Source organism: Xanthomonas hortorum (genome assembly GCF_040279205.1).
GTDB lineage: Bacteria > Pseudomonadota > Gammaproteobacteria > Xanthomonadales > Xanthomonadaceae > Xanthomonas > Xanthomonas hortorum_F.
In genome coordinates this window covers 1-50,269 of the sequence record NZ_JBEOLS010000038.1, presented here as the reverse complement: position 1 = coordinate 50,269, position 50,269 = coordinate 1, and the positions used below count along the sequence as shown (strand labels likewise).

Annotated in this window: 40 protein-coding genes, 2 tRNA genes and 1 pseudogene; 31 read left to right on the top strand and 12 right to left on the bottom strand. The window is 62.5% G+C overall.

Going from position 1 to position 50,269, the window contains the following annotated elements:
* Window positions 1–179 precede the first annotated feature (179 nt).
* The gene (locus tag ABS769_RS14875; RefSeq protein WP_350498193.1) at window positions 180–869 is read left to right on the top strand and encodes an N-acetylmuramoyl-L-alanine amidase; all 690 of its coding nucleotides are present in this window, start codon (window positions 180–182) and stop codon (window positions 867–869) included.
* A 168-nt stretch (window positions 870–1,037) separates the two neighbouring features.
* On the opposite strand, the gene ABS769_RS14870 is transcribed toward ABS769_RS14875, so the two are convergent.
* The gene (locus ABS769_RS14870) at window positions 1,038–1,853 is read right to left on the bottom strand and encodes a DUF6216 family protein (protein WP_317061292.1); all 816 of its coding nucleotides are present in this window, start codon (window positions 1,851–1,853) and stop codon (window positions 1,038–1,040) included.
* 429 nt (window positions 1,854–2,282) lie between these two features.
* On the opposite strand from ABS769_RS14870, the gene ABS769_RS14865 reads away from it, so the two are divergent.
* Complete coding sequence (locus tag ABS769_RS14865) at window positions 2,283–3,893, top strand: MobA/MobL family protein (RefSeq protein WP_317061319.1); 1,611 nt, start codon at window positions 2,283–2,285, stop codon at window positions 3,891–3,893.
* Window positions 3,894–4,014: 121 nt separating this feature from the next.
* Complete coding sequence (locus tag ABS769_RS14860; protein WP_350498192.1) at window positions 4,015–4,158, top strand: hypothetical protein; 144 nt, start codon at window positions 4,015–4,017, stop codon at window positions 4,156–4,158.
* A gap of 316 nt (window positions 4,159–4,474) precedes the next feature.
* Here ABS769_RS14860 and ABS769_RS14855 read toward each other — a convergent pair whose 3' ends face one another.
* From ABS769_RS14855 to ABS769_RS14845, 3 genes are all read right to left on the bottom strand, one after another.
* Window positions 4,475–5,164 (bottom strand): hypothetical protein, encoded by a 690-nt coding sequence (locus tag ABS769_RS14855; protein ID WP_317061294.1) that lies wholly within the window; start codon window positions 5,162–5,164, stop codon window positions 4,475–4,477.
* A complete protein-coding gene (locus ABS769_RS14850) occupies window positions 5,161–6,651 on the bottom strand; it encodes a site-specific integrase (RefSeq protein WP_350498191.1) in 1,491 nt (496 codons plus the stop codon). Before ABS769_RS14850 ends, ABS769_RS14855 begins: the two co-directional genes overlap by 4 nt.
* Before the next feature lie 81 nt (window positions 6,652–6,732).
* Window positions 6,733–6,825 (bottom strand) — tRNA-Ser (locus ABS769_RS14845).
* A 233-nt stretch (window positions 6,826–7,058) separates the two neighbouring features.
* Between ABS769_RS14845 and dnaX the strand changes: the two genes are divergently transcribed.
* The 4 genes from dnaX to ABS769_RS14825 all read left to right on the top strand — a co-directional run bounded on the left by dnaX (window position 7,059) and on the right by ABS769_RS14825 (window position 10,607).
* The gene (gene dnaX / locus ABS769_RS14840) at window positions 7,059–9,128 is read left to right on the top strand and encodes a DNA polymerase III subunit gamma/tau (RefSeq protein ID WP_317061295.1); all 2,070 of its coding nucleotides are present in this window, start codon (window positions 7,059–7,061) and stop codon (window positions 9,126–9,128) included.
* 6 nt (window positions 9,129–9,134) lie between these two features.
* Window positions 9,135–9,455, top strand: a complete 321-nt coding sequence (locus tag ABS769_RS14835) for a YbaB/EbfC family nucleoid-associated protein (RefSeq protein ID WP_005913896.1) — start codon at window positions 9,135–9,137, stop codon at window positions 9,453–9,455.
* 99 nt (window positions 9,456–9,554) lie between these two features.
* Complete coding sequence (recR, locus tag ABS769_RS14830; protein ID WP_006448426.1) at window positions 9,555–10,151, top strand: recombination mediator RecR; 597 nt, start codon at window positions 9,555–9,557, stop codon at window positions 10,149–10,151.
* Window positions 10,152–10,256: 105 nt separating this feature from the next.
* Window positions 10,257–10,607, top strand: a complete 351-nt coding sequence (locus tag ABS769_RS14825; RefSeq protein ID WP_006448425.1) for a histidine triad nucleotide-binding protein — start codon at window positions 10,257–10,259, stop codon at window positions 10,605–10,607.
* A gap of 111 nt (window positions 10,608–10,718) precedes the next feature.
* On the opposite strand, the gene ABS769_RS14820 is transcribed toward ABS769_RS14825, so the two are convergent.
* From ABS769_RS14820 to ABS769_RS14805, 4 genes are read right to left on the bottom strand one after another with little or no spacing between them, the layout of a single operon-like run.
* Window positions 10,719–11,252 (bottom strand): Slp family lipoprotein, encoded by a 534-nt coding sequence (locus ABS769_RS14820; protein WP_115047990.1) that lies wholly within the window; start codon window positions 11,250–11,252, stop codon window positions 10,719–10,721.
* Complete coding sequence (locus tag ABS769_RS14815; RefSeq protein ID WP_317061296.1) at window positions 11,249–13,201, bottom strand: DUF3488 and transglutaminase-like domain-containing protein; 1,953 nt, start codon at window positions 13,199–13,201, stop codon at window positions 11,249–11,251. The genes ABS769_RS14820 and ABS769_RS14815 overlap by 4 nt, the downstream gene beginning before the upstream one ends.
* The gene (locus tag ABS769_RS14810) at window positions 13,194–14,150 is read right to left on the bottom strand and encodes a DUF58 domain-containing protein (protein ID WP_317061297.1); all 957 of its coding nucleotides are present in this window, start codon (window positions 14,148–14,150) and stop codon (window positions 13,194–13,196) included. The genes ABS769_RS14815 and ABS769_RS14810 overlap by 8 nt, the downstream gene beginning before the upstream one ends.
* Window positions 14,151–14,155: 5 nt before the next feature.
* Window positions 14,156–15,109, bottom strand: a complete 954-nt coding sequence (locus ABS769_RS14805; protein ID WP_317061298.1) for an AAA family ATPase — start codon at window positions 15,107–15,109, stop codon at window positions 14,156–14,158.
* 37 nt (window positions 15,110–15,146) lie between these two features.
* Here ABS769_RS14805 and ABS769_RS14800 point away from each other — a divergent pair, with 37 nt between their 5' ends.
* The 3 genes and pseudogenes from ABS769_RS14800 (at window position 15,147) to ABS769_RS14790 (ending at window position 19,823) form a co-directional block, all read left to right on the top strand.
* Window positions 15,147–16,988 carry a glycosyltransferase family 39 protein gene (locus ABS769_RS14800; protein ID WP_317061299.1) on the top strand — a complete coding sequence of 614 codons (1,842 nt, stop codon included), beginning with the start codon at window positions 15,147–15,149 and terminating at the stop codon, window positions 16,986–16,988.
* A gap of 7 nt (window positions 16,989–16,995) precedes the next feature.
* A pseudogene (locus tag ABS769_RS14795) lies at window positions 16,996–17,991 on the top strand (glycosyltransferase family 2 protein).
* On the top strand, window positions 17,991–19,823 hold the full coding sequence (locus tag ABS769_RS14790; protein WP_317061300.1) for a hypothetical protein: 1,833 nt from the start codon (window positions 17,991–17,993) through the stop codon (window positions 19,821–19,823). Before ABS769_RS14795 ends, ABS769_RS14790 begins: the two are co-directional and overlap by 1 nt.
* Before the next feature lie 130 nt (window positions 19,824–19,953).
* On the opposite strand, the gene ABS769_RS14785 is transcribed toward ABS769_RS14790, so the two are convergent.
* On the bottom strand, window positions 19,954–20,529 hold the full coding sequence (locus ABS769_RS14785; RefSeq protein WP_317061301.1) for a Maf family protein: 576 nt from the start codon (window positions 20,527–20,529) through the stop codon (window positions 19,954–19,956).
* A gap of 111 nt (window positions 20,530–20,640) precedes the next feature.
* Here ABS769_RS14785 and ABS769_RS14780 point away from each other — a divergent pair, with 111 nt between their 5' ends.
* From ABS769_RS14780 to ABS769_RS14720, 13 genes are all read left to right on the top strand, one after another.
* Window positions 20,641–21,150, top strand: a complete 510-nt coding sequence (locus tag ABS769_RS14780; protein WP_317061320.1) for a YceD family protein — start codon at window positions 20,641–20,643, stop codon at window positions 21,148–21,150.
* A gap of 97 nt (window positions 21,151–21,247) precedes the next feature.
* Complete coding sequence (gene rpmF, locus ABS769_RS14775) at window positions 21,248–21,442, top strand: 50S ribosomal protein L32 (RefSeq protein ID WP_003483870.1); 195 nt, start codon at window positions 21,248–21,250, stop codon at window positions 21,440–21,442.
* A gap of 88 nt (window positions 21,443–21,530) precedes the next feature.
* Window positions 21,531–22,508, top strand: a complete 978-nt coding sequence (locus ABS769_RS14770) for a beta-ketoacyl-ACP synthase III (protein WP_317061302.1) — start codon at window positions 21,531–21,533, stop codon at window positions 22,506–22,508.
* Between the two features lie 60 nt (window positions 22,509–22,568).
* On the top strand, window positions 22,569–23,351 hold the full coding sequence (locus ABS769_RS14765) for a serine/threonine protein phosphatase (RefSeq protein ID WP_317061303.1): 783 nt from the start codon (window positions 22,569–22,571) through the stop codon (window positions 23,349–23,351).
* 104 nt (window positions 23,352–23,455) lie between these two features.
* On the top strand, window positions 23,456–24,400 hold the full coding sequence (gene fabD, locus ABS769_RS14760) for an ACP S-malonyltransferase (RefSeq protein WP_317061304.1): 945 nt from the start codon (window positions 23,456–23,458) through the stop codon (window positions 24,398–24,400).
* A gap of 87 nt (window positions 24,401–24,487) precedes the next feature.
* Window positions 24,488–25,231 carry a 3-oxoacyl-ACP reductase FabG gene (gene fabG / locus ABS769_RS14755; RefSeq protein WP_317061305.1) on the top strand — a complete coding sequence of 248 codons (744 nt, stop codon included), beginning with the start codon at window positions 24,488–24,490 and terminating at the stop codon, window positions 25,229–25,231.
* Window positions 25,232–25,387: 156 nt separating this feature from the next.
* Window positions 25,388–25,627 carry an acyl carrier protein gene (gene acpP, locus ABS769_RS14750; RefSeq protein ID WP_002814322.1) on the top strand — a complete coding sequence of 80 codons (240 nt, stop codon included), beginning with the start codon at window positions 25,388–25,390 and terminating at the stop codon, window positions 25,625–25,627.
* Between the two features lie 140 nt (window positions 25,628–25,767).
* Window positions 25,768–27,003 (top strand): beta-ketoacyl-ACP synthase II, encoded by a 1,236-nt coding sequence (fabF, locus tag ABS769_RS14745; protein ID WP_317061307.1) that lies wholly within the window; start codon window positions 25,768–25,770, stop codon window positions 27,001–27,003.
* A gap of 170 nt (window positions 27,004–27,173) precedes the next feature.
* The gene (locus ABS769_RS14740; RefSeq protein WP_317061308.1) at window positions 27,174–28,529 is read left to right on the top strand and encodes an aminodeoxychorismate synthase component I; all 1,356 of its coding nucleotides are present in this window, start codon (window positions 27,174–27,176) and stop codon (window positions 28,527–28,529) included.
* A 66-nt stretch (window positions 28,530–28,595) separates the two neighbouring features.
* Window positions 28,596–29,654 (top strand): endolytic transglycosylase MltG, encoded by a 1,059-nt coding sequence (gene mltG, locus ABS769_RS14735; protein WP_430544150.1) that lies wholly within the window; start codon window positions 28,596–28,598, stop codon window positions 29,652–29,654.
* Complete coding sequence (locus ABS769_RS14730) at window positions 29,651–30,610, top strand: DNA polymerase III subunit delta' (RefSeq protein ID WP_317061309.1); 960 nt, start codon at window positions 29,651–29,653, stop codon at window positions 30,608–30,610. The genes mltG and ABS769_RS14730 overlap by 4 nt, the downstream gene beginning before the upstream one ends.
* Entirely contained in the window at window positions 30,607–30,960 is a 354-nt protein-coding gene (locus ABS769_RS14725; RefSeq protein WP_003483889.1) for a PilZ domain-containing protein, read from the top strand. Before ABS769_RS14730 ends, ABS769_RS14725 begins: the two co-directional genes overlap by 4 nt.
* A gap of 282 nt (window positions 30,961–31,242) precedes the next feature.
* Window positions 31,243–31,317: transfer RNA gene (locus ABS769_RS14720), tRNA-Val, on the top strand.
* A gap of 210 nt (window positions 31,318–31,527) precedes the next feature.
* Here the strand turns inward: ABS769_RS14720 and ABS769_RS14715 are convergent.
* Both ABS769_RS14715 and ABS769_RS14710 read right to left on the bottom strand, forming a co-directional pair.
* Window positions 31,528–31,785 (bottom strand): Txe/YoeB family addiction module toxin, encoded by a 258-nt coding sequence (locus ABS769_RS14715; RefSeq protein WP_317061310.1) that lies wholly within the window; start codon window positions 31,783–31,785, stop codon window positions 31,528–31,530.
* A complete protein-coding gene (locus ABS769_RS14710) occupies window positions 31,782–32,033 on the bottom strand; it encodes a type II toxin-antitoxin system Phd/YefM family antitoxin (protein WP_317061311.1) in 252 nt (83 codons plus the stop codon). Before ABS769_RS14710 ends, ABS769_RS14715 begins: the two co-directional genes overlap by 4 nt.
* Window positions 32,034–32,218: 185 nt before the next feature.
* Here ABS769_RS14710 and ABS769_RS14705 point away from each other — a divergent pair, with 185 nt between their 5' ends.
* On the top strand, window positions 32,219–32,545 hold the full coding sequence (locus tag ABS769_RS14705) for a hypothetical protein (protein ID WP_006448403.1): 327 nt from the start codon (window positions 32,219–32,221) through the stop codon (window positions 32,543–32,545).
* 244 nt (window positions 32,546–32,789) lie between these two features.
* Here ABS769_RS14705 and prpR read toward each other — a convergent pair whose 3' ends face one another.
* Complete coding sequence (gene prpR / locus ABS769_RS14700) at window positions 32,790–34,391, bottom strand: propionate catabolism operon regulatory protein PrpR (protein WP_317061322.1); 1,602 nt, start codon at window positions 34,389–34,391, stop codon at window positions 32,790–32,792.
* Window positions 34,392–34,536: 145 nt separating this feature from the next.
* Here prpR and prpB point away from each other — a divergent pair, with 145 nt between their 5' ends.
* The 7 genes from prpB to ABS769_RS14665 all read left to right on the top strand — a co-directional run bounded on the left by prpB (window position 34,537) and on the right by ABS769_RS14665 (window position 50,211).
* Window positions 34,537–35,433, top strand: coding sequence for a methylisocitrate lyase (prpB, locus tag ABS769_RS14695; protein ID WP_317061312.1), 897 nt, complete (start codon window positions 34,537–34,539; stop codon window positions 35,431–35,433).
* Window positions 35,434–35,508: 75 nt separating this feature from the next.
* Window positions 35,509–36,663, top strand: a complete 1,155-nt coding sequence (gene prpC, locus ABS769_RS14690; RefSeq protein WP_317061313.1) for a bifunctional 2-methylcitrate synthase/citrate synthase — start codon at window positions 35,509–35,511, stop codon at window positions 36,661–36,663.
* Between the two features lie 243 nt (window positions 36,664–36,906).
* Complete coding sequence (gene acnD / locus ABS769_RS14685; protein ID WP_317061314.1) at window positions 36,907–39,549, top strand: Fe/S-dependent 2-methylisocitrate dehydratase AcnD; 2,643 nt, start codon at window positions 36,907–36,909, stop codon at window positions 39,547–39,549.
* Window positions 39,550–39,612: 63 nt separating this feature from the next.
* Window positions 39,613–40,812 (top strand): 2-methylaconitate cis-trans isomerase PrpF, encoded by a 1,200-nt coding sequence (gene prpF / locus ABS769_RS14680; RefSeq protein ID WP_317061315.1) that lies wholly within the window; start codon window positions 39,613–39,615, stop codon window positions 40,810–40,812.
* A 301-nt stretch (window positions 40,813–41,113) separates the two neighbouring features.
* A complete protein-coding gene (locus ABS769_RS14675; protein WP_317061316.1) occupies window positions 41,114–43,330 on the top strand; it encodes a TonB-dependent receptor in 2,217 nt (738 codons plus the stop codon).
* A 108-nt stretch (window positions 43,331–43,438) separates the two neighbouring features.
* On the top strand, window positions 43,439–44,410 hold the full coding sequence (locus ABS769_RS14670) for a nucleoside hydrolase (RefSeq protein ID WP_317061323.1): 972 nt from the start codon (window positions 43,439–43,441) through the stop codon (window positions 44,408–44,410).
* 884 nt (window positions 44,411–45,294) lie between these two features.
* Complete coding sequence (locus ABS769_RS14665; RefSeq protein ID WP_317061317.1) at window positions 45,295–50,211, top strand: alpha-2-macroglobulin family protein; 4,917 nt, start codon at window positions 45,295–45,297, stop codon at window positions 50,209–50,211.
* Window positions 50,212–50,269 lie beyond the last annotated feature (58 nt).

Genomic DNA, 50,269 nt, shown 5'->3' with positions numbered 1-50,269 from the left:
GGCTGGCCGACTACAACCAGCAGATCCCGCACGACAGCCTGGGCGGGCTAACGCCCGCCGAGTTCCGTGATCAACATCAACCGAAGACCTCTAGTTTTAGCTGGCATTGAATTACGGGGAGTCGACATGATGACATCCGTTCGCGAGGCTTGTATGCGAATCATGTTCAAGCTGACCAGATGATCACCATCCATACGAATGCAGCATCTGATGCAGGCACTCCTCAGACCACTGCCTCAGGTAGTCGCTTATTCTATAATAGTAGTAAAGCCGGTGCCTCCACCTTGGCATCAAATCTTACTTGTGCCATGAAAGAGGTCATCAATTCAAATTCGACATATGCAACTTGGGCTGTTACTACTCAACAGCCGACGACTCTTTACGGTGAGAATAACTTCGCAAATCTTCCGGCAGTGGTCGTTGAGGTAGGCTTTAAAGACAATGTCAACGATGCAGCAGCTATGGTCGACCCTGTCTTCCAAGATCTCATGGCCAAAGGTATCGAAAAGGGCGCGCGTCTCTCAAGAGAGTCAAAAGTCTGCAAGCCATTTAAGTTGATCAGTGCTGCCAATATTAGTGGTCCCAATAAAACTCGTCCGCCGGTCGTAGTAAAGTTCGAAGGCTTTCCACAATTTCCGATCAAAGTTCATGCCCATGTCACCTGCCCCCGTGGCAGTTGCAATGATGGCGATTTTACGATCAATTCGACTACCGACGATACTTTCACTTGGAATTTTGGGTGCAATTCGTCTGCTTCGACCGCGACAATCGTCTATGGCGTTGAAACAACTGCTGTGGATGCTGATGGCGTCAAGGTGGCCGCCGTCAAATCCAATGTCACGTGTCAACAGGTTGTTGCTGGCAGCTAACAAAAGGTTGAAATATATCTTGTCGAGAGGGCAGAGCCTCCACCGACACCTCATCGAAGCCGTACAGGTTTAACCATGCTGCACTCTAAGCTAGCTTAAAATAGAAATATAAAAATGAGGAGGCGAAACCCTCCTCATTTTTTGCGCTGATTTAAGCTGCATGCGATGCTACTGGCTTGTGCCTAGCTGACGTTCTTCAAGAAGATCTTTCAGTTTATTTGCAGAGATCAACTCTCTGAATAGGGTATAGAACTGCCAAGCGCACCATAGTGCGACCACGAAGGCAAACAGTGATGCATGTCTTTGCTTAGGCACCTCTTTCGCTAGATGCGGTTTCAGTGTTGGATCTGCCCAAACCTCGCAAAGAATTTTAAGGTCTCTTGGGTCGAATGTGGGCGGGATGACTTGTTTTTCGGCGGTGTTCTTGCATTGCTCAATAGTTAGTGTTTCACTTTTGATTGAGAAAAGCCCTGTCGTCTTTGCCTCCGTTTCTGAAATAAATAGACTCGTATGTGTCTCTTTCAAGGTCACCAACAAGCTGTCATTGCTGGCAATTATGCAAAGTATGGCAGCAAGAATAAGGAATACTATAACTGCACCAAATGGTAAAAGAGACCATCCTTTAGAATGGACTCTTTTAGGGTGGATGACATGGCTTTTGAGATCAAACGCCCACCCTGCATGTCCAATCAGTTTGAGCGGGATGTTGTGTAAATCCGAAAAGGTAATGAGGGCCTTAGCGTCTTTTAGCGTTTGGGCGCGAATTTGATGTGTCATTCGAAATCCCGCGAGCGCGGAGTGATCCGCCAAATTCTTGCGAATGACTGTGTCTTCAATGTCGTCTTTGCTGATAAATAATCGCAAGACACGAGTATTGATAGGATGGAGAGAGCCTGAGCGCCAGCATGCAAATACAGCTGCTAAGAGAAAAGCGATGATGGAGCCAGCAGCGATCTCGCCTGTTAAAAATTTGAGCCATTCCATTTTTTGTAGCTGCCCTCTGGTTGTGATTGGTGGTTTTTTATTTCTTGCAATTGCTTGGGGAGTATTTTCGAGATCGAATTATTTCTCAATCCGTACAGGTTTCGTTCATTTTTATTTTAGGCTCGCCAGCGGTTATTGGTAACTTACTGCTTATGTTCTTTATTTATATCTTCTAATCCTCTTTGTCGATATCCCAAAATAGAGAGGGCAAGGGCCCACATATGGTTATTTGCTTCGCAAAAACCGTGGGCATCGCTTTCGCGATGAGAAGCCGTCTCTTTCGAGACGAATGAGTCGTTGTCGCATGCGAATAATGGCAAAAAAAACTGTGACGTATCTCTCTAATTCGCAACAGGCCTTGTCATCTAGACGGAAGCGCATTTAGCCATTTTGATACTCCCACTATCAACCAACCTCAACCGGGAATTAATGGCAATTTATCATGTCAGTATCAAATCGTTTAGTCGTGGCAAAGGTCAATCATCAGTGGCAGCGGCCGCTTATCGTGCAGGGATCAATCTGCGGGATACAACTCACAAGACGACGCACAAATATCGGAAAAGATCGGGCGTTGTTTCACAACAAATGCTTGCTCCCGATGGGGCACCGAGATGGTGTCTCAATGTTCGAAGCTTCTGGGATATTAATGAGCAGCAAGAAACGAGAGCAAATGCTCGCGTGGCGAGGGAAGTCGAAGTTTCCTTGCCAAACAGTTTAGACGCTCCACAGCGCAGAATGCTTGCGGTTGCACTTGGCCAGCTGCTTGTCGATCGTTATCAAGCTGCTGTGCTGGTGGCTGTTCACTCACCTGGTCGAAGAGGGGATCAGCGAAATCATCATGTGCATCTTCTCGTCTCAGCCCGAAAGGTCGATGCCAATGGACTAGGGGAGCGGGCCTGTGCCGAGTTAGATGCAAGGCAAGGGGCAGGGGCCACTGAGATGAAGATCCTTCGTGGGAAGATCGCATCCACCATCAATGCGCATCTCATTATGGCTGGTGTCGAAGCAAGAGTGGACCACCGAACACTCAAAGCTCAGGCACGAGATGCTTTCAAGCAAGGCGATTATGAGAAGGCCAGAGCACTCACCAGGGCGCCGAAAAAGCGCATCTCTCGTGGGGAATTCTTCCAAGCTAAGCGTCATTATAAAGCTGTGGTCTTGGGAGAAAAGGTAACACCAGCGGATCGCCGCTTTGCTCAAATTTTAAAAGAGTGCCAGTCTTCCCGGGAAAACCGTCTAGTCCATAATGTGCCTGCCAGCCACAGTCATGAAGCAGCGCTTCGTGATCGAGCAAGAGAGAAAGGGCAGGGGAGCTTTGCCCCGCAGGAGAGTGGTCGTTTTGATGAGCAACTTTATTCGAATGGCCACAGACCAAGTCAGCAGGTTCTAAACCGTATCCATACGCGATATAGCCCATTGACCAGACAAGCCAGCAAAGTCACACGATTGGCGAGAGCAACAGGCAAAGGCGCAGATATTTTAAATGAGCAAGCGGAGCTGATTGAGCAATGGTTAGAAGCGCAGCATGAAATGGCTCGGCAAGCGTTGGATATCCTCAATAGCATCCCTGGCATCCAAATTGAAGACTGCTTTAACCAAGCCTATGAAGCCCTAATGTGTCGCAGAGTAGATCACTACGCGACAAAGCCATTTCTCTTCGAGGACACGGAGCTGTTGGGTAAAGCATTGGTTCGCTATGCGAGGATGCTGGTGAGTCCCTACCGCGCCCAGTGCGAATATCTGGCTGTAAAGGCGAGACTTTCGGAGTTTGAGGGTGAAACGCCAACGGCTAAGTCAGCTTTGGCTGCTCGTCAGGCTCAGAAAGCGAAATATATGGTTTCGAAGCAAGTCATGAGTTCTAGAGAGGGGCGGATTAAAAATGCACGAAGTGCCATGAATGAGGCAAGGGAAAGTTTCGAGAAGAATTTCAAGATGGATGTGCCAGTAGTGCAGAGTCCGCAAAATCATCCATCGAACGAGGTCTTAAAATCTGGCGAGTCCGGCCAATGGCAACTTAGGTTCAAGTCGCCGAAATTGTAAGTTCACACAGGTTTTGAAGTGGTGCAATATCTTGTTGCACCACTTTTATTTATTGAGTTTGACTTTGAAGTAGTTCACTGTAAATTGTTAAAAAAAGAACCTGGTGCGGGGAATAAATATGATGGGTAAACCGTCGAATAAAGTTGACGGCGACGAAGTTTTGTCACTTGATGAAGAATTGGAGTTGGTGGAAATTAACAATCCGTTTTTTATTTGCGGAAGGTTTGCTAATGACGGTTCCATTGACGCCATTGAAGAAGAATAAATCATGGTTTATAGGTGCCTCCGCTCCTAGGAGTAGGCTCATCAGATACAGATGTAGCATCAAATGTAGGGTGTGCATCTTTGAAAATATAAGAGCCGAGGGGGGGTATTAAAATCCCTTTGGCTTACTTCTTGACAAATTCAAATTTTTGTAGATATTGCGTTGATGGTAGAAAGGCATTGAGATATGAAAAGGTTTATAGGTCTTTGGTCAAATTACTCATCCCTCAATTCCGAGTTGAGAAGTTCATTAGTAATTGTCACGCTAGGTTGGGCGCTACTTATCTTATTCTGGATTGGTTTGGTGTTTCTTCTCGCTACAACCTAAAAATGAGCATTACAGCCCAGCCGATTGACGCAATTACGTTGAAAGCAAGAATTAATTTTGCTAGGGGTCTGAATCGCCTATCTCCATTCGTTCCGCCGTCACGTAGGTTTTCTTTATTCTTTATGAAGGAAAAGAATGATATGACGGTTCCTGCAAAACCAAATATGTTCAAAAAAATGTCGCCTTGCATCTTGGTGGATACGAAGAAGGCGCATAGTCCTGAGAGCAAGAACCAAATTGAGAGCTGAAAATATAGTGCTTCTGGGGAATTTCCAGCTGGGTCTATTTCTCCAAGCTTTGGCTTCCTCACATAGAGTCCGATGCCAGCGCTCATTCCTGCAAATATTGGAAAGACGTAAGCTAGATAGTTAGCGAGCTTAATTAAATCACGGCTGCTAATAATTACAAGGCCGCCCACTATTATTGCGGTGACCAATACGATTAGAACTAATGTGAGTAGATTTGAGCCAACGGTTAATTTTGGTTCGGCCTCTGAATTGATTTTATTCTCAATTGTCGATATTTTATCGTCGTTCTTCTCAAGTATGGATAACCTTTTTTCCAATTTCGATATTATTTCCTCGAAATCGGTGGGCGTCGCAAGGTTGGTTGGCCGAACTTCACTGTTGGTTTGCAAGCCCTTTTTGAATATTTGCGTTATAAAATTCATTATGCTCATCTGAAATTTCCTTTTTCATGACTGAGTAATTTTGCAAGGGTGCTGAGGTTTAGGGCGTAATTAACGGTATTGAGCCCGGGCGAATGGGATCCCATGCCTTGGAGCTTCTCCGCATTGGTGAACTCTCTGCTGTAAGTCGCATGATGCTCATCATCAAGCTCATGTCCAACAATTTGGGCACGCAGTTCCGATGAAACTCCTGCACCTTGAAGCTCCTGGATCAGGGTCTTTCGCAAAGAATGGAAGCCTCGCTTTGCCTTGGGCCAGTTCTTCCCGACTTCTGCAACATGCCGGCTGAAAGCCTTGCTGATCCAGTTTCCCGCACCGTTCGTCGCATTGGCTTTGGCTTGTGGGAAAAGTCGGTCGTGGCCTTTTGCCCGAAGTTCTTCCGTCCACTCCCAAAATCCCAACGCCAGCAGATCAGGATGGATCGGCACAGTTCGGAGGCTCACATCCGTTTTGACCTTCTGAAATTCGCCTTCATCATTAATTTTGATGCAAACGATATCGCCATCTTTGAAAACATCATTTAAAAGAAGTTGGCCAACTTCCGAAGCTCTTGCTCCCGTATACAAGCCGATCAATGACGCCCAACGGGCACTCGGTGACAATTTCTCGAAGTTGCTGGGATCAAACAATGCCTGGATCTGGTGCTTGTCATACGCTTTGAAGCCATGTTTTCGCCGAGCACGTTTTTCACGAGCCGGAAAAGCAACATGGCCTGAGGCAATGTTGTCGCCTTTGGGATAAAAGCCTGAGTTCATGGCCCAATCGAAGAAGCCACCTCTGCCACCAATGTAAGACTGCTTGTTCACAAGGGTTGGTGTCGATGATCCACCCTCCCGCATGTGCTGATACCACCGGGCCAGATCTGGACGCTTGATGGTATGCAGCTTGGTCTTCGGTCCCAAAAATTTAACCAGGAAGTCAATCGCCGTCTTTTTGATGGTGTAGGTCTTCGGGAGCGTCGTAGCTTTCAAAGTCGCTAACCATCCATCCCGAGCCTTTTCCATCGTAATAATTTCATCGACAGAAGCGACCGCAGGCCTTCTTTGCTCAATCAGCTCAGGTGGCAGCATGCCAATCGAGGCAACCTCAGAAGAGGATGTCCAGCCTTGGGCTTTACGGTAGAGCCGCACATCGTCTTCATTATCAATTTGCCACTGCTCGGTCACCGTCCCATCTGGTGCCTGAGTGCGATGAAGCGTCAGATCTTTCTGACTCTCGGCACGGGTCAAGCGCTCAACGAGCGCATCTACATCCTTTGTGCTCATCCGGTCCATCGACAGTCCCCGAACTGCGTTGAAGACCTGAGCATAGCTCGACGCAAGCCTGATGGCTTGGATCTGCGCTTGTCGCAGTTCGGTGGTTCGAAGCGTCCGCTTGATGACCCGTCTCCCAAGCCTGGCTTGGAGGTCAAGGGGCACTCTCTGTCGGAAAGACCATCGGCCAGAGGCGGAGCGAATCAAATGATGGGGAATTCTCATCGGGATGTGTCCCGATTTGTGCCCCGTTTAAGATCTTGTCAGATTGCAAAGACCCCTGTAAAAACAGGGGCTTGCGTAATCTGGCGGAGAGAGGGGGATTCGAACCCCCGAAGCGCGGTTTAGACGCTTACACACTTTCCAGGCGTGCTCCTTCAACCACTCGGACACCTCTCCGTACCTGCCGTCCGACTGGGTCAGCGGCAGGAGCGGGATTCTAGCCGCCGCGGGCGCGGTTAACAAGGCGAACGATCTCTGCGGTCGGGAGCATGCCGCCGATGTAGGCCCTCAGTTAAGCAAACACGCTTGCCGGGCGACCTCGGTCAGCGGGGGACGGCCGGGTACCACTGCTGAACGATCAATCTGGCGCGCCATGGCACAATATCGGTTCAGAGGAAGCTGGTTGCCCGATGTCTTATCTTGTTCTCGCCCGCAAGTGGCGCCCGAAGCGTTTTGCCGAACTCGTTGGCCAGGAACATGTGGTCCGCGCGCTCAGTAACGCGCTCGACAGTGGGCGCGTGCACCACGCGTTTCTGTTCACTGGCACCCGCGGCGTGGGCAAGACCACCATCGCGCGCATCTTCGCCAAGTCGCTCAATTGCGAGCAAGGCACCAGCGCCGATCCGTGCGGTCAGTGCCCGGCCTGCCTGGATATCGATGCCGGCCGCTATATCGACCTGCTGGAAATCGACGCCGCCTCCAACACCGGTGTGGACGATGTGCGCGAGGTGATCGAGAACGCGCAGTACATGCCCTCGCGTGGCAAGTTCAAGGTCTATCTGATCGACGAAGTGCACATGCTCTCCAAAGCGGCGTTCAACGCGCTGCTGAAGACGCTGGAAGAGCCGCCGGAGCACGTGAAGTTTCTGTTGGCCACCACCGACCCGCAGAAGTTGCCGGTGACGGTGCTGTCGCGCTGCCTGCAGTTCAACCTCAAGCGGCTGGACGAAGATCAGATTCAGGGCCAGATGACCCGGATCCTGGCCGCCGAGCAGATCGAATCGGATCCATCGGCGATCGTGCAGCTGTCCAAGGCCGCCGACGGCTCGCTGCGCGATGGCCTGTCGCTGCTCGACCAGGCCATCGCCTATGCCGGCGGCGCGTTGCGCGAGGACGTGGTGCGCACCATGCTCGGCACGGTCGATCGCACCCAGGTCGGCGCGATGTTGCAGTCGCTGGCCGACGGCGATGGCGCGCGCCTGTTGCAGGTGGTCGCCGCGCTGGCCGAGTTCTCGCCCGACTGGAGCGGCGTGCTGGAGGCGCTGGCCGAGGCCTTGCACCGCATCCAGGTGCAGCAGTTGGTGCCGTCGGTGGCGTTTGTCGGCGATGGCATCGACCCGACCGCGTATGCCGCGCAGCTGCGGCCGGAAGTGGTGCAGCTGTGGTATCAGATGGCGCTCAACGGGCGTCGCGATCTGTATCTGGCGCCGAGCCCGCGCGCCGGTTTCGAAATGGCGGTGCTGCGCATGCTCGCCTTCCGTCCTGCGGCGGCGGTGCCGGCTGGTGGCGCTGACGACGGACGCGGTGCTGGCGCCGGTAGCGGTGCGCATTCGGCAGCAGCTGGCGGTCAAATTGCTGCACCGGTCGCGGCGGTGCCTGCTGCAGTCGCGAAGCAGGCAGCGGCCAAGCATGCCGAGGTGATTGAAGCGATGCCGGCTGCCGTTGCGGTGGACGTGGCGCGTCCGGCGCCCGCAGCTCCCGCAGCCGCAGTGGTCGTTACAGCGCCTGCACCGGTTGTCGTCCTGACTGCTCCGGCGGCCTCTTCGGATGCTTCGCCGTCAGCCACCCCCGCGCGCAACGACGACACGCCGCCCTGGGCGATGGACGATGCGCCCGTGCGTGCGAAATCTGCGCCCGTCTCCGCGTCGCCCGCTGTGTCCGCGCCGGAAGCCGCAATGGCAGCTCCGGCAGCAGTTGTGGCGCCACAACCTGTCGCGGTTGCGCCTGAAGCGGCAGTTGCGCCTCCGGTGGCTGCTGTGGCGCCGGCGCTCGCCGCGGATGCAACGCCGGCTGTGGCGACCCCCTCCGCGACTGCTGTATCCGCAGCATCGCCAACACCCGATCCGTCCGTCCTGCTCGATGACGGCCAGATTGCCGACGCCGAGCAATGGCTGGAGCTGGTCACCCGCAGCGGCTTGAACGGCCCCTCGCGCCAGCTTGCGGCCAATGCTGCCTTCGTCAGTCATCGCGATGGCGTGCTGCGTCTGGCGCTGGCGCCGGGCTTTGAATATCTGAACTCCGAACGCTCTATCGCCAACCTTGCGCAAGCGCTCGCGCCCGAGCTGGGAAACACCCCGCGCATCGTCATCGAAACCGGCAGTGCCGATGTCGAGACCCTGCATGAGCGGGCCAATCGCCAGAAAGGCGAGCGCCAGAGCGCGGCCGAAACCGCCTTCATGAACGACCCGAATGTGCAGCAGCTGATTCAGCAGCAGGGCGCGCGGGTGGTTCCCGATTCCATCCGCCCTTACGACGAGTAACGACACATGCGTGGGAACATTGCCCAATTGATGCAGCAGGCGCAGAAGATGCAGGAAAACCTGCAGCGCGCCCAGGAAGAACTGGCCAAGCTGGAAGTCACCGGCACTGCCGGCGGCGGCATGGTCAGCGTGACGCTGACCGGCGCCAAGGAGTGCCGCAAGGTGCGGATCGATCCGAGCATCCTCTCCGACCAGGAGATGGCCGAGGATCTGATCGCCGCCGCCTTCAACGATGCCTCCAACAAGATCGATGCCGAGTCCAAGGACCGCATGGGCTCGGCCACCGCCGGCATGCAGTTGCCGCCGGGCATGAAGCTGCCGTTCTAAGGAGCAGGGATTGGGCATTCGGGATTGGAGATTGGCAAAAGCGAGATTGCTTTTGCCTTTGCGCATCCCGAATCTCCACTCCCGAATCCCGGCCATTCAATGTCCTCATCCCTTCTCGAACAACTGATCGAGGCCTTCCGGGTGTTGCCGGGTGTGGGCCAGAAATCGGCGCAGCGCATGGCCTACCACGTGCTCGAACGCGAGCGCGAGGGTGGGCGTCGCCTGGCCACGACGTTGGCCAATGCGGTGGAGAAGGTCGGGCATTGCGCGCAGTGCCGCGACTTCACCGAGTCGGAGATCTGCGCGATCTGTGCCAGCGCCAGTCGCGACCGACAACAGCTATGCGTGGTCGAATCGCCGGCCGATCGCCTGGCGATCGAGCACGCCACCGGGTATCGCGGGCTGTACTTCATTCTGCAGGGGCGCTTGTCGCCGCTGGATGGCATCGGCCCGCGCGAGCTGGGGCTGGACCGGCTCGGCGAGCGTCTGGCCGCCGGTGAAGTCACCGAAATGATCATCGCCACCAATGCCACCGTGGAAGGCGAGGCGACAGCGCATTACCTGGCGCAACTGGCGCGACAGCATGCGGTGCGCCCAAGCCGACTCGCGCAGGGCATGCCGCTTGGCGGCGAGCTGGAATACGTGGATCGCGGCACCTTGTCGCACGCGTTCGGCACCCGCAGCGAGGTGCTTTGAGCGCCGGGAATCGGGATTGAGGAATCGGGAATCGGAGAAGCGAAAGCGATGACGGGCGCGGTAAGCTCTTGCGATTCCCTACTCTCGATTCCCGATTCTCCGCCCATGACCGACACCATCTTCGGCAAGATCATTCGTCGCGAAATCCCGGCCAACATCGTCTACGAAGACGACGAGGTGCTGGGCTTTCAGGACATCGCACCGCAGGCGCCGGTGCATGTGCTTTTCATTCCCAAGCAGCACGCCATTCCCACGCTGGACGACGTGCCGCCGGAGCAGGCGCTGTTGGTGGGCAAGCTCGCACTTGCTGCAGCGTCGTATGCACGCGAGCAGGGGCTGGCACAGGACGGCTATCGCATCGTGATGAACTGCCGCGAGCATGCCGGCCAGACGGTGTTCCATATCCATCTGCATCTGCTGGCCGGCGCGCCGTTGGGACGGTTCGGCACGCCCTGACCTGGTTGCTTGATCAAGCGCATCAGTGCCTGTTCGAGCAGCCGTATCGCATAAACAAAAACGCCGCTCCCTGCGAGCGGCGTTTTTGCGTGTCACTGACTCAGCGGTCGATTACCACCAGCCGCGGCCCCAGCCCCAGCCACCGCCCCAGCGCGGACCCCACGGGTCGCCCCACGGGCCGTACGGGTAGGCCGGCACCACATCCACCTCGCGCACGACCGGCCACAGGTAGACCACGTCGGCATTCACCTTGGGCAGCTTGTAGTCGTACTCGCCGATCTTGGTGGTTTCATAGCCTTCGATCTTGCCGATGAAGGTCACCTCGCGGCCCGGCTCGAACACGGCCGGATCGTAGAAGCCCGAACGGCAGGCCAGGAAGCGGCCATCGCTGGCATCCACGGCGTTGCGGTCCGGGCGCCCGCTGGCATTGAGCGGGCGCGAGATCAGCTCGAAGCAGGTCTGGCCCTGGCTTGGCGTGGTCTGGATGATCTTGCCGCCCCAACGCACGGACGTACCGACCTGGGCGCTCGCAGTGGAATCGCTCGGGCTGACCGTAGGAAACTGGCCCTGCAGCGGCTTGGGCGCAGTCGCGCAGGCTGCGAGCCCGAGCACAGCGACAATGGGAAGAAGAAAGCGGGTACTCATGAGGAAGCTCCGGTTCGCGGGCGATGCTGCAGCAGATCTTTAAGGAGTGAGGCGCTGTCCGAATCAGCGCCAGCGTATCGCGCGGCAGCGAAACGTTGGCTGAGTGGCAACAATGCCGTATTCGGGTGTGAACGGGCGACACGTTGCGCCCAGGCGATGGCCGGTTCGTAGGGTTCACGCGCGAGGCCAAGCTTGGTATAGCGGCGGCCGAGCCGGTGCCAGGCACGCAGCAGCGGGTCGCGCTCACGCTCGCCGCGCGCCAGCAACCAGCCCATCCAGGCCAGTGCGCTGACGGCGAATATGCCGAAGATGGCAGCCAACTGCGAGGTATCCAGGCGATCGATGCCGAACGGCTGCAACAAGCGTTGCTGGCGGTCGGCATCGAAGGACAGCACCAGGTCGTTCCAGCCGCGGCGCAGCAGATCGCTGACCTGGGCAAGGCTTTCCCAGGCACCGAGCTGGGCGAAGTTGTTGCCTGCACCGGTCTGTACGCGGTCTTCGAGCGTGTCGTAGATGCGTTCCGGCGCCACTGCGGCGGTGGGGTCCACGCGCACCCAGCCGCGCCCGGCCAGCCAGACTTCGGTCCAGGCATGCGCATCCATGCGCCGCACCACCCAGTAATTGCCGAAGCCGTTGTAGGTGCCGCCGGCATAACCGGTGACCACCCGCGCCGGAATGCCGGCCGCGCGCATCAGCACCACGAACGAAGAGCTGAAGTGCTCGCAGAAACCGGCTTTCTGTTGAAACAGGAACTCGTCGACGCTATTGCGCCCGAGCAGCGGCGTATCCAGCGTGTAGGCGAATTCGCGGGTGATCCACTGCAGCGCCCGCCGCAGCACGGCATCGTCGTTGCTGCCGGCTTCCGCGCGCCATTGCCGTGCCAGCGTGAGCGTGCGTGGATTGAAACCGGGCGGCAAGGCGAGCGCACGCTTGCGCAGTTGGTCTGGAAGGTCGGTGTCGAAGCGTGCCGGTGGCGCCGATTGCAGCTCCCAACGCGTCAATGCACTCAATGGCCGCTGCGCAAACAGTTCGTAGTCGGGCGACAGCTCGGCATTGGCCACCGCTTGCGTGGGCAGATCCAGCGACACCAGTTGGCGACGGTCGGTGGGCTCGTAGTCCAGGCGGTAGCGGTAGGTCTGCGGCCCGGCAGTGACCGATGCGGGTTGGGCGCGGCCGGTCCAGCGCGCGCGCTGCCAGGTGCGGCCGTTGAAGTCCCACATCACCGGCCCGCGCCAATAACGTTGCTCTGGCGGCGGTGCCTTGCCGGTGAACTGCACGCGCAAGGCCGGGCTGTCGTCGGCCATCAGGTCGATCCATTCGCCCGGCGACATGTTGTCCGACAGGCCGGGACGCGACAGCGCGCGCTCGGGCACGCCCCACAGCGGCGAACTCAGCCGCGGCAACAGCCAGAACGTGGCCAGCGCCAACGGCACGCCGATGGCGACCAGCTTGCCGATGCCGCGTAGCTGCAGGCGCAGCGCAGGCGTGCCGGTGCGGTGCTCCTCGTCGGCCAGCCGCTGCATGCTGAGTAGCGCGCTGACCACCGCGAGCAGCGCCAGGCCCATCGTCGCCGGCCCCTGGTCGAGCAGAAAGGCCGCGAAGGGGGCGAACAATGCAAAGCCCAGCAGGCTGCGTGCATCGCGCAAGGTGCGCAGTTCGGAGGCTTTGATCGCCAGCATCGACGCCAGCACCGCGCAGCCGGTGTCGCGCCCGAAGCGCATGCCGATCTGCCAATACACCGCTGCCAGCATCGCGACCACCAGCAATAGCCGCACCGGTGCCATCAAGGTGCCGCGCCAGCTCAGTACGACGACCAGCACGGCAGCGATGGCGATGGTGGCGGCCAGCAGGCCAGGCAGCTGCAGCAGCAACGGCGCCAGCGCCAGCCAACTGGTGGCCAGCACCCAGCCGCGGCTGGCCTGTGTGATCGGGAGGGACGGCTCAGTCATGAGGAAGCAAGGCCAGGGCGCGCAGACACAGGTGATGGTGCGAGGGCCCTTGCGCAGGTCCCAGTGGCGGCTGGCCCGGCAGTAGCAACCGGTAGCGTCGCCCGTCGCGCTCGGCCAGGTTGATCCAGCGGGCAAGCCGCGCAATGCGGCGTTCGTACGGCAGTGCGTTGAGCGTGCGCCAGTCCAGCGTGACTTCGATGCCCAGGGGTTGCTCGTATTCGCGCACCAGCAGGCTGTCGCGGCGCGCCGAGTGTTTCCAGGAAATCGTTCGCGGCGCATCGCCAGCGCGGTAAGGACGCAATTGATGCAGTTCTTCGCCTTGCGCGTGCAGGCGGGTCTGGTTGGGCGAACCGGCGCCTTCAGGTAGGAGCGGGCCTTGTTCCTCAGGTTTGGGGTAGGCCAATAGCGGTGTTTCTGGCCATACCCACGACCAGGCGCGCACCAGCCCCAGCGGCTGGGTGCTGGACAGGCGGATGCGTTCGATGTCCTGCCAGCCGCGGCGTTCGGTGGGCACCAGCAGGTCGACCTCTGCCATGTCGTGCTCGATCAACGAGCAGAAACCGCTGCTTTCCAGATGGTCCAGACGCAATCCGCGACGCACGCGGGTGTCGCGACGCGCCAGTGATACGCGCATGCGTAATGGCTCGCCTGCGATCACCGGCTCGGCCGACACCGCCTCGATGCGCAGCGCCGACAATTGCAGGTGCGCCATGATGCTGCTGGCAATCCCGGCGGTCGCCAGCAGCAAGGCCAGCAGCAGGGCGGGATTGTTGTTGTAGTTCAGCGCACCCAGCAGCATTGCCAGCAGCAAGGCGGTGACGAACAGCCCGAAACGTGTGGGCAGCACGTAGATGCGCCGCCGATCCAGCACGATCGGCAAGGCCTCCGCGCCCCGCGGACGCGCTAGCAGGCTGAGGCGGCGGCCGATGCCGCGCAAATGCGCACGCACCTGGGTCAGTCCACCGGCACGCTGTGCAGCAGCGCCTTGGCCATTGCCGGCCCGGACGAAGATTCGGCCTCCGGCACCAGCCGATGCCCGGCCACGGCCACGAACAGCGCCTGCACATCTTCCGGCAGCACGTGCTCGCGCCCGAGCAGCAGCGCGTAGGCCTTGGCCGCGCGCAGCAGCGCGATACCGGCACGCGGCGACAGACCGACGCGCACCCCGGCGTGCTGGCGGCTGCGCAGCAGCAAGGCCTGCACATAGCCGATCAGCGCATCGCTGGTATGGATCTGGTTCACCACCGCGCGCAGCGCGACCACGTCGCTATCGCTGAGTTGCGGCACCGCCTGGGCGATCAATTCGCGCCGGTCCACGCCCGACAGCAGCGCGCGCTCGGCATCGGCGCTGGGGTAGCCCAGGCTGAGCCGCAGCAGGAAACGGTCCAGTTGCGAATCCGGCAGCGGGAAGGTGCCGGACAGATCGACCGGGTTCTGCGTGGCGATCACGAAAAAGGGTTCGGGCAACGCATGGGTGACGCCATCGAGCGTGACCTGCTGTTCGGCCATTGCCTCCAGCAGCGAGCTTTGCGTGCGTGGCGGCGCGCGGTTGATTTCGTCGGCCAGCAGCACGTTGGTGAACACCGGGCCGGGATGGAACTGAAACTGGCGCGAGGCGGCGTCGTACACCGATACGCCCAGCACATCGGCCGGCAGCAAATCGGAGGTGAACTGCACGCGCTGGAAGCCCAGTCCCAGGCTGGAGGCCATCGCGTGGGCGAGGGTGGTCTTGCCCAGGCCGGGCAGATCCTCGATCAGCAAATGCCCGCCGGACAGCAGCGCCACGAATGCCAAACGCACTTCCTGCGCCTTGCCCAGCAATAGCGAATTGACCTGGTCTTGTGCGCGCCGCAGCGATTGGCGCAGCGCATCGGTTAGCATTTCCGTGGAACGCAGCGGTGTCGACATCACAATTCCGTAGGTGAAAAGAAGAGTGCACAGGGCAATGCAAGGGGACCAACGCGCACATCGCACTTTCGTGATCCTGTGGACACTGGCGACAGCCGTCAAGCTGTTGATTGCCGCGCGGCTGCCGCTGTTCGTGGACGAGGCGTTCTATTGGCAGGAAGGCCAGCATCTGGCCGCCGCATATTCGGATCTGCCCGGCATGACGGCCTGGCTGGCGCGGCTGGGTGTGGAAGTCGGCGGACATCATCTGCTGGCGCTGCGCCTGCCATTTCTGACCATTGCCGCTCTGATTCCCTGGTTGATCGCGCATATCGCCACGCGCTGGTTCGGCTCCACGCTGGGCTGGCAGGCCGGCAGCCTGACCCTGCTGATGCCGCTCTCGGCCACGCTCGGCATTCTGGCAGTGCCGGATGTGCCGATGGCGCTGGCGGCGGTGCTGTGCATGGATGCCGGCGCGCGGTTGCTGCGCGAAGTCGATGCCACCAGTGCGCTCGAGCTCGCCATTGGTCTGGTGATCGGCGCGCTCAGTCACTACCGCTTTGTCGGCGTGATCGGGGTGGGCTGCATCGCGTTGCTGTGCATTCCGCAGGGGCGCGCGGTCATGCGCGACCCACGCATCTGGATGGCGCTGACCGTGGGCGCGATGAGCTGGCTGCCGCTGTTGTTCTGGAATACCGACCATGACGAGGCCGGGCTGCGCTTTCAGTTGGTCGACCGGCATCCATGGCGCTTCCAGATCACCGGGCTGTGGTTCTTGCTGATACAGGCGGTGCTGGTGACCCCGCTGCTGGCCTGGGCGATGGTCAAGGTCGGGCTTGCTGGCACGCGTGCCGGCGGCGGCTCGCGGGCGCAATGGCGGTATTTCGGCTTGCTGGGCGGCATTTCGACCGTGGCGATCTTCGTGCTCGGTTTCTTCAGTGATGCCGAGCGGATCAGTTTCCACTGGCCGCTGCCGGGCTATCTGGCCTTGCTGGTCGCGGTGCCGGTCATCCTGATGCGCTGGCCACATACGCTGCGTCGCGCCGCATGGGTGATCGCCTTGCTCGGCACGTTGGGCGCATACGGCTATTACCTGGCGGTGTCGGTGCCGTCGATTCGTGCGCATGCGGCCGGCGAAAAATACTACCCGCGCAATTTCGCGGGATGGAGCCATCTGGCGGGCGCGGTTAAGGTCAAACTTGCGCAGATGCCGCCGGGCACGCGGGTGCTGGCGGAAAACTTCAAGGTCGGTGCCGAGCTCGGTTTCCAGTTGCACGATGCCAACGTGGAAGTGTTGCGCGCGGACTTGAACGACAAGCACGGACGCAGCGCGCAGTTGCTGCAGTGGGGATTGCTCAGTGACGGCACGCGTGCCGGACCGCGGCTGCTGGTGCTCTCGCCCAGCGATCAGCGCTATCGCGACCTGCTGAAGCGTTACCACGCCATCTGCGACATGGTCGGGCCGTTGCCGCCGCCCACGGTGGTGTCTACCGATCATGGCTATCAACGCTTTCTGTTGTTCGCACTGCCCGCACAACGTCAGCCCGGCCCGTGCATCGCTCCGGCGATGGCCTGGATCGATACGCCGTTGCCCGATGTAAGCGTGTCCGGGCAGGTGCAAGTGCGCGGCTGGGCATTCAAGGATGGCGTCGGCCTGTCGGATGTAGAACTGCTGCTCGACGGCCGCCCGGCCGCGCAGGCCGACTACGGCACGCTGCTCGATGTGCGCCCGTATTGGAAGATCTCCACCGACCCGCAACACCCCAACGTCGGCTTCACCGCCACGCTCGATACCCACGCGGTGCCGCCCGGCACGCATTGGCTGGGGCTGCGCCTGCACGGCCACGATGGCAGCGTCGAGGATTGGTGGGAACAGCCCATCACCGTTTTCGCACCTTGATCACGCAATGACCGACGCCCTGACTGTTATGCATCCCATTCCCGTGTCCGGGATTCGAATCGCTGTGCTGGTGCCTTGCCATAACGAGGCGGCAACGGTCGCGTCGGTGGTTGGCGCGTTTGCTGCGGCCCTGCCGGGCGCAGCGATCCATGTGCTGGACAATAATTCCAGCGACGCCACCGCAGCGATTGCAGCGGCGGCAGGCGCGTAGGTATGTCGCGTTGCGTTGCAGGGAAAAGGCAACGTGGTGCGGCGTGGGTTCGCCGATGTGGAGGCCGATATCTACGTGCTGGTCGATGGCGATGCCACTTACGACGCGGCTGCCGCTCCGCTGCTGGTGCGCAAGTTGATCGACGAGCGCCTGGATATGGTGGTCGGCGCGCGGCGCGACCAGCAGCAGGCCGCCTATCGGCCCGGTCATCGCTTCGGCAACGTCCTGCTGACCCGTTGCGCCGGGCTGCTGTTCGGTCGTAGTTTCGACGACATGTTGTCCGGCTATCGCGTGTTCTCGCGGCGCTATGTCAAATCCTTCGCGGCGCATGCGCAGGGCTTCGAAACCGAAACCGAACTGGCCGTGCACGCACTGCAGTTGCGCATGCCGGTGGCCGAGGTCGAAACCGCCTACGGCGTGCGCCCGGAAGGTTCGCAAAGCAAGTTGAATACCTGGCGCGATGGCTGGCGCATCCTCACCACCATTGCCAAATTGTTCAAGGCCGAGCGGCCATTGTTGTTCTTTTCGATCGGTTTTCTGTTCAGCGCCACGCTGTCGATCGTGCTGGCGATTCCGTTGTTCGAAACCTATTTCCAGACCGGTCTGGTGCCGCGCTTTCCCACGGCGATCCTGTGTGTGGCGCTGATGCTGCTGGGGTTCCTATTGCTGGCGTGCGGGCTGATCCTGGACACGGTCACACGCGGACGCGTCGAAGCCAAGCATCTGGCGTATCTGGCCGAGCCGGGCGTCGGCACGCTTGTCGCTTCGCGCGCGCATGGAGCTGCACGCTGATGGCACCCATCGCGACATCGACTCCGGTCAACCGGCGACAGCGGGTGTTGTGCTGGTTAGATCGCCATTTCGGCTTTCATTCGCCACGCCAGATCGTCTCGGCGGCGTTCGTGGTGTTGCTGTTGGGTGCGCTGCTGTCGCTGGGCTTGGGCCAGGACGCCAACTGGGATCTGCGCAACTATCACCTGTATATCGGCGATGCCTGGGCACACGGTCGGCTGGGCGTGGATCTGGCTCCGGCGCAGATGCAGAGTTACTTCAGCCCATTGCTCGATGTGCTGCATGCCTGGTTGATGCTGCAGCTTCCCGGGCCGGTGGCAGGGCTGCTGCTGGGTGCCCTGCATGCGGTGGTGTTCGTGCCGGTGGCGGCAGTGGCATGGCGCATATTGGCCGAGCAATCGCGACGCGCCCAATGGGCGCCGCTGTTTGCAGTGGCCGGCATGTGCAGCGCGGTGTTTCTGTCCGAACTTGGCGGCACCATGGGCGATACCGCCAGCGCGATCCCGGTGTTGACAGCGTTGGCGATCGTGCTCTCGGCGCAAGCGCGGGCGCGTCAGGGCGCGCACGCCTTGCATCTATGGGGCATCGCTGGCGCATTGATCGGTCTGGCTGTCTCGCTCAAGCTCACTAATGCGCTCTACGCGCTGGCACTGGCACCTGCAGTGCTGTGCGATGCCGGGCGCCTGCGCTCGCGCGTGCTTGGCCTGAGTGTGCTCTCCTGCGTTGCGACGCTGGTGTTGTTGCTGGTGGCCTGGCCTTGGTATTTGCAGGTCTGGAAACACTTTGGCAACCCGTTGTTTCCGCAATTCAACGGTGTGTTCAAATCTCCGCTGGCGCAGCCGGTGTCGATCGCCGATGTGCGTTGGTTGCCGCGCAGCATCAGTGAACAGCTGGTCTGGCCGCTGCTGTTTACGTTTAAGCCGCAGCGCATCGGCGATCTTGGCCTGGTGCAGGCAGGGTGGGCGGTGTTGTATGCGGTGGTGCTGGTCGCTGCCGGGCGGACTGTGCTGCGCCGGTCAGTGCGGCCAGTCGGGCTCGAGCGCTCAGCCGCTGTCTTGCTGGTGTTTTTTGGCGTTGCCTACGCGCTGTGGCAGGCAATTTTCAGCATTCATCGCTATCTGGTCGTGTTGGAGCTGCTTGCGCCGATGGTGCTCTGGATCGTGTGCCAGCATGCATTCGCAACACGCGCCAATCGCAATGCCGCCTGGTTGATCGGACTGTGTGCGCTGGTCGCGGTGCTCGGATGGAAGGATTGGGGTCACGAAGCCTGGGCACGTGAGAGTTTTCAGGTGCAGCAACCGGCGTTAGGCGATCCATCTGCGTCCACGGTGTTATTGGTCGGCGACGAGCCGCAATCGTGGCGGGTGCCGCTGCTTCCGCAGCAGGCACGTTATATCGGCGTGGCCACCAATATCTCCGAGACCGATCAGTACCGCCAGCGCGTGCGTGCGTTGATCGCCGAGCGACCGCAGCTCTACGCCATGTTGGGTGCAGCGCGCGATAAGCAGCAGTTGCGTATCGACCGAATGAATCGCTGGGCGAAGCAAGTTGGCTGGGATGTCCAGCCGCAGTGCACGCATCTGCGGTGGTTGGTTGCGCATGGCCTGCGTGCTGAGCTGGAGACCTCGCAGCCAGGCCGCTGCGTGCTCAATGTGCCCAAGGCAAGGGCAATCGACATTGCGGCCGCAGACAGTGCGGTGCGCGGCGCCGTGCAGCAGCGCCTGGCCGCATACGGGCTGACGCTGGATCCCACGCGCTGCCGCACGCTTTCCTCGTACGTGGGGCGGGCGCAGTACCCGTATCAGTTCTGTCAGCTGGCTCGACCCGAGTAGGGTCGTGCCCGCCCACAAGCGTCGCTTGTCTGCAAGGTTAATGCTGAAACAGCCGCCGCGTACGGTTTGCGCTCGTGCACTTCGCATACGCGACGTCCGCCTGTAACCATCACGCGTGCGGCATGCTCAGTCAGGGCAGGTCAAACCCCGCCTGCCGCAACAACCGCGCCAGCGCGATCAGCGGCAGGCCGACCAGTGCGGTGGGGTCTTCCGAGCGGATGGCGTCGAACAGGCTGATACCCAGGCCTTCGCACTTGAAGCTGCCGGCGCAATCCAGCGCTGGCTCGGCGGCCAGGTAGCGCTCGATCTCGGCGGGCGTCAGCGGACGTAGCTGTACTTCGGTGAGATCCTGCGCATGCAAGCTGCGCTCCGGGCCGACCAGGCTCACGGCGGTGTGGAAGCGCACCACGCGGCCGGACATTGCAGTCAGCTGCGCGCGCGCCTGGTCCAGCGTTCCCGGCTTGCCCAGGGCCTGGCCGTCCAGGTCGGCCACCTGATCCGAGCCGATCACCCAGGCATCCGGGACGTGCGCCGCTACCGCTGCAGCTTTCTCCGCAGCAAGACGGCTGGCCAGAGCGCCGGGGATTTCTCCGGGTTGTGCCTGCTCGTCCACCTCCGGCCGGGCGGTGCTGAAATCCAGTTGCAAGCGGCCGAGCAGCTCACGCCGGTAGACGGAAGTTGAGGCAAGGATCAGGCGTGGCATCATGGCGTGCTGTGAAGGGACGGGCAGGGGAGTCTGCCAGCCGCCGCGCCGCGTGGCATGTGTGAATGGGCGCATTTGACACGGAACCTGCGGGTCTTTAACATTCTGCGGCTTATGTCCGCGAACGTACCCGAAATGCTGGATGCTTGGCGGATGGTCGCAGCGCGCAGGCGCTTCGATGGCCGCATCCCGCTCTCTGCGATGACCCGTCTGCAAGGAAGCCTTGTCGATGCCGAGGGCGAATGTGTCTATTCGCTTGAATTCGACCAGGACAATCTGTTGAAGGTCGCTTATGTCGAACTCAGTCTCGATGTCGAGCTGCCGCTGGCGTGCCAGCGCACCCTGCAACGGTTTCTGTATCCGGTGCAAATCAGACAGCGTCTTGGTTTGATCCGTGACGAGGCCGACGAAGCTGCATTGCCGGCCGAATACGAAGCGCTGCTGGTGCCTGAAGATGGCATGCTGCGGGCGGTGGATCTGGTCGAGGACGAGCTGGTGTTGTCGGTACCGGTGGTGCCAATGGCGCCGGGAAGCGAAGTCGTCGAGGCCGAGTGGGTTCCGACCCAGGAAGAGCAAGACAAGGCCAGTCCGTTCGCGGCGCTGGCAGCGTTGAAGAAACAGTAACCGCCGCTGTTAAGGGCGGAAAGACAGGTCGACGCGGGCGTAGAGCGTCCTGTTCGACTCGACAGACAAGTTATCGAACTTAAGTTGGAGCAATCCCATGGCTGTGCAGAAATCCCGAGTCACCCCGTCCCGTCGCGGCCAGCGTCGTTCGCACGATGCCCTGACCGCCAAGCAGCTGTCGACCGATCCGACCAGCGGCGAGATCCATCTGCGTCACCACATCACCGCTGACGGTTACTACCGCGGCAAGAAGGTGATCGCGACCAAGTCGTCGGCCGTCCAAGAAGATTGATCCGTGGCGCCCGCCGCACTCTGCGGCTGGGCGACCCTCGATTCTTCCGGAGCCGTCGGTCACCGCGGCTCTTGCAATAGGAAACAGCATGAGCAAGCGGATCTATTCCAGAATCGCGGGCACGGGTAGCTATTTGCCCGAAAAGGTGTTGACCAACGACGATATGTCCAAGATCGTCGACACCAGCGATGAATGGATCTTCTCGCGCACTGGTATCCGTGAGCGTCATATCGTCGCCGACGACCAGACCACCAGCGATCTGGCGTATTTCGCCTCGCTGAAGGCGATCGAAGCGGCCGGCGTCACCGCCGACGAGATCGACCTGATCGTGGTCGGCACCACCACTCCCGACCTGATCTTCCCGTCCACGGCCTGCCTGTTGCAGGCACGGCTGGGCAATGTCGGTTGCGGTGCGTTCGACGTCAATGCCGCCTGCTCGGGCTTCATTTACGCGCTCAGTGTGGCCGACAAGTTCATCCGCAGCGGTGACGCCAAGACCGTGTTGGTGGTCGGTGCAGAGACGCTGACCCGTATCGTCGACTGGACTGATCGCACCACCTGCGTGCTGTTCGGCGATGGTGCTGGCGCGGTGGTGCTCAAGGCCGACGAAGAAACCGGCATCCTCAGCACCCATCTGCACGCCGATGGCAGCAAGAAAGAGCTGTTGTGGGATCCGGTCGGCGTGTCGGTCGGTTTCGGCGAAGGCAAGAACGGCGGCGGCGTGTTGCTGATGAAGGGCAGCGAGGTCTTCAAGTACGCGGTCAAGGCACTGGACTCGGTGGTCGACGAGACGCTGGCGGCCAATGGCCTGGGCAAGGGCGACCTGGATTGGCTGATCCCGCATCAGGCCAACATGCGCATCATCGAAGCCACCGCCAAGCGCTTGGAGCTGCCGATGAATCAAGTGGTGGTCACCGTGGATCGCCACGGCAACACCTCCTCGGCCTCGGTGCCGTTGGCGCTGGACGAAGCGGTTCGCTCCGGTCGCGTGCAGCGTGGTCAATTGCTGCTGCTGGAAGCGTTCGGTGGTGGATTTACCTGGGGCTCGGCGCTGCTGCGCTACTGAGTTCCGCAGGCATCGTCGCGTCCGCCGGCGATGCCTGACAGCGTCAGGGACGGACCCGTTATGGCAGAACCCATCGTCATCGCCGGACAGCGCGTCTGGCTGAAGCAGTACCGCCGCGACAACCGGGCGGTCTCGCTCGGAGCACTCAATTTTGTCGCCCGCCGCTGGGGCCTGGACGCCTTGCGTCCACCGCCGCACCGTGGCGGCGATGCCGCGCGCGATGTGGAAGCGCGCCGGCTCGGCGAACTGCAGGCGCAAGCGGTCAATGTGCCGCGTGTGGTCGGTTGCGGGCAGGCGGCACTGGTGCTCAGCGACAACGGCCGCTCCTTTGCCAGTTGCCTGCGCGAGGCCGATGCGCCCGAACGCGACCGCCTGATTGCGCTGGCGGTGGCCGCCATTGCCGACGCCCATCGTGATGGCGCGTATTTCGGCCAACCGCTTCCGCGCAACATGACCTTCGACGGGCAGGCGGTCGGCTTCATCGATTTCGAAGAGGATCCGCTGGAAGTGATGGACCTGGCGCAGGCCCAGGCGCGCGACTGGCTGGTGTTTGGCTACGGCGTGGCCAAGTACTACCGCGGCCGCCGCGAGGTGCTGCAGCGGTTGATGACGGGCGCTTTCGATGCGGCCGGCCCGGCCGTGGCGGCGCATGCGCATGTGGTGACCGGACGATTGCAGCGGTTTGCGCAGCTCAGCGGTCGCCTGGGTCGCTCTGCCGGGGCACTGGCGCGCGCCATCCTGGCCATCCACGCGGCGACCTCCTTGGCCGTGGTGCTGGTGCTGGTCATGTGCGTGGACTGGCTGGCCGATGGCGAAATGGACCTGCTCAACGCCTTGCTGTAAGTGTGCCGGCGGTCGCGCTGGCCGGGTCTTGCATACGCGGCAGTACAGACGCCAGGGCGATTTCGCACGTATTATCCCGGCTCGATTTTTGTAGGCAGCAACGCGTGACCGAATCCACTCTCGCCTTCGTGTTTCCCGGCCAGGGCTCGCAGTCCTTAGGGATGCTGGCCGAACTGTCCGAGCTGCATCCGCAGATCCGCGAAACCTTCGCCGAAGCCTCCGAAGGCGCGGGCGTCGACCTGTGGGCGCTGTCGCAGGGCGGCCCGGAAGAGATGCTCAACCGCACCGAATACACCCAGCCGGCCTTGCTGGCCGCGGGCGTGGCGGTGTGGCGGTTGTGGAACGCGCAGCGCGGGCAACGCCCCGCGGTGCTGGCTGGCCACAGCCTGGGTGAATACACCGCATTGGTCGCGGCCGGTGCCTTGTCGCTGCACGACGGTGCGCACCTGGTACGGCTGCGCGGCCAGTTCATGCAGGCCGCCGCGCCCGCCGGTGTCGGCGCGATGGCGGCGGTGCTGGGTGCCGAGGATGCGCTGGTGCTGGAGGTCTGTGCCGAGGCGGCGGGCAGCCAGGTGGTGGTGCCGGCCAACTTCAATTCGCCGGGTCAGATCGTCATCGGTGGCGATGCGGCCGCAGTGGATCGCGCGCTGGCCTTGCTGGCCGAGCGCGGCGTACGCAAGGCGGTCAAGCTGGCGGTGAGCGTGCCTTCGCACACCCCGTTGATGCGCGATGCGGCCAACCAGCTCAGCGAGGCGATGGCCGGCCTGAGCTGGCATGCCCCGCAGATTCCGGTGGTGCAGAACGTGGATGCACGCGTGCACGACGGCAGCGAGGCGATTCGCAGGGCCCTGGCCGAGCAGCTGTATCTGCCGGTGCAGTGGACCGGCTGCGTGCAGGCGCTGGCTGCGCAGGGCATCACCCGGATCGCCGAATGCGGCCCGGGCAAGGTGCTGAGCGGGCTGATCAAGCGCATCGACAAGAGCCTGGATGCGCGTCCTCTGGCCACGCCTGCCGATTACGCTGGCGCGCTTGAGGCGTGGACGCACTGATCCTCCGACGCATACGCCGGTGTCATGCCGGCCTCCCTCAGCGTTCGCAATCACGGTTGCGACGTCCCCCTTCGAGGAAAAGAATTCATGAGCAAGCCACTGCAGGGTGAGATCGCCCTGGTCACCGGCGCCAGTCGCGGGATCGGCGCGGCCATTGCCGACACGCTGGCCGCCCAGGGCGCCACTGTCATCGGCACTGCCACTTCGGCGTCCGGCGCTGCGGCGATCGGCGAGCGCTTGGCCACCCACGGCGGTCACGGGCGCGAACTCGATGTCACCGACGCAACTGCGGTCGATGGCCTGATCGATGCGATCGGCAAGGAGTTCGGGGCGATCTCGATTCTGGTCAACAACGCCGGGATCACCCGCGATAACCTGTTGATGCGGATGAAGGAAGACGACTGGCAGGCGATCATCGACACCAATCTGACCAGCGTGTTCCGCACCTCCAAGGCGGTGATGCGCGGCATGATGAAGGCGCGCAAGGGTCGCATCGTCAACATCGCCTCGGTGGTGGGTGTGACCGGCAATCCCGGGCAGACCAACTATGCCGCCGCCAAGGCCGGCATCATCGCGTTCTCCAAGTCGCTGGCCAAGGAAATCGGCTCGCGCGGGGTCACCGTGAATGTGGTGGCGCCCGGCTTCATCGATACCGACATGACCAAGGCGCTGCCGGACGAGGCCAAGACCGCCTTGCTGCAGCAGATCGCGCTTGGCCACTTGGGACAGCCGGAGGACATCGCCAATGCGGTGGCATTCCTGGCCGGCCCGAGTGCCCGTTACATCACCGGTGAGACCCTGCACGTCAACGGCGGCATGTACATGCCGTGAGCGTGCGGCGCCGGGAGGCGCTAAGTGGCTGATCGGCCGGGAGTTGTGATGCAATGCAACGCTCGGTCGCTTCCACTACACTATCCAACGCGGCCATCGCAGCGGCGATGGCGTTTTTTTCGTACCACCACTACTCCATCCGGAGCGATATCCCAAATGAGCACCATCGAAGAACGCGTCAAGAAAATCGTCGTCGAACAACTCGGCGTCAAGGAAGAGGAAGTCACCACCAGCGCATCGTTCGTCGATGACCTGGGTGCCGACTCGCTGGACACCGTCGAGCTGGTGATGGCGCTGGAAGAAGAGTTCGAGTGCGAGATCCCGGACGAAGAGGCTGAAAAGATCACCTCGGTCCAGCAGGCGATCGACTACGTGAAGGCTCACGTCAAGAGCTGATGCGTTGTTCCTGGCCGCGGCGGCGTGCGTCATGCCGCTGCTGCGTCAGACATTCCATGGGGCCGCTGATGCGGCCCTGTGTTTTTCAGCGTTAATCGCAAACCGCAAGCACCGTTTGTTGCGTGGTGAGGAGATCTGCAATGAGTCGTCGTGTTGTCGTTACCGGCATGGGCATGGTGTCGCCGCTGGGCAATGATCTGGCCACCAGCTGGGATGGAATCATCCACGGGCGCTCAGGCATTGGCCCGATCACGCAGATCGATGCCTCGCAGTTCACCACCAAGATCGCGGGTGAGATCAAGAATTTCGACCCCACGCTTTTTGTGTCCGCCAAGGACGTCAAGAAGATGGATTCGTTCATCCACTACGGCGTCGGCGCTTCGTTCATGGCGCTGGACGATTCCGGGCTGGAGATCGACGAAAGCAATGCCGAACGCGTGGGCGCCATTCTCGGCTCCGGCATCGGCGGGCTGCTCGGTATCGAAGAGCAGACCATCAAATTCCATGAGGGCGGCGCGCGCAAGATTTCGCCGTTCTATGTGCCCAGCACCATCATCAACATGCTGCCCGGCCAGGTGAGCCTGATCAAAGGCCTGAAGGGCCCGACGTTCTCGGCTGTTTCTGCCTGCGCCACCTCCAATCATTCGATCGGCACCGCGATGCGGATGATCCAGTACGGCGATGCCGACGTGATGCTGGCCGGCGGCGCCGAGCGCGGGTCCTCGCCGAGTTCGGTGGGCGGTTTCTGCGCAATGAAGGCGATGTCCACCCGCAACGACGACCCGACCGCCGCCTCGCGCCCCTGGGACAAGCAGCGCGATGGCTTCGTGCTGGGCGACGGCGCCGGCGTTCTGGTGCTGGAAGAATACGAACACGCCAAGGCGCGTGGTGCGCGTATCTATGCCGAGCTGGTCGGCTTCGGCGCCAGCTCCGATGCGTTCCACATGACCGCCCCCAGCGAAGACGGCGAAGGCGCGGCGCGCAGCATGGTTGCGGCGATGCGCGATGCCAAACTCAACCCCGAGCAGATCGGTTACCTCAACGCGCACGGCACCTCCACGCCGCTGGGCGATCTGGCCGAGACGATGGCAATGAAGCGCGCATTGGGCGACCACGCCTACAAGACCATGGTCAGTTCGACCAAGTCGATGACCGGTCATCTGCTCGGCGCGGCCGGCGGCGTGGAAGCGATCTTCTCGGTGATGGCGCTGCATACCGGCATCATCCCGCCGACCATCAACCTGGAAGAGCCCAGCGAAGGCTGCGACCTGGATTACGTGCCGAACGTGGCGCGCGAAGTGCAGGTGGACGCGGTGATGTCCAACGGCTTCGGCTTCGGCGGCACCAACGGTACGCTGGTGTTCAAGCGCCTCTGAGTTGGCGGGCCGTTCTTTTTACGGAGAACGGCACGCAAGCTAGTTTTAGCCGCCGCGCGCGACGCGTCCGCGCGGCCTGATTTCTGATTCACAGCCCGATTCCATCGTCGCTCGCCCTCTGCAGTTGCAGCAGGGCGGCGCGCTCTAGCACCCTACGCCAAACCAGGCCGATGACGCTCACCAGATCCCTGCATGCGGACATCGACCTGCTGGCGCTGCATCGGCTGGCGCCGCAGCGCTATCCGGCCTTGCTCGAATCCACCGCCTTCGGTACCGAGCACGGTCGCTGGGATGTCTTGCTGCTTGCAGAAGGTGCCAGTCTGCGGCTCGACGCCGATGGGCACACGCGCGATGGCGACGGACGCGTGCTGGAAGGCGGCTTTCTGGCTGCGCTGGATGCAGCCTGGCGAGCCGAGCGCGTGCCGCACGATGCGACAAGTCCGTGGCCATTTCGTGGCGGCTGGGCGGTGTTGCTGGATTACGAACTGGCCACGCAGGTCGAGCCGATTCTGCAGTTGCCCGCGCGCGAGGATCACTTGCCGACAGCGCTCGCCTTGCGTGCGCCGGCCGCGGTGTTGCGCGATCGGGTAGATGGCCATTGCATCGCACTGGCCGAGCCGGGGCGCGAAGACTTGCTGGCGCGCATCGCTGAAGACATCGCCGCCTGCGCCGCATTGCCGCCGTTGCCTGAGTGGGTTGCGCCGGTCGCCATCGAAGAAGACGTGCCGGAGCGTTTCATCGATGCAGTGGAACGCGTGCTCGCCTATCTGCGCGCTGGCGACGTGTTTCAGGCCAATATCTCGCGCGCCTGGCATGCGGTATTCGCTGCTGCGGTCGATCCGGCTGCATTGCATGCGCGACTGCGCGCCGCCAACCCCGCACCGTTTGCCGGCCTATTTGTGGCGGCAGGACGCGCGGTGGTGAGTTCATCGCCGGAGCGACTGGTGTCGGTGCAGGGCGATGTGGTGCAGACGCGCCCGATCGCCGGCACCCGTGCGCGCTTTGCCGGCGACGACGATGCCGCACGCATCCGCGAGCTGGTCGGCCACCCGAAGGAACGCGCCGAGCACGTCATGCTGATCGATCTGGAGCGCAACGACCTGGGCCGCATCTGTGCGCCCGGAACGGTGGAAGTGGACGAGCTGATGGGCGTGGAAAGCTACGCGCATGTGCACCACATCGTCAGCAATGTGCGCGGCCGCCTGCGCGCCGAGGTCACGCCCGGCGAGGTGATCGCAGCGGTGTTTCCCGGCGGCACCATTACCGGCTGCCCAAAGGTTCGCTGCATGCAGATCATCGCCGAGCTCGAATGCACCGCACGTGGCGCCTATACGGGTGCGTTCGGCTGGCTCAATCGCGATGGCGACATGGATCTGAATATCCTGATCCGCACCGCCGAAGTGGCCGGGAGCCAGGTGCATTTCCGCACCGGGGCCGGGATCGTGGTGGACTCGGATCCGCAGCGCGAGCTGGACGAAACCCGCGCCAAGGCGCGTGGCGTGCTGCGCGCCTTGGACCAGGCATGAGCGCTTCAACGGGACATCACCGGCGCGCGGTATCCTGCGCGGCGCTGGGGCAATGACGAGGTACGTGTGGCGGTGACTGGCAAACGTGGATGTCTGGCCGTGCTGGGCACGGCACTGTTGCTCGCGGCGCTGCTGGCGATTGCGGCTGTGGTGGCGTGGCGGCATTACCTGCACTTCGCCGAGACACCGGTGAGCGCGAGCGCGCCCAGCGTGGTGATTGCGCCCGGCGATTCGCTCAAGGCCACGCTGCGCAAGTTGCGCGCCGTCGGCGTGGCGCAGGGCACCGACCTGGAATGGCAGTTGCTCGCGCGCCAGGTCGATGCGGCCGGCAAACTCAAGGTGGGCGAATACGCGCTGGCGCCGGCTCTCTCGCCGCGCGAGTTGCTCGAACGCATGCGCCAGGGCCGGGTGATCCAGTACCGCTTCACGATCGTGGAAGGCTGGAATTTCCGTCAGCTACGCGCTGCGCTGGCGACCGCCACGCCGCTGCAGCAATCCATCGGCGCGCTGGACGATGCGGCGCTGATGGCGCGGCTGGGTTTCGCCAACCAGCATCCGGAAGGCCGCTTCCTGCCGGAAACCTATCTCTACCAGCGCAGCGACAGCGATCTGGACGTGCTCAAGCGCGCGCATGTGGCGATGGACAAGGCGTTGGCGCAGGCCTGGGAGCAGCGCGCCCCCGATCTGCCGCTCGGCTCGCCGGAGCAGGCGCTGATCCTGGCCTCGATCATCGAAAAAGAAACCGCGCTGGGCTCCGAGCGACCGCTGATCGCCGGTGTGTTCCTGCGCCGCCTGCAGCTGGGCATGAAGCTGCAGACCGATCCCACCGTGATCTACGGCATCGGCAGCAGCTACGACGGCAATATCCGCCGTCGCGATCTGACCACCGATACGCCGTACAACACGTACACGCGTACCGGCCTGACCCCGACCCCGATCGCCATGCCGGGCCGTGAAGCCTTGCTGGCAGCGGTGCGCCCGGCGCCCGGCCAGGCGCTGTACTTTGTCGCGGTCGGCGATGGCACCGGCGCGCATGCGTTCTCGGCCACGCTGGCCGAGCACAATGCGGCGGTGGCGCGTTACCTGCAGCGCCGCCGCCTGCCGCAACCGGAGTCCACTCCATGACCACTACGTTCTCGCCCTGGCAACAGCGCGCCTACGATCAGACGCTGGCGGCACTGGACGCCGGCCGCCTCGGGCATGGCTTGCTGATCTGCGGGCCGGATGGCCTGGGCAAGCGCGCGGTCGCGCTGGCACTGGCCGAGCACGTGCTGGCCAGCTCGCCGGACCCGGCGCTGGCGCAGCGCAGCCGGCAGCTGATCGCGGCCGGGACCCACCCGGACCTGCAGTTGATCTCGTTCATTCCCAACCGCACCGGCGACAAGCTGCGCACCGAGATCGTGATCGAGCAGGTGCGCGAGATTTCGCAGAAGCTCTCGCTGACCCCGCAGTACGGCATCGCGCAGGTGGTGATCGTGGACCCGGCCGATGCGATCAATCGCGCTGCCTGCAACGCCTTGCTCAAGACACTGGAGGAACCCTCGCCGGGTCGCTACCTGTGGCTGATCAGCGCGCAGCCGGCGCGCTTGCCGGCGACCATCCGCAGCCGCTGCCAGCGCCTGGAATTCAAGCTGCCGCCCGCGCACGAGGCGCTGGCCTGGTTGCTGTCGCAAGGCGTTGGCGAGCGGGCTGCACAGGAAGCGCTGGAGGCCGCACGCGGCCATCCGGGGCTCGCCGCGCAGTGGTTGCGCGAAGATGGCCTGGCGGTACGTCGCACGGTGGCGCAGGACCTGGAGCAGATCGCCGCCGGGCGCGCCAGCGCAGTGGATGTTGCGCAGCGCTGGACCAACGACGGCCAGGCCGACCAGCGTCTGCGCCACGCCGCCGACCTGGCGCTGGCACAGGCATCGGCCGGCTTGACCGATCCATCGCGGTTGCACAAGCTGGCGACCTGGTTCGACGCCGCCAATCGCACGCGCGATCTGCTGCGCACCACCGTCCGCGCCGATCTGGCGGTGACGGAATTGTTGCTGTCCTGGCGCGAGGGAGAGCGTCCGGTACGTTCTAGGGGAACTCGATGAGTGCAATGAATGCACGCCAAGGCATTTTGTCGCTGGCGCTGAAGGACAAACCGGCGCTCTACAGCGCCTACATGCCGTTCGTGAAAGGCGGCGGCATCTTCGTGCCCACGCCCAAGCGCTACATGCTCGGCGACGAAGTGTTCCTGCTGCTGACGCTGCCGGACTCCAGCGAGCGCCTGCCGGTCGCCGGCAAGGTCATCTGGACCACACCCGCCGGCGCGCAGGGCAACCGCGCTGCCGGTATCGGCGTGCAGTTTCCGGATGGCCCGGAAGGCGAGGCGGTGCGCAACAAGATCGAGACGCTGCTGGCGGGGTTGACGACTTCGGATAAGCCGACGCATACGATGTGACGCGTGTGCGTGTGCGTGTGCGTGTGCGTGTGCGTGTGCGTGTGCGTGTGCAGTGCGGTGTGGCGCAGCCGCGTGTGCGTGATCGCCCTCGTCTTCAAGCGGGTCATCGAAGGGAACGGGCGTTTGAACCGCACGGAATCCGCCGCCCCGAGGTCGCTGCCAAGTAGCCGGAACGCCGCACCCACTCACCGGAACGGGGCGTTTTCGACCGCAGCGCCACCGCCGGGGATGAACCTGTTGACGATCGCCACAGCTGCCCTATAATGTGCGGCTCGCGTCACCGGGCGGTTAGCTCAGCGGTAGAGCATTGCCTTCACACGGCAAGGGTCACAAGTTCGAACCTTGTACCGCCCACCATCGAAATCCAGTTGCAGACAAGGGTTTCAGCGCGAGAAGAAAAGAGCCGGCCAAGTGCCGGCTTTTTGTTGTCCTGCAACTGTCCTGCAAGGCGTTGGGCATGTGTTTCAGTTGAAGCATTTATGCCGCCTGACAGAGGTGCCGTCGACTCGGTGTGGCTGTCCAATGCTGCGTTTGGCGGGTGTCGCCGGCGGCGCGGATGGGCAGGGATTACGCGTAGTGGTAGCGCGCCTGAGCAATCAACAGGATGCCGTTCTCGGCCTTGTAAACGATCCGGTGTTCGTCGTTGATGCGGCGCGACCAATAGCCCGCCAACGCGTGGCGCAACGGTTCGGGTTTGCCGATGCCCTGGAAAGGATCGCGCTGAATGGCCTTGATCAACTCGTTGATGCGCTTGAGCATCTTCCTGTCGGTCTGTTGCCAGTAGAGGTAGTCCTCCCAGGCATTGTCAGCAAACTGCAGAATCACTCAGCCAGGTCCCTTTCCTTGCCGCGACCGGCCTCAAGCTGGGCAATGGATTCCAGCAGCCGTTGCGCGCTCTTCGGGCTGCGCAGCAGGTAAGCGGTCTCTTCCATGGCCTTGTAGTCTTCCAGCGACAACATGACTACGGCGCGCTCACCGCTGCGTGTAATGATCACCGGCTCATGGTCATTGACGACACGGTCCATGGTGTCGGCCAGAGAGGCACGCGCGGCGCTGTAGGTGATGGTGTCCATGAGATGATCCAGATATGTACAGGAAATTGTACGTATGCGTCCGGGAGAGTCAACTGTCCAGTCTGCTGGCCTCCGAACTGGTCCAACGTCCCTGACCGTCATGCTATTCCGGTTGTGCCTGCTTCTTGCGGGCCAGCGAATGAATCGCCATCCTGCAACACCCCCGCGTTGAAAAAGGAGTGGCGATGAAGACGCTGCTTGGAAGTGCTTTGGTTGCGATGGTGTTGCTGGCCGGCTGTGCCCGCGATGTGGGCGAGCAGTACGTGGGCAAGTGGGTCAACGTGAAGTCGCAGAAGAACGTGCTCAGCATCGAGCACAATGGCGAGAGCTTCATCATTCGCGATACCACGCCGGAGTTGTTGGGCAGCGGCGTCAAGACAAAGAATCATCCGGCGATCTTGAATAAGGGCGTACTGCAGGTGTCCAGCGCGGATGGCACCGTGAATTACGCGATCGATCAGGCGACCGGCCATTTGAGCACGGGCGATAGCGAGTACACGCGGGTCAAGTGATCGCTACGCGCTCCTTCAACGTGCGTGCGCTGGATCGAGCGGTGTTGCATGGGCGACGTGATCGCATCGCCACCGTAGCAGCGACTGGGTCATTTGGAATGTGTCGTTAGTTTTTGACCGTTGACCGCGAGTCTTGCGTTCTCAAAGACTCGCTGCCAAAGCCCAGCGTTTGTGTCCTGAACAAGCGATGCCATAGCCCGCAGCTGCGTCTTAAGCACACGAAGCCGAAGTGTGCGTTTGCATCTCAAGCATGCGATGCCAAGGACTGCGCCTGCATCCAGCGCCACAAGGTGGTGCGCGAGACGCCAAGTGCTTGAGCGGCAAGGGCGCGATTGCCGTTTGCTCGCTCGAGCGCTGCACCTACTGCTGCTGCAGTGAGTTGCATGCGTGAGGCTGCAAGATCGGTGTGTTGGACAGCTTCTATGCTGTCGCCAAGGTGTATGTCGAATAGCTCTGGCGCCCAGCTTTCCAATTGATCCAGGCTCAGGTGGTCGTGTGGCTGTGCCTTCCAGTGGATACACAGGCGTTCGACCAGATTACGTAGTTCGCGCACGTTGCCTGGCCATGCGTGCTGTTGCAGCCGCTGCAATGCTGTCGGTGTCAGTGGCGAAGGGATACTGCCGAGTTGCTGGAAGTAATGCGTTAGCAACAAGGCGATTTCGTTGGGTCGGTTGCGCAGCGGCGGCAGTGCGATACGCAGCGCTGCCAGCCGATAAAACAGATCGCGGCGGAAGCGTCCTTGTTCGACCAGTGTCTGCAGCGGTTGCAGGCTGGCGGCGACGACGCGCACGTCGACAGCGACCGGCAGCGTGGCGCCGACACGTAGCACTTCGCGCTCTTCCAGTACGCGCAGTAAGCGTGTCTGCAGCGGCATCGGCAGTTCGCCGATTTCGTCGAGAAACAAGGTGCCGTCCTGCGCGGCTTCGATCAGGCCGATGTGCCCGCCGCGGCGGGCGCCGGTGAATGCACCGTCGCTATAGCCAAACAATTCCGCTTCCAGCAGCGATTCGCTGATGGCGCCGCAGTTGATGGCGACGAAACGGCCGCGCCGTCGGCTGCCGGCATGCAACTGGCGCGCGACCAGTTCCTTGCCGGTGCCGGTCTCGCCGCTGATCAATACGGTGCCCGGATGCGGGGCGTACAGCTGCACCAACGCGCGCACGTGCGCCATTGGGTTGTCTTCGCCAAGCAATGCATCGGTGCGGCGAGCGCGATGTGTGCCGGTGCGGCCGGTAGGGCGATCGTTACTGGGCGCGGTGCCCAAGGCGATGGCGTGTTCAAGCGCCAGGCGTACCGACTCTGCCGAATACAACAGCACGCCGGGCAGGCCGGCCTGTTCGGCGAAATCGATCGCCATGCCGGTGCCGACGATGACCTGGATACCGCTGGCGCGCAGGTCGGCGATGCAATCGCGCGCGTCCTCGGCGGTGACGAAACGGCGGTGTTCGATGTCGAGATCGAAGCTGTCCTGGAAGGCGCGGAACGAGGGCACATCGGTGGCGTGGGTGACCACGCCAATGCGCGGCGCGATACGCCGTGCGCGCGCCAGCGCTTCCATTAGATCGAACCCGGTGGCCTGGATCGGCGCCAGCGGCAGCGCAAGCCGGCTGCGCAGATAGGCGGCGTTGGAGCCGCCGGCGACCAGCACGTCGCAGCGCTCGCGGCGCAGACGCTGGCCGATGACCTCCACCGCTTCGGCAAAGCCGAGATTGATCTGCTCGATGCGCGCGCGCTGGTCGAACTCGGGGATGACATCGGCCAGCAGGCCGGTCAGACGCGAGACGCTGACGGTCCAGACCACAGGTGATGAGACGTCGGAAGGCTCGGGGATGGAGGGCGTGCGCATCATGCAGTCGCGTTTCAATGACGTTTCATGCTGCTCCACACGTTACGGATTTGCAACAAATTGAAATGGTCTCGGCAGTCAAATCAAAGGGTTACAGTTGGCACGCCACTTGCGCTCATCACCACATCCCAATCCAGGAACCGCCATGACGCTTTCGCCCCCCGCTTCCGCCGGCACGCGCTTCCGCGCCGCGCTGGCTGCCGAATCGCCGCTGCAGGTGATCGGCGCGATCAACGCCAACCATGCGTTACTGGCCCAGCGCGCCGGATACCAGGCCATTTACCTGTCTGGCGGGGGTGTGGCGGCTGGCTCGTTGGGACTGCCGGATCTGGGCATCAATACGCTGGAAGACGTGCTGATCGACGTGCGCCGCATCACCGATGTCTGCGAGCTACCGTTGCTGGTGGATGTGGACACCGGCTTCGGGCCGAGCGCGTTCAATATCGAGCGCACCATCAAGTCGCTGATCAAGGCGGGTGCGGCCGGCTGCCATATCGAAGACCAGGTCGGCGCCAAGCGCTGCGGCCACCGGCCGGGCAAGGAGATCGTCAGCCAGGCCGAGATGGTCGACCGGGTCAAGGCGGCAGCCGATGCCAAGACCGATGCGGCGTTCTTCCTGATTGCACGCACCGATGCGATCCAGATGGAAGGCGTGGATGCGGCGATCGAACGTGCGATCGCCTGCGTGGAAGCCGGTGCCGACGGCATCTTTGCCGAAGCCGCGTACGACCTGGACACCTATAAGCGTTTTGTCGATGCAGTGCGCGTGCCGGTGCTGGCCAACATCACCGAATTCGGCAAGACGCCGCTGTTTACCCGCGACCAACTTGCGCAGGCCGGCGTGGCGATCCAGCTGTTTCCGTTGTCCGCATTTCGTTCGGCCAACAAGGCGGCCGAGGCGGTCTACACCGCGATTCGTCGCGACGGTCATCAACAGGCCGTGCTCGAAAGCATGCAGACACGCGAAGAACTGTACGAACGCATCGGTTACCACGGCTACGAGCAGCGTCTGGATGCGCTGTTTGCGCGCAAAGGCGCATGATCGCGCTCTGCTGCGCGCACGTTTCGCCACCTCATCCGTGGCACCGCAACACGACATAGTTTGGGAGCTCATCGCATGAACGACACCGTCAATCCCGGTTTCAAGCCGAAAAAATCCGTCGCATTGTCCGGTACTGCTGCCGGCAACACCGCGTTGTGTACGGTGGGCCGCAGCGGCAACGATCTGCATTACCGCGGCTACGACATTCTCGATCTGGCCACCACCAGCGAGTTCGAGGAAATCGCCTATCTGCTGGTGCATGGCAAATTGCCCAACAACGGCGAATTGCGCGGCTACAAGGCCAAGCTGCGCTCGCTGCGTGGCGTGCCGGCTGCGGTGAAAGCGGCGCTGGAGCAATTGCCGCCGTCGGCACACCCGATGGATGTGATGCGCACCGGTGTCTCGGTGCTGGGCTGCCTGCAGCCGGAGAAGGACGACCATAATCATCCCGGTGCGCGCGATATCGCCGACAAGCTGATGGCTTCGCTGGGCTCGATGTTGCTCTACTGGTATCACTACAGCCACAACGGCAGGCGCATCGAGGTGGAAACCGACGATGATTCGATCGGTGGGCACTTCCTGCACTTGCTGCACGGCTTCGCGCCGAAGGAGACGTGGGTGCGTGCGATGCACACCAGCCTGATCCTGTACGCCGAGCATGAGTTCAATGCCTCCACGTTCGCGTGCCGCGTGATTGCCGGCACCGGCAGCGACATGTATAGCGCCATCGCTGGCGGCATCGGTGCGTTGCGCGGGCCAAAGCATGGCGGCGCCAACGAGGTGGCATTCGACATACAGAAGCGTTATGACACGCCGGATGAGGCCGAGGCCGACATCAAGGCACGCGTGGAGCGCAAGGAAGTAGTGATCGGCTTTGGACATCCGGTCTACACCGTGTCCGATCCGCGCAACAAGGTGATCAAGGAGGTGGCGCGCGAGCTATCCGGCGAGCAGGGCAGCCGCAAGATGTACGACATTGCCGAGCGGCTGGAGACGGTGATGTGGGACATCAAGAAGATGTTCCCGAATCTGGATTGGTTCAGTGCGGTGAGCTATCACATGATGGGCGTGCCGACGGCGATGTTTACGCCGCTGTTCGTGCTGGCGCGTACTGCCGGGTGGAGCGCGCACATCATCGAGCAGCGCATGGACGGCAAGATCATTCGTCCCTCGGCCAATTACACCGGCCCGGAAGATCAGGCCTTCGTACCGCTGGATCAACGCTCCTGAGGACGCGCCAGCGGTTGGCTTGATCCGCCACGATCGCCTTCATCCAACGAAGGCGATCAGGCGATGGCAACCGCAACGAGAGATGGCAGTCCCCCCACACGCCGGAAATCATGAATCCGATTCCCGATTCCCGATTCCCGATTCCCGATTCCCGATTCCCGATTCCCGAATCCCGATTCCCGAATCCCGAATCCCGAATCCCGAATCCCGAAATACCCCCCGCCCGCTTCGATATCGCCAGCCATGAACAGCCAGTACCGCAAGCCCCTGCCGGGCACCTCGTTGGACTACTTCGATGCACGCGCCGCCGTGGACGCGCTGCAACCCGGCGCCTACGCAACGCTGCCATACACAGCGCGCGTGCATGCCGAAAACCTGGTGCGGCGTGCCGAGCCGCAACTGCTGGAGGCGTACCTGCGCCAGCTGATCGAGCGCAAGCGCGACCTGGATTTCCCGTGGTTTCCGGCGCGCGTGGTGTGCCACGACATTCTAGGGCAGACCGCGTTGGTCGACCTGGCCGGCTTGCGCGATGCGATCGCCGAGCAGGGTGGCGACCCGGCGCAGGTCAATCCGGTGGTGCCGGTGCAGTTGATCGTCGATCACTCGCTGGCGGTGGAATACGCCGGTTTCGACAAGCAGGCCTTCGCCAAGAATCGCAGCGTGGAAGATCGCCGCAACGCCGACCGCTTCCACTTCATCGAATGGACCAAGCGCGCATTCGAAAACATGGAAGTGATTCCGCCGGGCAACGGGATCATGCATCAGATCAATCTGGAGAAGATGTCGCCGGTGATCTACACACTCGATGGCGTGGCGTTCCCCGATACCTGCGTAGGCACCGACAGTCACACCCCGCATGTGGATGCGCTGGGTGTGATCGCAGTGGGCGTGGGCGGGCTGGAAGCGGAAAACGTGATGCTGGGGCGCGCCTCGTGGATGCGCTTGCCCGACATCATCGGTGTTGAGTTGCTGGGCAAGCCAGCGCCCGGTATCACCGCCACCGACATCGTGTTGGCGTTGACCGAGTTTCTGCGTCAGCAACGAGTGGTCGGCGCGTATCTGGAGTTCTATGGCGCCGGTGCCAGCGCGTTGACCATTGGCGACCGCGCGACCATCTCCAACATGACGCCGGAGTTCGGTGCCACCGCGGCGATGTTCTATATCGACCAGCAAACGCTGGACTATTTGCGTCTGACCGGGCGCGAAGACGCGCAGATTGCGTTGGTGGACACCTACGCACGCCAGACCGGCTTGTGGGCGGACGACTTGGTCACCGCGCAGTACGAGCGCGTGCTGCAGTTCGATTTGGCCAGCGTGGTGCGCAACATGGCCGGGCCGTCCAATCCGCATAAGCGGGTGGCGACCAGCGAGCTGGCCGAGCGCGGTATTGCCGCCACGTGGGAAGACGTGCCAGGCCAGATGCCCGATGGCGCAGTGATCATCGCGGCGATCACCTCGTGCACCAACACCTCCAACCCACGCAACGTCATCGCCGCCGGTTTGCTGGCGCGTAATGCAAATGCACGTGGACTGACGCGCAAACCGTGGGTGAAAAGTTCGCTGGCGCCAGGCTCCAAAGCGGTGCAGTTGTATCTGGAAGACGCCGGCTTGCTGAGCGAGCTGGAACAACTGGGCTTCGGCATCGTGGCGTTCGCGTGCACCACCTGCAATGGCATGAGCGGCGCGCTGGATCCGGTGATCCAGCAGGAGATCATCGACCGCGATCTGTATGCAACAGCAGTGTTGTCGGGCAACCGGAATTTCGACGGGCGCATCCATCCGTATGCCAAGCAGGCGTTTCTGGCATCGCCGCCGTTGGTGATCGCCTATGCCATCGCCGGTACGGTGCGCTTCGATATCGAAAAAGATGTGCTGGGCATCGATGCCGATGGCGTGGCGGTGACGCTCAAGGATCTGTGGCCCAGCGATGCGGAGATCGATGCGGTGGTGGCGCGCAGCGTCAAGCCGGAGCACTTTCGCAGCGTCTACGACCCGATGTTCAAGCGCAGTGTGGGGCAGGGCATGCAGGTGAGCCCGCTGTACGCCTGGCGGCCGACCAGCACCTACATCCGTCGCCCGCCGTATTGGGAAGGCGCGCTGGCCGGTGCGCGCACATTGCATGGCATGCGTCCGCTGGCGGTGCTGGGCGACAACATCACCACCGATCATCTGTCGCCGTCGAATGCGATCCAGGCGGGCAGTGCCGCTGGCGAATACCTTGCGCAGATGGGCGTGCCGGAAGAAGACTTCAACTCCTACGCCACCCATCGCGGCGACCACCTCACCGCGCAGCGCGCCACCTTCGCCAACCCCAAACTGGTCAACGAAATGGCGGTGGTCGATGGACAGATCACTGCCGGCTCGCTGGCGCGTCTGGAGCCGGAAGGGCAGGTGCTGCGCATGTGGGAGGCGATCGAAACCTACATGACGCGCAAGCAGCCGCTGATCATCATTGCCGGTGCCGATTACGGCCAGGGCTCCTCGCGCGACTGGGCCGCCAAGGGCGTGCGTCTGGCCGGCGTGGAGGTGATCGTGGCCGAAGGCTTCGAGCGGATTCACCGCACCAACCTGATCGGCATGGGCGTATTGCCGCTGGAGTTCAAGCCGGGCACCGATCGCAAGACGCTGGGCATCGACGGCAGCGAAACCTTCGATGTGATGGGCGAACGCACGCCCGGCGCTACGCTGACGCTGTCGATCCATCGGCGCAACGGCGAGCAGTTGCAGGTGCCGGTGACGTGCCGGCTGGATACTGCCGAAGAAGTGTCGATCTACGAGGCCGGTGGCGTGCTGCAACGCTTTGCGCAGGATTTTTTGGAGAGCCGGGAATCGGGAGCCGGGAATCGAGATGCGTTGAAAGCGACATCGGCATCGCAAGCACATTAGCGTCCATGGCTCCCGGCGTCGTACTGCCGCTCTAATCCCCAATCCCAATCCCGGCCTTCACCCATGACCCATCTCCCCCAACTCCGCATCCCCGCCACCTATATGCGCGGCGGTACCAGCAAGGGCGTGTTCTTTCGCCTGCAGGATTTGCCTGCCGCCGCGCAGCAGCCTGGTCCTGCGCGCGATGCGTTGTTGTTGCGGGTGATCGGTAGCCCCGATCCGTATGCCAAGCAGATCGATGGCATGGGTGGGGCGACCTCCAGTACCAGCAAGAGTGTGATTGTCTCTGCAAGCACGCGCGCCGGGCACGATGTGGATTATCTGTTCGGGCAGGTGGCCATCGACAGCGCGTTCGTGGACTGGAGCGGCAACTGCGGCAATCTGTCGGCGGCGGTGGGGCCGTTTGCGATTGCCAATGGCCTGATCGACCCCGCGCGGGTGCCGCGCGATGGTGTGGCGACGGTGCGGATCTGGCAGGCAAATATCGGCAAGACCATCGTGGCGCATGTGCCGATGACCGATGGCCAGGTGCAGGAAACCGGCGACTTCGAACTGGATGGGGTGACCTTTCCGGCGGCCGAAGTGCAGCTGGAATTTCTCGACCCGGCCGATGCTGCAGAAGGCGAGGGCGGGGCGATGTTCCCCACCGGCAAGCTGATCGATCAGTTGGAGATTCCTGGCCTGGGCACGATCGCTGCAACGATGATCAATGCCGGCATCCCGACCATCTTCGTCAACGCGCGCGATCTGGGCTACATCGGCACCGAGTTGCAGGAGGCGATCAATGGCGACCCGCGCGCGCTGACGATGTTCGAAACATTACGTGCGCACGGTGCGCTAAGGATGGGCTTGATTGCGAAGGTGGAAGACGCAGCGATACGGCAGCACACGCCGAAGGTGGCGTTTGTCGCGCCGCCGGCCGATTACACCGCGTCCAGCGGCAAGCTGGTGCACGCGGCCGAACTCGATCTGCTGGTGCGCGCGATGTCGATGGGCAAGTTGCATCACGCGATGATGGGTACTGCGGCGGTGGCGATCGGCACGGCAGCCGCTGTGCCGGGCACGTTGGTCAATCTTGCAGCGGGCGGCGCGACGCGCTCGGCGGTGCGCTTCGGGCATCCGTCTGGCACGTTGCGCGTTGGCGCCGAGGCGCAATTGGTGGATGGCCAGTGGCAGGTGACCAAGGCGCTGATGAGCCGCAGTGCGCGGGTGCTGATGGAAGGTTGGGTGCGGGTGCCGGGTGATGTTGTGCAGGCACAGTGATCGGCGCCAAGCGTCATGGAATGCCGCCGCCACCGCTGGCGATGTCAGCGCCTTTCCCCATGATTGGAACAGCAGGCTCAAGCCTCCTTTTCTAGGCGACCCATTACCAAGCGCCGGGCCTGAGACCCAGTACGCACCAACGCACAAATTGCACGGCCGCGTTGCATTAATTCGAACGCCTTTTCGAATTCCGAAAACTTTTTCGCACGCGCTCTGCCAAATTTGTGTAAATCGTGTTAATTCTGTTGCAACGCGGCATGCAGATCAGGCCGTTCCGCCACCAGAATTCGGAGTCTTTCCCATGTCCGCCAGCCGGTCGCTCAAGATCAGCGCGCTCGCCGTTGCCGTCGCTTCCCTTCTTCCGTTCCATGCCGCTGCCCAGCAGGCGCCCAGCGACGATGGTGTCGTGCGTCTGGACGCGGTCAAGGTCACGGTCGAACGCCGTTCGGAAGACTCCAAGGACGTGCCGGTGTCGGCATCGGTGCTGCGCCCGGAATTTCTGGACGCCATCTCCACCAGCGGCTCGGATATTCGCGTGCTCGCCGGCAAGGCGCCCAGCCTCAATATCGAATCGTCCAACGGCCGTGTGTTCCCGCGCGTGTACATCCGCGGCTACGGCAACACCGATTTCAACACCTACGCCTCGCAGCCGGTATCGCTGATCTATGACGACGTGGTGCAGGAAAATGCCTTCTTGAAGGGCTTCCCGATCTTCGATCTGGAAGGCCTGGAAGTGCTGCGCGGCCCGCAGGGCACGCTGTTCGGCCGCAATACGCCGGCCGGTGTGGTCAAGTTCAACTCGGTCAAGCCGACCATCGGCGCCAACGACGGCTACGCCAGCCTGTCGTACGGCACCTACGGCACCATGACGCTGGAAAGCGGCCTGAGCATCGCGATGGGCGAGCATTGGGCGGCGCGTCTGTCCACGCTGGGCCAGCGCCGCGACGATTGGGTGGAAAACAGCGACGGCCGCGATCTGGAAGGCTATACCGACTCGGCCGTGCGCCTGCAGCTGCTGTACCAGGCCAGCGACGATTTCAGCGCGCTGTTCAACGCGCATGCGCGTCACCTAGACGGCACTGCACGGTTGTTCCGCGCCAACATCATCCAGCCCGGCACCAACCAGTTGGTGGACGGCTTCGACGAAGAAAAGTCCTTCATCGACGGCGCCAATAACCAGGAACTGCAGACCTACGGCGGCAGCGCCAATCTGACCTGGGACCTGGGCGACATCGCACTGCACTCGATCACCGCCTACGAAGGCATCGGCAAGTACTACAGCCGCGGCGATATCGACGGCGGCTTCGGCGCGGTGTTCGCACCGCCGTCCGGCCCGGGCGTGATTCCGTTCCCGGTGGAAACCGCCGGCGGCATCAAGAGCCTGGACCAGTACAGCCAGGAAGTGCGTGCCGAATCGCAGTACGAAGGCCCGCTCAACTGGCAGGCCGGCCTGTACTACTTCCATGACGATGTGGAAGGCGAAAACTACACCTACAACACCTTCAGCGGCGGTGATCTGGCCAGCTACCAGCTGACCCGCCAGCGCAACACTTCGTGGGCGGCGTTCGGTTCGTTGAACTACGCGGCCACCGATCGCCTGAACCTGCGCGCCGGCATCCGCTACACCTACGACAAGAAGACCTTCGACGTGCTGGCGCTGGATCGCGTCACGCTGGTCGAGCCGTCCAGCGGCGAGACCGACAACTCCAAGGTCACCGGCGATCTGGCGGCGACGTTCTCCATCAACGACGACGTCAACGTGTACGCACGTGCGGCACGCGGTTTCCGTGGCGCCAGCTTCGGCGTGCCCTCGGGCACCGCGCCGCTGACCGTGGCCGAGCCGGAGACGGTGGATTCGTTCGAGATCGGCATCAAGTCGGATCTGTTCGACAACCGCGCGCGTCTGAGCTTCGACATCTACGATTTCCGCGTCAAGAACCAGCAGCTCACCGCAGTGGGCGGCGTCTCCAACGACGTGCGTCTGCTCAACGCCGACAAGACCAAGGCGCGCGGTGCCGAGTTCGACTTCGAAGCGCTGATCACCCAGAACCTGCGCGTCACCGCCGGTGGCGCCTACAACTGGACCCGCATCGACGACCCGAGCCTGTCGGTGGGCGTGTGCCGCACCTGCACCGTGACCGACCCGCTCAATGCGGCCGGCAACGCGCTGATCGACGGCAACGATCTGCCGCAGGCATCCAAGTGGATGGCCAACGCCACGCTGCGTTACGGCATCCCGATGGGCAACGACGGCGAGCTGTTCTTCTACACCGACTGGTCCTACCGCAGCGAAGTGAATTTCTTCCTATACGACTCCAAGGAATTCACCGGCCAGCCGCTGGTCGAAGGCGGTGCGAAGATCGGCTACAACTGGGGCGCGGGCGCGTACGAGTTGTCGGTGTTCTGCCGCAACTGCACCAACCAGATCCGCGTGACCGGTGCGATCGACTTCAATAACCTCACCGGCTTCATCAACGACCCGCGCATCGTCGGTGCGCAGTTCCGCGCCAATTTCTGATCGGCGTTGTGGTGTAGCACTCTCGAACCGCCGGCTATGATGCCGGCGGTTTTTTTTTATGGCGGCAGGAGGAGATGCATGCAGCGGATATGGGGTAAGGCGTGGTGGATGGTGGGGCTGTGGTGTGTGTCGGCAGTGGCATGGGCGCAGACGCCTGCCGCGAGTGCAGAGCAGGCTGCGCCAACGCCCACATCCACCGAGCTGCTGGTGGTCTCCACCGATATCGGCGACGACATCGACGATGCGTTTGCGCTCGGGCTGTTGCTGCGTAGCCCGCAGTTGCGCGTGCTGGGCATCGCATCGGCATGGGGCGATACCAGCTTGCGTGCACAGTTGTTGCAGCGCCTGTTGCAGCAGGCCGGGCGCAGCGAAATTCCGTTGGCGGTGGGCGCGCGTACCACCAGCACGATTGCCTTCAGCCAGGCGCGTTGGGCGGCCAAGGGACAGTTGCCAGGCAAGCTGCCGGATGCGGCGCAGATGATCCTGCAGCAGGCGCGCCAGCATCCAGGTCAGGTGACCTTGCTGGTGTTGGGGCCGATGACCGACGCCGCATTGGCGCAGCAGCGCGACCCGGCCAGCTTTGCCAAGCTCAAGCGCATCGTGGCGATGGGCGGCTCGGTACGCGTTGGCTATGGCAAGTCGGCGTATCGCCCGGCCAGTGCGCCGGCACCGGAGTACAACATCCTCTCCGATGTGCCGGCAGCGCAGCTGGTGTTCTCGGCAGGCGTGCCGATTGTGTTGCTGCCCTTGGATGCCACCCAGATCACGCTGGAAGAACCCGAGCGCATCGCCTTGTTTGCACATGGCGATGGGCTCACCGATGCGCTCACTCAGCTGTACTACCAGTGGCGCAATACCGACCAGCCCTGGGCCAGCGCCACGCCCACCTTGTTCGACGCGGTGCCGGTGGCCTGGCTGCTGCGCCCCGCACTGTGCCCGACTACGCCGCTGCATCTGGATGTCGATGCGCAGGGGTATACCCGCGAAGGAGCCGGCACGCCGAACGTGCAGGCCTGCCTGCGTGCGGACAAGCCGGCGTTGATCGACATGTACATGCGTACGTTGTTGCAGTTGCATTAAGAACGGCGAACAAAACGACGTCACGCCGGTCCGTTGCAGGGCCGCTGAGCTGCGACTTGGCTGCAGGGCCCTTGCCCGCCCACCATCGCGGGACACGCCGCAAGTACGTCCATGTAGGCTCTTACGCGGCATCCATGCCGCGTAAGGTCCCGCGACGGTGAGCGGGCAAGGACCAGTGGAGATGGTCGGTCTGCGTAGCTTCAACAAAAGCAACCGACGAATTCTCTTGTGCGGTGAGGGCACCGTACACTCGACCGACAAGGTTTCTTACCTGAGCTTCTGACTGCATCTAAACGGCGCTACGACTCAAGTCTCAGCGTGTTGAAGTGATTGCTCAGAGCTAATAGATCAGTTGCAGGGCAGATGATCTGTGGGTTTGCTGCAGGGCCCTTGCCCGCCCAGCATCGCGGGACACGCCGCAAGTACGTCCATGTAGGCTCTTACGCGGCATCCATGCCGCGTAAGGTCCCGTGACGGTGGGCGGGCAAGGACCAGTCGAGAGTGTCGGTGTGCATGTTTTTCAACAACGCAACCCATCAACTCTCTGGTGCGGTGTCCTCACCGATTGCGGGACCGTGTGGCGGCATGGATGCCGCCACCGAGCCTACATGGACGTACTTGCGGCGTGTCCCGCGAGCGGTGAGGGCACCGCGCCCTCGACCAACCAGGCTTTTGACTGCATCTAAAAAGGGCGACTAACAAAACCACTGCGTCCGCAGGTCGGGCGCGCCGGTGCCATCGCAACGTTCGCCTAGCGGCGCATGATCGCCGCCCATCGGTAAGTCCATGCCTCGCCCCATCGCCGCCATCAGTGACGTGAACGGCATCGCTATACTTGCGTCCTCAGTCATGGGGTAGCACGAATGGACAGCCAGCAATCAGGGATGAAGTGGTCGGGCACACGGCGCATGTTGCTGTGGGTGGTGTTGCTGACCGTGGCGATCGGCGGGGTGGCGTGCAAGCGCAACGAAAGCGGCCAGTTGCCCACCGCCAGCGGCGAGGCGATCAAGGCCGACAAGCAGGCGATTACCGGCTTTGCGCTGGCACGTGCCTATCCTGACCAGACCAGCGACGGCTTGTCGCTGGCGCTGGAATTCTCGCGGCCGCTGGTCGGCACGCAGGATTTCGATGCGCTGGTGCGCTTCGAGGAAAAGGTCGGCACCGGCGATAGCAGTTGGTCGCTGTCCGATGACGGCAAGACGCTGCGCTACCCGTACGTGGAAGCGGCCAAGGACTACACCGTGCTGGTCGATGCCAACCTGCTGTCCGCCGATGGCAGCCGCCTGGGCAAGCCCCTCAAGCAGAAGGTCTATACCGGCGAGCTGAAGCCTGTGGCCGGGTTCGCTTCGCAAGGCAGCGTACTGCCTGCGCGTGAGAGCCGCGGTCTGCCGGTCGTGTCGGTCAACGTGCCTGAGGTGGACGTTGAATTTTTGCGCGTGCGCGAGAAATCGCTGCCGGCGTTCTTTCAGCAGTTTCAGCGCGGCGGTCGTCGCGGCAGCTGGGAGCTGGAGAGCGACTACAGCGACAAGGAGCCGTTGTCCAAGCTGGCCGACCCGGTCTACGTCAATCGTTTCATTCTCGGCGGCAAGCAGAACGAGCGTGTGCTGACCTACCTGCCCACGCAGGACATCAAGGAACTTCAGGAGCCAGGCCTGTACTTCGCGGTGATGAAGCGCGCCGGGAGTTTCGATAATGGCTTCGATACCGCGTTCTTCACCGTCAGCGACATCGGTCTGCACACGCGCGCCTATAAGGACAAGCTGTTCGTGCACACTGCCTCGCTGCAGAGCGGTGAGCCGATCAAGAACGTGGAAGTGCGCATCCTCGATGCCAAGGGCGAACTGTTCCTCAAGGGCGCCACCGACGGTAACGGCAATGCGTTGCTCAACTACACGCTCGATGCAGGTCACGTGCTGACGGCGCGCAGCAAGACCGATATCTCGGTGCTGCCGTTCAACCAGCCGGCGCTGGATCTGAGCGAATTTGCGGTGGCCGGGCGGCAAAGCGCGTGGTTCGATGTGTTCGCCTGGGCCGGCCGGGATCTGTATCGCCCTGGCGAGACCATGCGCGTGTCGGCGATCCTGCGCGACAACGACGGCAAGCCGACCGCCGGGCCGACGAAAGGCGGGCAACCGGTGTTCCTGCGCCTCAAGCAGCCGGACGGCAAAACCTTCCGCGAGACCAAGCTGCAGCCGGGCGAGCAGGGCTATTTCGAATTCACCCAGCAGATTCCGGCCGATGCGCCGACCGGCCGCTGGCAGGTGGAATTCCGCACCGATCCGGCCAGCAAGGACGCCGTGCAGGGCATGACCGTGCGCGTGGAAGAGTTCCTGCCCGAGCGCATGAAGCTGGATCTGGACAGCACCCAAAAGACCCTGAGCGCCGGCCAGCCGTTCACGCTGGTCGCCAATGCCGCGTACCTGTATGGCGCGCCGGCCGACGGCAACCGCTTCACCGCCAAGCTCGCGGTCAGCGTCGAGCAGCATCCGCTCGATTCCTTGCCAGGTTGGTTCTTCGGCGACCCCACGCTGGAGCTGCCACGCGAAGCCAAGGACGTGATCGACACCGAGTTCGGCAGCGATGGCGTGTTGCGCGAAGACATCGCGCTGCCTGCCGAAGCCAAGCCGGTCAGCACGATTGCAGCGGTAGTGTCCGGCAGCGTGTACGAGACCGGCGGGCGCACCGTCACCCGCACCGTCAAGCGCGTGCTGTGGCCGGCCAAGGCGCTGGTCGGCGTGCGCCCCCTGTTCGACGACAAGGACGGCACCGACGCCAACGGCACCGCGCGCTTCGAAATCACCCGCGTGGATGCCGATGGCAAGCCGCAACCGGCCAAGGGCCTGAAGGCCACGCTGGTGCGCGAGCTGCGCGACTACCACTGGAACTACACCGACGACCATTGGGATTACGACTTCACCCGCCGCTTCGAGAACAAGGACACGCGCACGCTCGACATCGCCGGCGGCAACGCCAAGCTCGATTTTCCGGTGGAGTGGGGCGAGTACCGCCTGGACGTGTTCGACCCGTCCACCGGGCTGACCACGCGCTACCCGTTCCGCGCCGGCTGGAGCTGGAACGACGAAAACCGCGGCCTGGACGCGCGCCCGGACAAGGTCAAGCTGGCCTTGGACAAGACCGCCTATCGCGCCGGCGACACGCTCACCGTCACGTTGACCCCGCCGCATGCCGGCAAGGGCGTGTTGTTGGTGGAAAGCGACAAGCTGCTGTACGTGCAGGACATCGACGTCAAGCCGGGCAGTACCTTCGAAATCCCGGTGACGGAAGGCTGGGAGCGCCACGATGTGTACGTCACCGCGCTGGTATTTCGCGGTGGTAGTGCGCCGAGCAAGATCACCCCGGCGCGCGCGGTGGGTGTGGCATTTGTGCCGATGGATCGCAAGACACGACGTGTGGCGGTGGGCTTGGCTGCGCCCAAGCAGATGCGCCCCGAGCAGGCGCTGCCAGTGACGGTGAGCGTGCCGGAGTTGGCCGGCAAGGCCGCACACGTGACCATCTCGGCGGTGGACGTGGGCATCCTCAACATCACCCGCTTCCCGGTGCCCGATGCCAACGCGCAGTTCTTCGCGCAGCGCCGGTTGGGTACCGATTCCTACGACATCTATGGGCGGGTGATCGAAAGTTTCGAAGGCGCCAGCGGCAAGCTCAAGTTCGGCGGCGACATGGCGCTGGAAGCCTTGCCGCAGGCCAAGCGCCCGACCGCGCGCGTGCAGACCGTGGACCTGTTTTCCGGCTCGGTAAAACTCGATGCCAAGGGCAATGCGCGCGTGCAGCTGCCGGTGCCGGATTTCAACGGCACGCTGCGCGTCTCGGCGTTGGTGTATTCGGACACGCGTTACGGTAATCACGATATGGAAACCGTGGTACGCGCGCCGATCCTGGCCGAGGCCAGCATGCCGCGCGTGATGGCGCCGGGCGACCGCAGCACGGTGACGCTGGATGTGCAGAACTTCACCGGCAAGCCGGGCGAGTTCAATGTGCGCGTCGAGGGTGTTGGCCCATTGGCCATTGCCGAGGCGTCGCGCAGCGTCAAGCTCGGTGTGGATGCCAAGCAGACGCTGAGCTTCCCGTTGAGCGCCACCGAAGGCTATAGCGTGGCCAAGGTGCGCGTGCGTGTGGACGGCAATGGCTTCAAGGCCGACCGCAGCTACGACCTGCCGGTGCGTGCCGGTTGGCCGCAGGTGTTGCGTGCGCAGACGCGCGTGCTCGATCCGCTGGCGCCGATCACCCTGGACAGCGGCTTTGCCGATGGCCTGATGGCCGGCTCGGTCACTGCGCGTATGGTGGTCAGCCCGTTGCCGCCGATTCCGTTCGCCAGCGCCTTGCAAGGGGCTTTGGAGTATCCGTACGGCTGCGCCGAGCAGACCACCAGCAAGGGCTATGCGGCGCTGCTGCTCGACGATGCCACCGCCAAGGCGCTCGGCACCAAGGGGCTGGATGCGGCAACGCGCCGCGAGCGCATGGAAGGCGCGTTCGGCCGACTGGCGTCGATGCAGATCGCCAGCGGGCATTTTTCGATGTGGGGCGACGATGGGTACGTCAATCCGGGCCTGACCCCGTACATCGCCGAGTTCCTGCTCGATGCCAAGGACGCCGGTTTTGCGGTGCCCGACAACGTGCTGCAGAAAGCGCTCAATCGGCTCAGCGAAGATCTGCTGTCCGGTGGCAACGAGTTCTACGGGCAGGATCGCCGCGATAGCCTGAAGTTCGCCAATCAGGCCTGGTCGGGGTATGTGTTGGCACGCGTAAACCGCGCTCCGCTGGGCACGCTGCGCGCGCTGTACGACAACCAGCGCGACAAGGCACTGACCGGTTTGTCGCTGGTGCATCTGGGTGCGGCGTTGTCGCTGCAGGGCGATACCAAGCGTGGGCAGGCGGCGATCAAGGCAGGGTTCGCCAAGGACAGCAGCGAGCGTCCGCTGTACTTCGCCGATTACGGCAGTGCGATCCGCGACGATGCGTTGATGATGGCGCTGCTGCACGAGCGTGGCTTGTCCAAGCCCGAGTACGACACCCGTGCGGTTGCGTTGGGTCGCGCGCTGGACGCACGTCGCGCCACCGGCTGGCTGTGGCTGAGCACGCAGGAGCAGGTGGCGCTTGCGCGCTTGGGCAAGGCCTTGATGGTCGGGCAGGGCAAGCAGGTCTCCGGCACGCTGACCGTGGGCGGCGAGGTGCAGGAGATTGCGCCGGCCCGTTTGTTCGGGCGCAGTTTCGACAGCGCCGCCTTGGCGCGCGGTGTGCAGTTCGCACCGCAGGGCGAAGCACCGATGTATGCCAGCCTGGAAGTGGCCGGCATTCCGCGCAGCGCACCGGAGCCGGACACGCGCAACCTCAGCGTGGAGCGCAGCTGGTACACCACCGACGGCAAACCGTGGACGCCGCGTCCGCTCAAAGAAGGCGAAGCGCTGATCGTGCGGGTGGTCATCACCGCCAACAGCAACATGCCGGACGCCTTGCTCACCGACCTGTTGCCGGCAGGCCTGGAAATCGAGAATTTCAATCTCGGCGATGCCAAGCAGTGGGCCGATGTGGTGGTAGATGGCATCGGCATCAGCGAGCGTTCCAGCGCCGCCGACGTCAAGCACGAAGAGTTCCGCGACGACCGCTACGTGGCTGCGCTGTCGCTGTCCTCGGGTAGCAAGGCGCAGGTGTATTACCTGGTGCGCGCAGTCACACCGGGCACGTATACGGTGCCGCCGTCGTTGGTGGAAGACATGTACCGCCCGGAGCTGCGCGGTGTGGGGCGCAGCACGCCGGCGACGATGACGGTGGTGCAGCCGTAGGACAACAAGGTAGGAGCGCGCTCGCGCGCGATGGGGCTTTACCGGTAACGCCCCATTG

Coding starts and splice junctions, on each gene's coding strand:
- ABS769_RS14725 (WP_003483889.1), top strand. CDS start 30,607: ATGAGTGCAATGAATGCACGCCAAGGCATTTTGTCGCTGGCGCTGAAG.
- ABS769_RS14770 (WP_317061302.1), top strand. CDS start 21,531: ATGAGCAAGCGGATCTATTCCAGAATCGCGGGCACGGGTAGCTATTTG.
- ABS769_RS14790 (WP_317061300.1), top strand. CDS start 17,991: ATGGCACCCATCGCGACATCGACTCCGGTCAACCGGCGACAGCGGGTG.
- recR (WP_006448426.1), top strand. CDS start 9,555: ATGTCCTCATCCCTTCTCGAACAACTGATCGAGGCCTTCCGGGTGTTG.
- ABS769_RS14850 (WP_350498191.1), bottom strand. CDS start 6,651: ATGAGAATTCCCCATCATTTGATTCGCTCCGCCTCTGGCCGATGGTCT.
- ABS769_RS14820 (WP_115047990.1), bottom strand. CDS start 11,252: ATGAGTACCCGCTTTCTTCTTCCCATTGTCGCTGTGCTCGGGCTCGCA.
- ABS769_RS14705 (WP_006448403.1), top strand. CDS start 32,219: ATGAAGACGCTGCTTGGAAGTGCTTTGGTTGCGATGGTGTTGCTGGCC.
- ABS769_RS14865 (WP_317061319.1), top strand. CDS start 2,283: ATGGCAATTTATCATGTCAGTATCAAATCGTTTAGTCGTGGCAAAGGT.
- ABS769_RS14675 (WP_317061316.1), top strand. CDS start 41,114: ATGTCCGCCAGCCGGTCGCTCAAGATCAGCGCGCTCGCCGTTGCCGTC.
- dnaX (WP_317061295.1), top strand. CDS start 7,059: ATGTCTTATCTTGTTCTCGCCCGCAAGTGGCGCCCGAAGCGTTTTGCC.
- prpC (WP_317061313.1), top strand. CDS start 35,509: ATGAACGACACCGTCAATCCCGGTTTCAAGCCGAAAAAATCCGTCGCA.
- rpmF (WP_003483870.1), top strand. CDS start 21,248: ATGGCTGTGCAGAAATCCCGAGTCACCCCGTCCCGTCGCGGCCAGCGT.
- ABS769_RS14785 (WP_317061301.1), bottom strand. CDS start 20,529: ATGATGCCACGCCTGATCCTTGCCTCAACTTCCGTCTACCGGCGTGAG.
- ABS769_RS14875 (WP_350498193.1), top strand. CDS start 180: ATGATCACCATCCATACGAATGCAGCATCTGATGCAGGCACTCCTCAG.
- prpF (WP_317061315.1), top strand. CDS start 39,613: ATGACCCATCTCCCCCAACTCCGCATCCCCGCCACCTATATGCGCGGC.
- ABS769_RS14780 (WP_317061320.1), top strand. CDS start 20,641: ATGTCCGCGAACGTACCCGAAATGCTGGATGCTTGGCGGATGGTCGCA.
- ABS769_RS14870 (WP_317061292.1), bottom strand. CDS start 1,853: ATGGAATGGCTCAAATTTTTAACAGGCGAGATCGCTGCTGGCTCCATC.
- ABS769_RS14710 (WP_317061311.1), bottom strand. CDS start 32,033: ATGGACACCATCACCTACAGCGCCGCGCGTGCCTCTCTGGCCGACACC.
- ABS769_RS14670 (WP_317061323.1), top strand. CDS start 43,439: ATGGTGGGGCTGTGGTGTGTGTCGGCAGTGGCATGGGCGCAGACGCCT.
- acpP (WP_002814322.1), top strand. CDS start 25,388: ATGAGCACCATCGAAGAACGCGTCAAGAAAATCGTCGTCGAACAACTC.
- prpB (WP_317061312.1), top strand. CDS start 34,537: ATGACGCTTTCGCCCCCCGCTTCCGCCGGCACGCGCTTCCGCGCCGCG.
- fabG (WP_317061305.1), top strand. CDS start 24,488: ATGAGCAAGCCACTGCAGGGTGAGATCGCCCTGGTCACCGGCGCCAGT.
- ABS769_RS14740 (WP_317061308.1), top strand. CDS start 27,174: ATGACGCTCACCAGATCCCTGCATGCGGACATCGACCTGCTGGCGCTG.
- ABS769_RS14800 (WP_317061299.1), top strand. CDS start 15,147: ATGCAAGGGGACCAACGCGCACATCGCACTTTCGTGATCCTGTGGACA.
- fabF (WP_317061307.1), top strand. CDS start 25,768: ATGAGTCGTCGTGTTGTCGTTACCGGCATGGGCATGGTGTCGCCGCTG.
- ABS769_RS14730 (WP_317061309.1), top strand. CDS start 29,651: ATGACCACTACGTTCTCGCCCTGGCAACAGCGCGCCTACGATCAGACG.
- ABS769_RS14860 (WP_350498192.1), top strand. CDS start 4,015: ATGGGTAAACCGTCGAATAAAGTTGACGGCGACGAAGTTTTGTCACTT.
- ABS769_RS14835 (WP_005913896.1), top strand. CDS start 9,135: ATGCGTGGGAACATTGCCCAATTGATGCAGCAGGCGCAGAAGATGCAG.
- ABS769_RS14665 (WP_317061317.1), top strand. CDS start 45,295: ATGAAGTGGTCGGGCACACGGCGCATGTTGCTGTGGGTGGTGTTGCTG.
- ABS769_RS14855 (WP_317061294.1), bottom strand. CDS start 5,164: ATGAGCATAATGAATTTTATAACGCAAATATTCAAAAAGGGCTTGCAA.
- ABS769_RS14805 (WP_317061298.1), bottom strand. CDS start 15,109: ATGTCGACACCGCTGCGTTCCACGGAAATGCTAACCGATGCGCTGCGC.
- ABS769_RS14815 (WP_317061296.1), bottom strand. CDS start 13,201: ATGACTGAGCCGTCCCTCCCGATCACACAGGCCAGCCGCGGCTGGGTG.
- ABS769_RS14765 (WP_317061303.1), top strand. CDS start 22,569: ATGGCAGAACCCATCGTCATCGCCGGACAGCGCGTCTGGCTGAAGCAG.
- ABS769_RS14825 (WP_006448425.1), top strand. CDS start 10,257: ATGACCGACACCATCTTCGGCAAGATCATTCGTCGCGAAATCCCGGCC.
- prpR (WP_317061322.1), bottom strand. CDS start 34,391: ATGCGCACGCCCTCCATCCCCGAGCCTTCCGACGTCTCATCACCTGTG.
- acnD (WP_317061314.1), top strand. CDS start 36,907: ATGAACAGCCAGTACCGCAAGCCCCTGCCGGGCACCTCGTTGGACTAC.